This window comes from Paraburkholderia sejongensis, from assembly GCF_020880815.1.
GTDB classification, from domain to species: Bacteria; Pseudomonadota; Gammaproteobacteria; order Burkholderiales; family Burkholderiaceae; genus Paraburkholderia; species Paraburkholderia sejongensis.
Genome location: NZ_JAJITD010000006.1, coordinates 1 through 57671, shown reverse-complemented (window position 1 = coordinate 57671; position 57671 = coordinate 1). Strand labels below are relative to the sequence as shown.

Sequence of the window (57671 nt, the reverse complement as noted above, 5' to 3'; positions counted from 1 at the left end):
CCGAGCCGCAATGATCGGCAAAGAAACCGCATGGTCCAACGCCGCCGGCGGCCACCGCATTGCGTGGCCGTCGGCAATCCACCAGGAAAATCAGGACGCCCCTTCCTCTTCTCCGGCACTACGCGACGCGCACCAGCGCCACGACGCCTTCGGCGCGGCGACCGGCGCCGCCACTTCGCGCCACCAGCGCTCGCCGCGATGCACCGCGGTCAGATCGAGCCGCTCGCCCATGCGCGGGGTCGACAGCGCGACGCCGCGCGTGAGCGCCAGCGCGCTCACGCGTTCGAACGGTTCCTGCCAGCGATGCATCGCGAGGTCGAAGGTGCCGTTGTGAATCGGCACGAGCCAGCGGCCGCGCAAGTCCAGATGCGCCTGCACGGTTTCTTCGGGCTGCATATGAACGTACGGCCACATTGCGTCGTATGCGCCGGTTTCAATCAGCGTGACGTCGAACGGACCGAGCCGTTCGCCGATGGTCCGGAAGCCGTCGAAGTAACCGGTGTCGCCGCTGAAGAACACCCGCAGATCGTCGTCGACGATCACCCACGAGGCCCACAACGTGCGGTTGCCGTCGAACAGGCTGCGCCCGGAGAAGTGCTGCGCGGGCGTCGCGGTGAAGCGGATGCCGTCGACCTCGGTGTCTTGCCACCAGTCGAATTGCCGGACCTTGCTCGCGTCGATGCCCCATTCGATCAGCCGGTCGCCGACGCCGAGCGGCGTCAGGAACACTTCGGTGTGCTGCGCAAGCGCGAGCACCGTGTCGCGATCAAGATGATCGTAATGGTCGTGCGACAGGATCACGCCGCGCAGCGGCGGCAACTCGGCGAGCGCGATCGGCGGCGCGTGAAAGCGCTTCGGACCGAGATGGCGGAACGGCGACGCCCGCTCGGCGAACACCGGATCGGTCAGCCAGAACTGGCCGCGCAGCTTCAGCAGCATTGTCGAATGACCGAGCCGGTACAGGCTGCGATCGGGCGCCGCGTCGAGTTGCGCGCGCGTCAGCGGGGTGACCGGCAACGCGTCGGCCGGCACCGTGCCGCGCGGCTTGTTGAACAGCACGGTCCACGCGAGGCCGAGCGTTTTGCGCAGACCTTCGACCGGACGCGGCTTGACGTTGCGAAAGCGTTCGCCGTCGTGCTGCGGCGAGCGGTTGAACAGCGTGCGGCTGCGTTGCGCGGCGGTCACGCCGAGCATGCGGCGCACGAAAACGGGGAGCGATGTCATCAGTTGAGCATCCGGAAAATGTACACTCGGCAGTGTAGTTTATTTTCGAGATAAGTAAACTGGCCAGTGTAAAATTCATCGATGCAATCCTGTACCCCTCAACGTCTGACCGACCGGAAACGGGCGGCGATCATCGCCGCCGCGATCGAGGAATTTCTCGCGGCCGGCTACGACGCGACCAGCATGGACCGTATCGCCGCCCGCGCGAACGCGTCCAAACGCACGGTCTACAACCATTTCCCGAGCAAGGACGCGCTGTTCGCGGCGATTCTTCATCAGCTATGGGACGCGAGCCACGACGGCGACGCCCCCGGGTATCGGGCCGGCCAGCCGCTGCGCGCGCAACTGCTCGAACTGGTGCAGCGCAAGCTGCGCCTGCTGAACAACGACTCTTTCCTCGCGCTGGCGCGCGTCGCGATCGCGGCCGGGCTGCATGCGCCGGAACGCGCGCGGGACATGGTCGCGCGAATGGGCGAGCGGGAAGAAGATTTGACCGCATGGGTGCGCGCGGCGGCCGCGGACGGGCGTATCAGGACCGACGATCCGGTGTTCGCGGCGCTGCAGTTGCAGGGGCTCGTCAAGGCGTCCGCGTTCTGGCCGCAAGTGGCGATGGGGCAGCCGCTGCTCGACGCGAGCGAGCAGAAGCGGGTCGCGGAAGCAGCCGTCGATATGTTCCTCGCGCGTTACGCGTAAGCGGATTTCGCCCGCTTCGAGCCGGCCGTCGCGGCTGCGCGTCGCGTATCATCTCAACAAATCGCGGCATTTGCCGTTATCTCATGCTTGATCCGCAACCTGCTTCCCGTTGTGCCGGGGACGCGCTTTGGCGTCAGTGATGAAAGTCGATTTAGCCACCCTTTACTTCCTCGTGATCGGAACCCTGCTGGCCAGTTCCGCGATGTTGTATTGGGAACATCTGTCTCATCCGAAGCGTGCGCGAGAACTGCGCATGCTGGCGATCGGCTACGCGACGCTGGGAACGGGCTGCGCGCTCGCCGCCTTTCGCAATGCGCTGCTGGGCGCCGCCGGCCCCGCGGTGAGCAATCTGGTGATTCTGTCCGGCTATCTGCTGGTGCTGCACGGCGTCGCGATGTTCAACGGCCGGCAGTATCGAGTCGGCTCGATTGCGCTATTGCTGTTGATGGCGCTCATCTGGACGATCGGCGGCATGCGTTGGCCGGCCGCGGTGTGGATGTATGTGAGCGCGCTGCCGATCGCGCTGGCTTCCGCGCTGACGGCCGTCGAACTGCTGCGCGGCGATCGTCTGCCGGCGGGGCAATCGCGCCGCTTCGCAGTTGCAGTCGCCGGTCTGCACGCGCTGATTTACGCGTTCAGGGCGTTGGTGCTGCCGTGGCTGGTGGCGCGGTTCGGGCCGCACCTGCTGGCGGTGTCCAGCCAGATCACGATGTACGAAGGGGTGCTGTACTCGTTCATTCTGCCGATGACCTTGCTTCGGCTCACCCGCGAAGAAATTCACGCCGAATTGCTGAAGGAATCGCGCACGGATTATCTGACTCGCCTCGGCAATCGAAAGCTGTTTTTTGAAGAGGGCGAGCGCATTATTCGTGACTACGAAACAGCCGGACGACCGGTGTCGTTGCTCGCGTTCGACCTCGATCACTTCAAGCGCATCAACGACCGCTATGGCCACAAGACCGGCGACGAGGTGTTGCAGTCGTTCGCGGCGACCGTGCGAAGCGCGACCGGTGCGGACGCGATTCTGGCACGCATCGGCGGCGAAGAATTTGCCGCGCTGCTGCCGGGCTACGACAGCGCGCGAGCCAAAGCGCTCGGCGAGACCGTCGCGTCCCGGTTTGCGACGATGTCCCATCGCGTGGACGGCGAGCCGATTCGCGCGACCGTCAGCATCGGTCTGGCCGGGACGAGCGATACGACGGCTTCGCTGACCGAGTTGCTGTCGGCCGCCGACCGCGCGTTGTACCGCGCCAAGTCGCTGGGCGGTAACCGGCTCGAACAGACGCCGGAGACGACGGTGCCCGCTACCGCCTGTTCTTCCTCACACTGAACGCAGCCGGATCGACTGCGCGCGGCCTTCATGCGGACCGGCCGAACCGCTTGCCTTTGTTCAGGCGAATGCGCTTGACCATTGAGCCTCGCGAACGCCATTGCGCGCATCGATGAGATCGTTTCCAGAGCCCGGATGCGCTGGAAATTTCTATACTTCCTCCAGGCTCTTGCGCTCGCCCGGCGCAACCCAGCCCGTACGATCGAACGAATTCAAGTCAACGAAACGAAAGATTCGCGACGAAAGCGCGGCGCGTCCAGCATGGCCCGCGCGCGATTCGTATCAGGAGGGAGACATGGGAGAACCCGCAACCGCGACGCCGGTGGAGCATGGCCACGGCGAAGCGTCACAGGCCCTGCCGGCGCTTGCGCTCGCCGCGCTCGGCATCGTGTATGGCGACATCGGCACGAGTCCGCTGTACACGCTGGCCACCGTATTCGATCCCGGCAACGGGCTCGCTCTGAACGCTTTCAATATCGTCGGCATCGTCTCGCTGATCTTCTGGTCGCTGATGATCGTCGTGTCGTTGAAGTACGTCGTGCTGATCCTGCGTGCGAACAATCATGGCGAAGGCGGCATCATGGCGTTGCTGGCGCTCGCGGCGTCGTCGGTCAAGTCGCGGCCGCGCCTGCGGCGCACGCTGCTCGGGGTCGGCGTGATGGGCGCGGCACTGTTCTTCGGCGATAGCGTGATCACGCCGGCCATTTCCGTGCTGAGCGCGGTGGAGGGACTCGAAGTGGTCGAGCCCGCTCTGAAGACCTACGTGATACCGGTGACGCTCGCCGCGCTGATCGTGCTGTTCGTGATGCAAAAGCGCGGCACCGGCGGGATCGGCGCGGTGTTCGGACCGGTGATGGTGCTGTGGTTCGTCACGATCGCGGTAGCGGGTATCGCCAATATCATGGCCGCGCCGGTCATCCTCTACGCGCTCAATCCGCTCGAAGGTCTCCGCTTCTGCATGCATCACCGCTGGCTCGCGTTCGTCGCGCTCGGTGCGGTCGTGCTGTCACTGACCGGCGCCGAAGCGCTGTACGCCGACATGGGCCATTTCGGCAAGCGGCCGATTCGCTGCACCTGGTTCGGCGCCGTGTTTCCGGCGCTCGCGCTCAATTATCTGGGGCAGGGCGCGTTGCTGCTGGCCAACCCGGGCGCGGTGCAAAATCCGTTCTACCGGCTGTTTCCGCAATGGGCGCTCGTGCCGATGATCGTGCTGGCCACCGTCGCGACCGTGATCGCGTCGCAGGCGGTTATTTCGGGCACCTATTCGATGACGATGCAGGCGATGCAACTGTCCTTCCTGCCGCGCATGAACATCGTGCATACCTCGGAGCGCGAGATCGGGCAGATCTATGTGCCCGGGATCAACTGGATTCTGCTGATCGCGGTGGTGGCGGCGGTGCTGGGTTTTCGTTCGTCCACCGCGCTCGGCTCCGCGTACGGGATCGCGGTGACCGGCACGATGCTGATCACCACCGTACTGACGTTCTTCGTCGTGCGTTACGCGTGGGGCTACAACTGGCTGCTGTGCGTGCTGTCCACCACCTTTTTCTTCGTGATCGACGCGTTGTTCTTCTCGGCGAACCTGCTGAAGATAGTGGATGGCGGCTGGTTCCCGCTGGTAGTCGGCGCAATCGTGTTCACGATCATGGCGACGTGGGGACGCGGTTGGGAAATGATGCTGGCCGAAGCGCGCGAGCGCGCCGGCAAAACGCCGCTCAAACCGTATCTCGCCGCGCTGCTCGAAACTTCGCCGACACGGGTGGGCGGCACCGCGATCTTTCTGACGCCGAATGCCGAAGCGGTGCCGCATGCGCTCGTCAACAACTTGCGGCACAACCGGGTACTGCACGAGCGCACGGTGTTCCTGACAGTAAAGACGAAGAGCGTGCCGTGGGTGGCGGACAGCGAGCGCGTGCAGATCGAGCCGCTGTGCGCGGGCTGTTGGCACGCGACGGTCAACTACGGCTTCAAGGACGACGTCGACTTGCCGCAAACGCTGGCCGCATACAGGTCGGCGGACTTCGTGTTCGATCCCGACGAGGCGTCGTGGTTCTTGAGCCGCGCGGCCGTGGTGCCCAAACGCGGACACGGAATGGCGCTGTGGCGCGAGCGGATCTTCGCGGTGATGCTGCACAACGTCGGCAATATTGCGGCATTCTTTAAACTGCCGGCCAATCGCGTGATCGAAGTAGGCGCGCGGGTGGAGATTTGATGGCGGTTCACTATTCGACAGGAGGGATTCCATGTGCCGCTGGCTCGCTTATTCCGGCAAACCGCTACAACTCGAAACGGTGCTGTTCAACGCGAAGCACTCGCTGATCGATCAGAGCCTGCATTCGCGGCTCGGCCAGACGACCACCAACGGCGACGGTTTCGGGATCGGCTGGTACGGGCATCCGACCGACATTCCGTTTCGCTATCGCTGCATCCAGCCGGCGTGGAGCGACCGCAACCTGCGCGAAGCGGCGCGCGCGATCCATGCGCCGCTGTTCGTCGCGCATATTCGCGCGGCGACCGATACGCCGTCGCAGGAAACCAACTGTCATCCGTTTCGTCATGGCCGCTGGCTGTTCGCGCACAACGGCCTCGTGCGCAACTATCCGGCGCTACGCCGCGATCTGATGGTCGCGATTTCACCGGAACTATTCCCGTCGATCGAAGGGTCGACCGATTCCGAAGTGCTGTTCTTTCTCGCACTGACGTTCGGGCTCGCGTTGGCGCCGGTCACCGCGCTCAAACGGATGGTGGGCTTCGTCGAGGAAACCGGCCGGCGTCACGGCGTCGATGAACCGCTGAACATGACCGTGTGCGCGACCGACGGCGAGCAGATCGTCGCGGTGCGTTATTCGAGCGAACGGCAATCGCGCTCGCTGTTTCACAACACGTCGTTCCGTCATTTGCACGAGTTGTATCCCGACGATCCGCGCATTGCGATGGCCGGGCAGGATGCGTTTCTGGTGCTGTCGGAACCGCTCGCGGATTTGCCGGGGTGGTGGCAGGAAATTCCGGAGAGCACGGTGGTGGTCGCGCGCGATGGTCAGATCGAGCAGTTCGCGTTCGAGCCGGAGATGGAGTGAATGCGAAATGCACGCACCGGAACCTCCGCACAACCGCATGCCCAGCTGCGCGCCGGTAGCGCGGCCGAAGTGCTCGCGGTCTTTCTGAAACTCGGCCTGACTTCGTTCGGCGGTCCGATCGCGCACCTCGGCTACTTCCGCCGCGAATTCGTCGATCGTCGCGGCTGGCTCGACGACGCGACCTTCACCGACCTCGTCGGTTTGTGCCAATTCCTGCCGGGGCCGGCCAGCAGCCAGGTCGGCTTTTCCATCGGTGTACTCAGGGCGGGGTGGCTCGGCGGGCTCGCCGCGTGGTGCGGTTTCACGTTGCCGTCGGTGCTGCTGCTGATCGCGTTCGCGGCGATTGCACCGGATCTCGGCGGCCGCGCCGGCAGCGGCCTGATTCACGGGCTGAAGCTCGTCGCGGTCGCGGTTGTCGCGCAGGCGGTCTGGGACATGGCGCGGCGTCTGTGCCCGGATCGGCGCCACGCGGCGATCGCCGTCGTCGCATTGGTGCTGCTCGGCGTGCTGACGACGGTCTACGCGCAACTGATCGTGATCGTCGTGGGCGCGGCGCTGGGCTGGCTGTTGTGCCGCGCGAACGCGACTGCCACCGCCGTCGCGCCGCCGGCCGGCGAGCTGCAACACGGAAATCAGTTTCGGGTGTCGCGCCGGGCCGGCGCGATCGCGCTGACGCTGTTCTGCGTGCTGCTGTTCGGCTTGCCGCTGCTGACGCGCTTCGGCGCGGCGCATGCGTTCAGTGTGTTCGACGGCTTCTATCGATCCGGCGCGCTCGTGTTCGGCGGCGGTCACGTGGTGCTGCCGCTATTGCAGGAGCACACGGTCGCGACCGGTTGGGTCACGTCGAACGATTTTCTTGCGGGCTACGGCGTGGCGCAGGCGGTGCCCGGGCCATTGTTCACGTTCGCCGCGTTTCTCGGCTGGAGCATGACGGCTGCGCCGAATCACTGGGCCGGTGCGTTGCTGGCGACGCTCGGCATCTTTTTGCCGGGCTTGCTGCTGGTGCTGGCCGCGCTGCCGTACTGGCAGGCGCTGCGCGCGCATCCGTCGATGGCGGCACTGCTCGGCGGCGTAAACGCGGCCGTGGTCGGACTGCTGGCGATGGCGCTTTACTCGCCGGTGTGGACGAGTGCGGTGCATTCGGGAGTCGATTTCGCTGTCGCGACAACGGGCTTTCTCCTACTGACACGCTGGCAAATTCCGCCGCTGGCGATCGTCGTATTGTGCGCATTAGCAGGGGTTGGACAGACGCTTCTCGCGTGACTCGCTGCATTGCATCATCCCGAACGCCAGCATCACACCGGATATTTTCCCCGCCGATTGCCCTAGGACAATTATTTTTCGCCCCCTTTTGGCCTCACTATTGGGGACGACGCGAGACGACGTGAGACGCAAAAGGAGCAGCGGTGATCGAGCAGTGGCGCGAAGCCGTGCGCGCGGTGCACGGCGTGGAATCGAAATACAAGCGGTTGGTCAAGGCGATCGCCGGCGACATCGAGAGCGCCGCGCTGCCGCCGGGCGCGCGTTTGCCGCCGCAGCGCGACGTCACCGCGGAGCTGACGATCAGCGTGCAGACGGTCACCAACGCATACAAGGAACTGGAGCGGCAAGGGTTGATCCGCTGCGAGGTTGGGCGCGGCAGCTTCGTCGCCGCGCGCGTGACCGAAACGATGTCGAGCTACATGCTCGATACGGCCGAGCGCTCGGTGGTCGATTTTTCGATTGCGCGCATCATTCACACGTCCGAGCACGATGCGATGTGGCGCAAGGTCTGCGCGACGCTGTCCACCCTCGACGATCAGCCGTGGATTCGCGCGTTCCGCCCGATTGCCGGCTTCGAGCATCATCGCCAGGCGGGCGTCGCGTGGCTCGCGTCGCTCGGCATGCCGGCCTCCGCGGATACTTTGCTCGTCACCAACGGCGCGGCGCACGGCATCTTTCTCGCGCTCGCATCTCTGGTCGGCCCGGGCGACACGGTGCTGTGCGAGAGCCTGACCGATCACGGCGTGATCGGCTCGGCGAACGTGCTCGGCTTCACGCTGAAGGGCCTCGAAATCGACGAGTACGGAATTCACCCCGAGCACTTCGAGGAAATGTGCGATAGCGAGCGCATTTCCGCGCTCGTCTGCACACCGACGCTGAACAATCCGACCGTCGCGTTGATGCCGGAATCGCGGCGGCGCGCGATTGCAAAAATCGCCGAACGCTACGGCGTGTACATCATCGAGGACGATGTCTACGGACCCTTGCCGGCCAAACATTCGACGCCGATCTCGAGCCTGATTCCCGATCTTTCGTTCTACTGTACGAGCATGACGAAGTCGGTGATGGCCGGACTGCGCATCGGCTATCTGACCACGCCGCGCCGGCTCGCGCTGCGCGCCGAAAGCGTGCTGCGCGTGAGCAGCTGGATGGCGACGCCGCCGATGGCGGAGGTCGCGACGCGCTGGATCGTCGACGGCACCGCGGCGCGGCTGGTCGGAATCCAGCGCGAGCGGTTGAGCCGCCGCCAGGCGCAATTGCGGCAGACGCTCGGCAAGTATGTACTCGGCGCGCATCCGCAGGCGTTGTCGGCATGGCTGCGGGTGCCTGACCATTGGCGCACCGACCGGCTGGTGCGCGAGCTGCGCAATCGCGACATCGCGGTCACGTCGCCCGATCCGTTTCTGGTGCGCGACGCGGACCGTCCGAACGCGGTGCGTGTGTGCGTCGGCGCGGAAGTCGGCGAAGACACCTATAAGGCCGCGCTGGAAACGATGCTCGACGTTTTCGAGCAGTATCCGCAGGTGCACGATTTCACCTGAGGCAGCGCTTGCGCGATCCAGTTCGCATGCCGCGCGGGCCGCTTCACCGCGCGGGCCCACGCGAACCACAAGCTTCGCCAATTGAAGTTGCCAGCAGGCGCGCATCGTGACGATAATCGACATCGCGTGACGCAATAAAACCTGCCCGGCCGCCTGGTTCTGTCCGGCGCCGCAACTTCACCAGGATCACCAGATCACCAGCAAGAGGTCCGCGAGATGGACAGGCCTGCCAGCGACAAGCTCGAAGACGGCGGCAAGCGTGCAACGCGCTCATTGCGCTCGCGGCCCGCGGCGATACTGCTCGTGATTGCCGGCGTATTCTGCGTGCTCGCTCCATTCATTCCACACATCGACGGTCCGCCTTTTATCGGCCGGATTCTGATTTTCTGCGGCTTCGTTCATGCATATCGGCTTTTTTCGGCGCGCGGTGCCGCCGCGCGGTTAAAAGGGGCGGCGCCGGTCGTGATCGCGCTTCTGATCGGTACGCTGATCCTGTTGAACGACGGCCCTCATGCGCGCAGCCTCGCCGTGATGCTGATGATATTTTTCGTACTTGACGGCTACTTCAAAATCGTCGCGTCGGTTGGTGGCGCGCCGGTCATCCGCAATGGCATTCCTATCTTCCGTGCGGGATTATCTTTTTTCTTCGCGATATTTCTCGCCGCCACTTTTCCCGCCACGCCGATCTGGCTGCTCGAAGTTTTTCTGGGTGTGGATTTGATTTCGATGGGCGTCACGCTTTTCCCACGAGTTTCCGCAGCACGCCGCGAGCTCGATGCGAGCGCATAATCGCGCAGTATCGGCTTGCCGGTCACGCTTTAGTTAACAAAATCCACAACCTTATGGAACGGTATTGCGGCTTGAAATGCGCAATGCGTTTTTTATTTCAGTGCTAGTTTGACTTCCTAATGAAACTCTTCTAAAAAACAGTCTGAACATTTCACCCACGCTGAGAGCCATCATGAAAAATGGGGAAGGCGACGCAACTCGCGATTACGTTTCCACCGGACAGCTTCCGGTGCCCTACGTGGTCGAAAGACTGGTCCATGAAGCGCACGAGCGCTTCCGTACCGATACGGACGGCGTGGTCTCCAATGTTTATCCCGCTCTTGAAAGAGCGCGGCCCGATCTATTCGGCATTTGTCTGGTCGGTATCAATGGGAACGTTTACTCGGCGGGTGACGTCGATTATCCGTTCACCATCATGAGCATTTCGAAGCCATTCGTTTTTGCGCTGGTGTGTCAGGCAATCGGTGCAGCCACGTGCCGAGAACAACTCGGTGTCAACAGCACCGGCTTGCCGTTCAATTCGCTGAGCGCAATCGAGCGTTCGCCGGACGGCCGCACTAATCCGATGGTCAATTCCGGCGCGATCGCGACCACCAGCCTGGTACCCGGAAATAGCAGTTTGGAGAAATGGGACTTTATTCGACAGGGATTGTCGCGTTTCGCCGGACGTGAGTTGACCGTGAACGAAGAGGTGTATGCGTCGGCGTCGCAAACCAATTTCCGCAATCGCGGCATCGCCAATGTACTGCATGGCTATGGCCGCCTCGGTTGCGATCCGAAGACCGCGACGGATCTCTATACCCGCCAATGCTGCCTCGATATCAACGCGCGCGATCTCGCGGTGATGGGGGCCACGCTGGCCGACGGCGGCTTTAATCCGCTGACCGGCGAATGGGTCGTCGATAACGAGGTCTGTCACTACACGCTCGCGGTGATGGTCACCGCGGGCCTGTACGAGACCTCCGGCGACTGGCTGTGCGACATCGGCCTGCCGGGCAAGAGCGGCATTGGCGGCGGCATCGTTACCGTGTCGCCGGGCAAAAGCGGACTCGGGACATTCGCGCCGCGGCTGGATGCGGCCGGCAATAGCGTGAAGGGGCAACTGGCGGCGCGCTTTCTGTCGCGACGCCTCGGTATGGACATGTTTGTTTCGGAACCCTATCGGGAACACGACTGAAACAGGAGCGGACAATGCCGACTCAGACAGCGGTGGTGACAGTCGCGGGCACGACGGTGCTCGAAGAAAAGAAGGAATCCTGGGTGCCGATGATCACCATCGCACTGACCCAGGTACTGATGTCGTTCAACGTGGCGTCGCTGCCGGTGGCGCTCGGCGGCATGGTTAAGAGTTTCAACGTGCCGCCTACCACGATCGCGACCGGGATCGTCATGTATTCGCTGTCGGTCGCCGCGTTCGTGATGCTGGGCGCGAAGCTGAACCAGCGCTTCGGCTCGCTGCTGGTATTCCGCATCGCGGTGCTCGTGTTCGGCGCCGCCCAGGTGCTGATGACCTTCAGCCCGAACGCGAGCGCGATGATTACCGCGCAGGCGGTGTCGGGGCTGGCCGGCGCCGCGATCGTGCCGGCTCTGGTCGCGCTGATCGCCGAGAACTATCGCGGCAACCAGCAGGCCACCGCGCTGGGCGCGCTCGGCTCGGCGCGGGCGGGCGCCGGCGTCACCGCCTTTCTGGTCGGCGGGATGCTCGGCACTTACATCGGCTGGCGGCCGGTGTTCGGAATCCTGATCGTTCTTGCGGCCGTGATCCTGCTGCTGAGTTTCCGGCTGAAGGCCGACCGCGGACGCCCCGAAGTCAATATCGACATGGTCGGCGTGATCCTCGCCGCGGCGGCCATCGTGCTGATCACGTTCGGCTTCAATAACCTGAACCGCTGGGGTCTCGGGCCGGTGCGGCCGGCCGCGCCGTTCGACCTGTTCGGGCTGTCGCCGGCGCCGGTCATGATCGTGCTCGGGATCGTGATCGGCCAGGCGTTCGTGGTCTGGACGCGGCGGCGCAGCGAAGCCGGCAAGACGCCGTTGCTCGCGCTGCAAGTGGTGACGTCGTCGAGCGAACGAGCGGCGGTCGTCGCGATGTTCGCGGTGGTCGCGCTGGAGGCGATGCTGAACTTCACCGTGCCGCTCTATATCCAGATCGTGCAGGGACGCACGCCGCTGTCCACCGCGATCGCGATGCTGCCGTTCAATCTGTCGGTGTTTTTCTCGGCGATGCTGATCGTGCGTTTCTACGCGACGCTCACGCCGCGGCAGATCGGCCGTTACGGTTTCATCGTTACGACGGTCGCGTTGCTGTGGCTTGCGTTCGTGGTCCGCAACAACTGGAGCGAGATTCCGGTACTGATCGGTCTGGTGGTGTTCGGGATCGGCCAGGGGGCGTTGGTCACGCTGGTGTTCAACGTGCTGGTCAGCGCGTCGCCGAAAGAATTGGCAAACGACGTCGGCTCGTTGCGTGGCACCACTAACAATCTCGCGAACGCCGTCGGCACGGCGGTCGCCGGTGCGTTGCTCGTGAGTCTGCTGGCGGGGAGCGTGATGCGCAATGTGAGCGAAACGCCGGTGCTTACGCCGGAACTGCAGGCTCAGGTCAATCTCGACAATATCAACTTCGTCAGCAACGACCGGTTGCGGAGCGCGCTGGAGGCCACCAGCGCGAGCCCGGAACAGGTCGCCGCGGCGTTGCAGGTCAATGAGGATGCCCGCCTGCGCGCGTTGAAAATGGGGCTGCTGATCATGGCGATGATTTCCATACTCGCAATTTTTCCCGCCAGCCGGTTGCCGAGCTACCTGCCGGGGGAGTTGCCGGTCGAACCGCCGCTCAAGGCGATTCCAGGCCCCTCGGAGGCCAAGGCATGAGGGGCCGTCACGCCGCCGGAAATGAACTAGGACAATAGAAATCCTTTTTTAGAACACTAGACTGGGCTGCATGAAAGCGATGCAGCCGCGCCGGACGCGCTTTATCCCCGTTAGTGGCCGCTGCATCGAAACCGCGAATCAACTCGAATCATCTCTTTCGATGCAGGGCCCAGTGCATGTCCGTTCCGTCGTCAGTCGATCTTTCTCCCGCCGACATCTACCGCGCGCGCGCCCGTCTCGACGGGCGTGTGTGCCGCACGCCGCTCGTCGAAGCTCCGGTGCTGTCGGCGCTGGCAGGTACCCCCGTTTATCTGAAACTCGAAACCGTGCAGCCGACCGGCAGCTTCAAGCTGCGCGGCGCAACCAATGCGCTCGCGCGGCTCGCCAAAACCGGCTGCGCGCGCGTGGTGACCGCGTCGACCGGCAATCATGGCCGTGCGCTCGCGTATGCGGCGCGCGCACTCGGCATCGACGCAACGGTGTGTCTGTCGCGACTCGTGCCGGCGAACAAGGTCGACGCGGTTCGCGCGCTCGGCGCACAGGTGCGCGTTAGCGGGCAGAGCCAGGACGAAGCGGAGCACGAAGCATTGCGGCTCGCGCGCGAAGAGGGCTTCGCGTACGTGCCGCCATTCGACGATCCGTTCGTGATTGCCGGGCAGGGCACGATCGGCCTCGAGATCGTCGAGGCGTTGCCGGATGTCGCGAACATCGTCGTGCCGTTGTCGGGCGGCGGCCTGTTTGCGGGCATCGCGCTCGCGGCCAAAAGCGCGAATCGCGCGATCGGCCTGACCGGCGTGACGTTGGCGCGCGGCGCGGCGATGCACGCGAGTCTCGCGGCCGGCAAACCGGTGCTGGTCGAGGAGCTGGACACGCTCGCCGATTCGCTCGGCGGTGGCATCGGGCTTGATAACCGCTATACGTATGCGCTGACGCGCGAGTTGATCGACCAGACCGTGCTGCTTGACGAAGCGTCGATTGCGCGCGCAATCGTGCATGCGTACCGGCATGAACGGCTCGTGGTCGAAGGCGCGGCCGCGGTCGGCATGGCCGCGGTGCTCGATCGCGTGTTGCCGGCCGAGCGCATCGAGCGCGGGCCGCTGGTGCTCGTCGTAACCGGCGCGAACATCGGCATGGATCTGCATCGGCGCTTGATCGCCGCCGATGGTTCGCAGACCAAATCGCAATCAAGCTCGCGCACCACACGATGACTGCCATCATGCTCCTTGGCGAAGCCGAGCTTCGCGAACTCATGCCGCTCGATCTGGCCGCGATCGACCAGATCGAGGCGGCCTTTCTCGCGCTCGCCACCGAGGCGGTCGCGATGCCGCCGATTCTGCGGCTCGACCTGCCCGCGCACAACGGCGAAGTCGACGTGAAGACCGCGTGGCTGCCGCGTCTCGACAGCTTCGCGATCAAGGTGAGCCCCGGCTTTTTCGATAACCCCGCGCTCGGTTTGCCGAGCCTGAATGGTTTGATGCTGGTGTTGTCGGCGCGTACGGGCTTGACCGAAGCGGTGCTGCTCGACAACGGCTATCTGACCGCGATCCGCACCGCCGCGGCCGGCGCCGTGGCCGCGCGCTGGCTCGCGAATCCGCACACGCCGCAAGTCGCGGTGCTCGGCGCAGGCGAACAGGCACGGCTGCAATTGCGCGCGTTGATGCTGTTGCGGCGCGTCGAACGGGTGCGGGTGTGGGCGCGCAATTCGCAGAGCGCGCGGCGCTTCGCGGCTGAAGTAAGCGACACGCTCGGCGTGCAATGCGGGGTCGCGCGCGACGTTCACAGCGCGCTCGTCGAAGCGGACATCGCCATTACCACCACGCCGAGCCGCACGCCGCTGATCGAACTCGCCGACCTGCATCCGGGTTTGCACATCACCGCGATGGGCTCGGATACCGAGCACAAGAACGAAATCGCGCCGGCCGCGTTGGCGGCCGCGCGCTACGTTTGCGATCGCGTGCAGCAGATGCGCGTGCTCGGCGAACTGCGTCACGCGTTGAACGCCGGCACGCTGCGTGCCGATGCGTCGTTCGTCGAACTCGGTCAGGTGATCGCGCGTCAGGCAGCGGGTCGCAGCAGCGAAGCCGACGTGACGATCTGCGATCTGACCGGCACCGGTGCGCAGGACACCGCGATTGCCGCACTCGCGCTGCAGCGCGCACGGGCCGCGAATGCGGGAATGATTTTTCGCAACGACGCGCCGGTGCTATGACGCGCGTCGATCGGCCGTTGACCTGCAATGAGCAGGACGCCGCCTACGCGGCTCATGAAGGAGTGGCATACATGCGGGCATCCCCGATTCAACCGACGGTCGATTTCGACGCCGACGGCGAGCAGCACGGCTTTCTGAAACTGCCCCACTCGCACGACGACTCCGCGTGGGGCGCGGTGATGATTCCGCTCACCGTGATTCGCAACGGCGACGGGCCGACCGCGCTGCTGACCGGCGGCAATCACGGCGACGAGTACGAAGGGCCGATTGCCCTGACGAAGCTCGCCGGCACGCTCAAAGCAAGCGACGTATCCGGCCGCGTGATCGTCGTGCCGTTCATGAACTTCCCCGCGTTTCGCGCGGGCACCCGCACGTCGCCGATCGACCGCGGCAATCTGAACCGCAGCTTTCCGGGCAAGCCGGACGGCACCGTGACCGAGAAGATCGCCGATTATTTTCAGCGCTATCTGCTGCCGCTCGCCGACTATGTGCTCGACCTGCACGCGGGTGGCCGCACGCTCGATTTCGTGCCGTTCGCCGCGATTCATCTGTTGCCTGACGCAACGCAGCAGGCGCGCTGCGAAGCGGCGATGCGCGCGTTCGGCGCGCCGTATTCGATGCGGATGCTCGAACTCGATAGCGTCGGACTGTACGACACGGCGGTCGAAGAAGCGGGCAAGGTGTTCGTGTCGACCGAGCTGGGCGGCGGCGGCACCGCGACCGTGCAGAGCGTCGCGGTGGCGGAGCGCGGCGTGCGCGGCTTCCTGCAGCACGCGGGCATTCTCAAGCAGGACGAAGCAACTCGCGCAGCACCGCGCACCACGACACTGCTCGATATGCCCGACGGCAGCTGCTACACGACCAGCGAGCACGACGGTTTGCTCGACTTGTGCAAGGACCTCGGCGAGATGGTCGACAGCGGCGAGGTGATCGCGCGGGTCTACGATGCGGCGCGCACCGGCGTCGCGCCGGTCGAATACCGCGCGCGCCGTGCCGGTATGCTGGCCGCGCGGCATTTCCCGGGGCTCGTGCGGATCGGCGATACGGTCGCGGTGGTGGCTGACGTGCTCGAACGCGGCATCCCGGTCGCGGTCTGAACGCGCGATGAAACTCGATCGCTACGATCTCGCGATTTTGCGCATCCTCGCGCGCGACGGACGCATTACGAAATCGCGCCTCGCCGAAGAGATCAATCTGTCTATCTCGCCGGCATGGGAGCGCGTGAAGCGCCTCGAAGAAGAGGGCGTAATACGCGGCTATCGCGCGGATATCGATTGGGTGCGCGCGTTCAAGGGCAGCCGCGTGGTGGTCGAGGTTACGCTCGGGCGTCATACCGCGCCCGACATGCGGCGCTTCGAGGAGCGCATCGCCGCCGCGCCCGAGGTGGTGCAGTGTCTGGCGACGGGCGGTGGCGTCGATTACGTGATGCAGGTGCTGTCGCGCGATATCGACCACTATCAGCGCTTCATCGACACGCTCCTGACCGACGAACTGGGCATCGAAAAGTACTTTACGTACATCGTCACGAAGGTCGTCAAGGCCGGCGATGAAGGCTTGCCGCAATGGGCGCGGGAGTCCGAGAACGGGTGAAGGGGCACGGGCGTGAGCTGGTGCATAGGCATGACCGATGCGGTAATACGCGCGGCTAAAGGCCCGCCCAAAAAACCTCTCCGATGAAGGCCGATTGCAGAAAAAACGCAATTTTCCCGACGCCACAACAAAAAAATCCGCACTGCCGCCGGACCTACAGTGATAGCAGATATCGCACACAGGAGGTCGTCATGTTGCTGGGTCATCCGGTTCTCTTCAAATCGCTGTGCTACGTGGACGGGCGCTGGATTCATAGCGCGAGCGCCGCCAGCGTAGCGGTGCAGAACCCCGCAAATCAGGAAGTGCTCGGTCATGTGCCGATGCTCGACGCCGCGCAGATCACCGCCGCGCTCGATGCCGCGCAGCGCGCGTTCACGACCTGGCGCTGGCTGCCGGTCGCGAAGCGCTCGGCGCTGCTGCTGCGCTGGCACGAACTGATCCTGCGCCATCAGCAGGATCTCGCGGCGATTCTGTCGCTGGAGCAGGGCAAGCCGCTCGCCGAAGCGCGCGGCGAGATCGCGTACGGCGCGAGTTTCGTCGAATGGTTCGCGCATGAAGTGCGGCGCCTGAACGGCCGCACGATTCCGACGCATATCGACGGCGCGCATTTGGGCACGATCGTCGAACCGGTCGGCGTCGCCGCGCTGATCACCCCGTGGAATTTCCCTTGCGCGATGCTCACGCGCAAGGCTGCCGCCGCGCTCGCCGCCGGCTGCACGGTGGTTGCGAAGCCCGCGCACGAAACGCCGTTCTCGGCGCTCGCGCTCGCGCAGTTGGCCGAAGAAGCGGGCTTTCCCGCCGGCGTATTCAACGTAGTGCTCGGCGAGCCGCAAATGGCGATGCAAACGCTAGTCTCGGATCGCCGGGTGCGCTCGGTCAGCTTCACCGGCTCGACCCGCGTCGGCGCTTTGGTGATGCAGACGGCGGCCAACGCGGGCATCAAGAAGACCGCGCTCGAACTGGGTGGCAACGCGCCGTTCATCGTTACCGAAGACGCGGACCTCGAACAGGCGGTACGCGTCGCGGTCGCCGCAAAGTTCCAGACTTCCGGGCAGGACTGCTGCGCGGCGAACCGGATCTTCGTCGCTCGTCCGTTGTACGAAGCATTCGTCGAGCGATATAGCGACGCGGTGCGGGCATTGAAAGTCGGCGACGCGTTCGAGCCGGGTGTCGATGTCGGTCCGCTGATGCACCAGGCCGCTTTCGACGCGACCGCGCAGCGTGTCGCCGACGCACGGGACAAGGGCGCGCGCATCACGGTCGGCGGCGCGGCGCACGAGCGCGGCGGCTGGTTCTTCCAGCCCACCGTGGCGGCCGACGCGGCGGCCGGCATGCGCATCTACGACGAGGAGAACTTCGCGCCGATCTCGGCGGTGACGCCATTCGATTCGCTCGACGAAGTAGTCGAGCGCGCGAACGACACCGAATTCGGACTCGCCGCCTATGTATGCGCGAAAGAACTGAACACGGTATTCCAACTGATCCGCCGGCTCGACTTCGCGATGCTGTCGGTCAACGGTGCGAAATTCACCGGTGCGCCGATTCCGTTTGGCGGGATCAAGTCATCCGGGCTCGGCCGCGAAGGCGGTGCGGAAGGCTTCGAGCCGTTCGTGGAGACGCGCTATTTCTGCCTCGGCCAACTTGGACTTCCGGTCACCGACAGCATGCCCGCGCGTGACGCGGCGAGCGCGATGGCGGCGAATGCGACCGCCTGAAGCCAACCGATCAGTCATTCACTTTTTGATTTGAACATCACCCGAAGGAGCGACCCATGAATAAACTCGATCAACTGCTGAGCGCGGACCGCGCGCACTTTATGCATCCGTCGACGCACGCGCACGATCACGCGAGCGGCGCGCTGCCTGGCCGGATCGTGACCGGCGCGAAGGGCATCCGTATCGAAGATCATCAAGGCAAGTCGTATATCGATGCATTCGCGGGACTGTACTGCGTGAACATCGGCTATGGCCGCACCGAAGTGGCCGAGGCGATCTACGAGCAGGCGAAGAACCTCGCGTATTACCACACCTATGTCGGCCACTCCACCGACACGATCATTGAACTGTCGTCGCGGATTATCGACTGGGCGCCGCAGGGAATGAAGAAGGTGTACTACGGGATGTCGGGCTCGGATGCGAACGAAACGCAGATCAAGCTCGTCTGGTACTACAACAACGTGAAGGGCCGGCCGAACAAGAAGAAGATCATTTCGCGCGAGCGCGGCTATCACGGCTCGGGTATCGTCACCGGCAGCCTCACCGGTCTGCCGAGCTTTCATCAGTTCTTCGATCTGCCGGTTGAGCGCGTCAAGCACACCGTGTGTCCGCATTGGTATCGGCGCGCGCCGGCGGGTATGAGCGAAGCGCAGTTCGTCGCGTATTGCGTCGATGAACTCGAAAAGCTGATTGCGCGTGAAGGCGCGGATACGATCGCCGCGTTCATCGGCGAGCCGGTGATGGGCACCGGCGGGATTTTGCCGCCGCCGGCCGGGTACTGGCCGGCGATCCAGCAGGTGTTGAAGAAGCACGACATTCTGTTGATCAGCGACGAAGTGGTGTGCGGGTTCGGGCGGGTTGGTTCGAAGATGGGCGCGCAGCACTATGGGATTGCCCCGGATCTGATCACCGTTGCGAAGGGTTTGACGAGTGCGTATGCGCCGCTGTCGGGTGTGATCGTCAGCGAACAGGTGTGGGACGTGATCGATAAGGCATCCCAGGAGTCGGGCGCAATGGGGCACGGCTGGACCTATTCCGGTCATCCGATCTGCGCGGCGGCGGGGCTCGCGAACCTCGAAATCCTGCAACGCGAGAACCTCACGCACAATGCCGCGCAAACCGGTGCGTATCTGCTGGAGCAGTTGCATGCGGCGTTCGATTCGCATCCGCTGGTCGGCGAAGTGCGGGGCGTGGGCATGCTGGCCGCGCTCGAATTCATGGCCGATAAGGATGCGCGGCAACCGTTCGATGCGGCGCTGAAGGTCGGGCCGCGCGTGTCGGCCGCGGCGATGCAGCGCGGGCTGATTGCGCGGGCGATGCCGCACGGCGATATTCTCGGCTTTGCGCCGCCGCTGGTGACGACGCGCAGCGACGTGGACGAGATCGTGAAGCTGACGCGTGAGGCGGTGGACGAGGTTGCTTCGCAGGTGTTGGCGAAGACGGCGGTTTGATTGTGTGAGTTGAGAAGGCGGCCGCTGAGGGTTAGCGGCCGTTTTTTGTTGGCGCGAGCGGCTCCCCAAAAACTGCTACGGTTCGCGGATTCAACAATTGTTGACACATAACAGGTTAACTTTTAGCCTGCACGACGCCCATGGCGGATAAGGTCTGCGACCGCCCAACCGTTGAGGTATCGAGACTTCACGTACCGGCCTTCTGACTCGTCCGACGGTGTAGCCCTGTGCGCACTCCAATTTTCAAGTTTGCTTAATATTCCGAAGATTTTTTGAGATCGGCTTCTTTGGTTTAATCGTTGATTCGTATAACCAGGGAGGACGAAACGGCGCGTTCGGGGCGCAGCTTCGAAAGGTTGTCTCACTTTGGCCCTCATAATAAGAGCGCGGATTTGGAACAGCGCATACAGATTATTTCGTCATCTGCGCGAGACGGGTAAATGTTGGAACGAAAAATCGGACAACATAGAGACTGAAGGATCGCGGAGCGGGCGGCTGTATCGGGTCAATGTTCACGATGTCCAGGCTGAACGACTTCGTTCCGGCCAATCACCCGGTGCGACCGATCCGGCTGTGGTTGAACAATGCGCTCGCCCGCGCGAATTCGGTCTTTTCGCGCATGTACGGGAGCGCCGCGAAGGGCGGACGCGCAAGCATTGCGCCGGAGAAGCTGATTCGCACTACTGTTGCAAGTCCTGTATTCGCAGGGAATGCATGCCGATGGAGCAATTTCCTACAACATGGTGTTTCGCTGGATCGTCGGACTGGCGATGGACGATGTAGTTTGGGAGCACTCCACTTTCAGTAAAGCCGCGACCGACTGATGGTCCAGGATGTCATGGTCAGTCTGTTCAATGCCCTTCTCCCCCGGGACCAAGTCCCGGTCAATGACGAATGCGGTGGATGCCCACTTCATCCCGCACGATCTTATCGGCTGGGTCATTAATAGATTAGAAAGAAGTTGAATTTTGTTTTTAGGATGCGAGGTTCACAATAATGGGATAACTAATTTTGAGAAGATTTAGTTAACCATCTGTAACCAAGATCAATTTTGTCGCGGCCTGTATCGTATTTGTGAGGATTCTGCGTGTCACAAGGAGATGGAGTAAATGTTCGCACTTCATGTTCCAAACATTCTAAAAAATAAGTCATTTAACGTTGCGTTGTGTGATGGTTCAGGATCCAATCGGATAGCCCGGCTTGTTCGTCTCGGGATGCGGTGGACTTCAGTGAAGGCGACCCCGATGCATGATTCGAGATAGGCATCCGACGCAAACTCCTATGAACGCATGAAGAACCGGACAAAAACTATCATGACTACACCGATAATCGAACGGATGAATCGGACTCCTTTACCACGACACCTTACACTCGTTGCAGGCAATTCGTTCCATTTCAAGGTATTGGGCTTGGGCGTTGACAGAAAGCATGTCGTTTTTAAAGCTTCGACTACCTCCGTGAAGATCGCCGTGATAAGTGCGAACCCGCACAATCGAGAGCAAACACTAAGGCTCGATACTCAGTCCGTCGTTCGTGCGAGGGAGCACGCTACATTGTCCGCCTATTTGGCTACTCGACCCACTCACAAAGCGACGGCTGATATAGAACTGACGATTGAGCCGCGCCTTGAACTCTCGCTTGCCGGTACAGAAAGCAATATCTTGGCAAGTATGTTGATTGTGGAAAATATAACGCCTGGTCAGCGCAATTTCTCTTCTGTTGATCAAGCCTTAACGAGTATGCAGTGGATGCGTTGGGTGCTGTTGAATCGCCTGCGACTCGGTCCTGCGCATTTCGGTGCGCCGAAATCATCGACAACGCTCACTGATTTGATCAAAGCCCCTAATCAGGTAAAAGGGTTCGCGCGTTATCCATCTATCGAACCGGGGCAAAAAATCGTCCTAGACGATGTATTGAAGATCGCGAACGACTCAAGTGACAAGAACTTCGAAACGTATCGAAAATATGTTCAAAATGCTATTGACGTCGCGAAAGGTCACAAGCTTGGGAGCGATCCTTGCCCGACAGGCCTGTATGCATGGCGAACAAGCGGTAGAGCGTCGCCGGGACCAAACTTCGTCTTGTATGAGAGTCGAGGCGGGCAGGACTTTTATACGCTCACCAATTCTTTTCTGAAAGACCCGCTACAGCGAGCACGCGACTAGCCGCACGCTGAAGGAAATCCAGCTATGAAATATTTCGGACTTGTCGGCGGCTGCTTGCTCATTCTCGCCAGCCCACTCCACGCGGCCGACAGCTTCCCGCCAGAATTCACCCCAACGCCCCTCAAGCGCGCCGTTCCCGACAAAGACCCGTACTACGGTCCTCCCGAAGTCGCGCTCAGGAAGTTGCTGTCATTCGAGAAAAAGAACCGACGCACCAATCACTTCTGCGTGATCGGTTACGCGTGGCCAAACGACGGCCTGGACATCTGGGTGCATTGGGTAGAGGAGAAACGCTTACTGCAATGGCGCGGCTTTGCCGATCAGGAGCGACGTGAGACGGGCCTGATCACAGCACAAGCCGATTTCCGGTTAGGAAAAAATACTGTGGCGACGCCCGATGATATCAACGGCCGCAACGACGTCGTTACCGGCACATGGTGGCGTGCCGTGGTCGACGATTGCGCTGAACACGGCGAGCATTTCACCATCAGGCCGTTCAAGCAATAGCTCCGATGCACTGTGCGCACTCCGAGGCGCGCAGTGCATCAGTTCCATCAAAGCACCGCTTTAAAAAACCCCTACCGCAATTCTTCCCCACCATACAACCGATCCGGAATCACAACAATATTGCCGACAAAGCTCTTCTCCATAAACCGCGTCTGCGCCTCACGAAACTTCGACAACGGATAAGTCGCAGCGAGAACCGGCCTGATCGCACCGCTCTCGATATAGTCGAGCACCCGCTTAAACGCACCACGCGTCCCTTGCGACGACCCGTTCAACTGCAACTGCTTCAGATACATCGTGCGCAGATCGAGTTGCACGACCGGCCCGGCAATCGCACCGGCCGTCGTATAACGCCCTTCCGGCCGCAGTACATTCAGCAGCTTGCCGAATAGCGCCCCACCGACCAGATCGGCCACCACGTCGACCGGCTTGCCGTTCATCATCCGCTCGACCTCCACAACGAAATCACCGCTGTCGCGCAGCATCACGGCTTGCGCGCCAAGTGCGAGCACCGCTTCTTCCTTACCCTTGCTGACCACCGCATACGGAATCGCACCGCGCGCGCGACACAACTGGATGATCGCCGACCCGACGCCTCCTGACGCACCGGTAATCAAGACGCTCTCGCCCGCTTTAACACCGGCTCGCTCGATCATCTGTTCGCCGGTGTGATACGCACACCAGAACGTCGCAAGTTCCGCATCGGAGTAACTGGAATCGACACGAGGCGCGTTCTCCGAAGGCACCGCCGTATATTCGGCGTAACCACCGTCGCGACCGTGACCGATATAGTCGATATCGGCGAGGCTGTCGTCGTCGCGGTTATAGATCGATGCGTCGACGATCACCCGCTCGCCGATCCGCGCATCGCTGACACCGCGTCCCACCGCGACCACCCGGCCCACGATATCCGCGCCTTGAATACGCGGAAACGTCAGCGTCGAGCGGCCGCGTCGCCATGTCGACACCGCCTGCGGGTCGTCGTCGGTGCCGTACGCGCCCTGGCGGACCCACACGTCGGTATTGTTGAGCCCGCACGCGGAGACTTCGATCAGTACTTCGCCCGCCGCGCAGACCGGTACCCGTACGTCGTCGCGATAGACGAGTTTGTCGAGACCGCCGTGCGCGGTCAGCACGACTGCCTTCATCGTTTTCGGAAGCATGTTTCCTCTTCAATCGAAAGGGCGTCGCGCGAACGAGGCTTCACGCCGTTGCGACGCCGCCGGGATCACGGTTTGACGAACAGTTTGCGAGGCGTTCTACAGAAGGTCTCGACGCCGGAATCGGTAATCAGAATACTTTCGGTGATTTCGAGTCCCCAATCGTCGAGCCACAGTCCCGGCATGAAGTGGAACGTCATGCCGGGTTCGAGGACGGTCTTGTCCCCGGGACGCAGGCTCATCGTGCGCTCGCCCCAGTCCGGCGGATAGCTCGCGCCGATCGGATAGCCGCAGCGGCTGTTCTTTTCTATGCCGTATTTGTGCAACACCGCAAAGAATGCATTGGCGATGTCTTCGCAGGTATTGCCCGGTTTCGCGGCGGTCAGCCCCGCCTCGATCCCTTCGACCACCGCGCGCTCGCCTTCGATGAAATGCTTCGGCGGCTTGCCGAGATACACCGTGCGCGACTGCGGGCAGTGATAGCGCTTGAAGCAGCCGGCGATTTCGAAGAACGTGCCGGCGTCTTTCGCAAACGGCGTGTCGTCCCACGTCAGATGCGGTGCTGCCGCGTCGGCGCCGGTCGGCAGCAGCGGCACGATCGCCGGATAGTCGCCGCCATGACCGTCCACGCCGGTAATGCCTGCCGAGTAGATCTGCGCGACGAGATCGTTCTTGCGCATGCCGGGTTCGATGCGCTCGACGATATGCGCGTGCATCTTCTCGACGATGCGCGCGGCTACTCGCATGTACTCGATCTCGCGCGGCGATTTGACCGCGCGCTGCCAGTTCACGAGGCCGGTCGCGTCCTGCCATTTCGCCCGCGGCAGATTCGCGACCAGCGCGCGATACGCGGCGGCGCTGAAATAGTAGTTGTCCATTTCGACGCCGATCTTCGCGTTGTCCCAGCCGCGCGCCGCGATCACTTCGCGGGCGAGGTAGTCCATCGGATGCCGGGCGGTGGACTGCACGTAATGATCGGGATAACCGACGATCTGATCGTGCTGCATGAAAACGGTGCGCTTCGCACCATTCGCGTCCTGGCCGCGCCCGTACCAGACCGGCTCGCCGTCGAGCGCGAGCAGCACGCACTGGTGCACGTAGAACGACCAGCCGTCGTAGCCGGTGAGCCAGGCCATATTCGTCGGGTCCGACACGATCAATAGTTCGATGCCGGCCGCCTGCATGGCTTTGCGCGTCTTGCGAAGGCGCGCAGCATATTCGTCGCGTTCGAACGGCAGGCGCACGACGGGCGCCTCAATTCGCGATTCGTGTTGCGTCGTATCTGACATCTTCCCCTCTCTCTGAGCGTGACGTCGTTGCGGGAAGTGGCGCCCATTGCACGTAAGCAGGGCGTCCACGGGTATTTCTCGGCGCAGTCTAATGCCGCGAAAAAAGCGCGCCGAATGTGCTAGTTCAATCTTCGTCGCGCGGATAGCCCGCACGTCGTGGTTGTTGCGCTGCCCGCATTGACGCTCGCGCCCACGCCGGAAAAAAGAATTGTTCTAGAGCAATCCGGAACGCAAATATGGCTGCTTATTCTGGTTCGCATCACTGGCAGTGCCCGCAGCGCCGCCGCAATCCATTCACTGAAGTCACGCATGACGAACGGGATCGAATCGATATGAACACTGCGCGAGTCACCGATCTGCTGAGCGCTTCAGGCCTCGCCCCGACAAGTCTTTCGTCTGACCGAGCGGCCGTACCCGCCGCTGTTTCGCAGCGGCGCGAGCACGCGGCGGCCGTGAAGCCGCTGATCCGGATCGACGCAATTACCAAGCGCTATGGCGCACTGACCGTGCTCGACGAACTGTCGCTCGATGTGATGCCCGGCGAGAAGCTCGCACTGATCGGCCCGTCCGGCTCGGGCAAAACGACGATCCTGCGCATCCTGATGACGCTCGAAACGATCGAAGGCGGCCATATCGAGGTGGACGGCGAACAACTGTTTCATATGCCGCGCGGCGACAAGATGGTGCCCGCGAACGAGCGGCATCTGCAGAAGATGCGCGAGAAGATCGGCATGGTGTTCCAGCACTTCAATCTGTTCCCGCACAAAAGCGTGCTCGAGAACGTGACGCTCGCGCCGATGCTGACCAAGGGCGAGAGCCGCGAGTCAGCCGAAAAACGCGCGCTCGAATTGCTCGATATGGTGGGAATGGCCGACAAGGCGAAAAGCCGTCCCGCGCAACTGTCGGGCGGCCAGAAGCAGCGCGTCGCGATTGCGCGGGCGCTTGCACTGGCGCCGAAGATCATGCTGTTCGATGAGGTGACTTCCGCGCTGGACCCGGAACTCGTCGAGGAAGTACTGAACGTGATGCAGCGGCTCGCGCGAGAAACCGATATGACGATGCTGCTGGTCACGCACGAAATGGGTTTCGCGCACGACTTCGCGGACCGTGTGCTGTTCTTCGATCGCGGCCGGATCGTCGAAGAAGGCAAGCCCGAAGACATCTTTACGCATCCGACCCACGAGCGGACCCAGACCTTCCTGCGCAAGATTCTCGCCGCCGGGCACCGGATCTGAGCCCGACGCATTCCAATTCCGACGTTGCACATCACCCACTACTACGTCATACCACCACGCCTTAGGAGCCAGAGATCATGAAGCTGAAGGGGATTCTGATTGCGGGAGGACTGTCGCTGCTGACGTTCGCGAGCGTTGCTCATGCGGCCGACGACAAGCTCGCCCAGCTACGTCAGCAAGGTTTCGCGCGAATCGCGATTGCCAACGAGCCGCCGTTCACCGCGGTCGGCGCCGACGGCAAGGTGACGGGCGCCGCGCCGGACGTCGCGCGCGCGGTGTTCAAGAAGCTTGGCGTCAACGGCGTCGTCGCGTCGGTGTCCGAATACGGCGCGATGATCCCGGGCCTCGCGGCCGGGCGTCATGATGCGATCGCGGCGGGGCTCTTCATGACGCCGCAACGCTGCGCGGCGGTGGCCTATTCGCAGCCGGTGCTGTGCGCGGTCGAAGCGTTCGCGGTCAAGAAGGGCAATACGAAAAGTATCAAGACTTATGAGGAAATCGCCAAGGACCCGAAAGCGGTGATCGGCGTGGAGGGTGGCACCACCGAGCAGAAACTCGCGACCGCCGCGAATATTCCGACCGATCGCGTGGTCATCGTGCCGGACGGACAGAGCGGTCTGAAGATGCTGCAGGACGGCCGCATCGACGTATTCGCATTACCGTTGCTGTCCATTACCGATCTTCTGTCAAAGGCGAAAGACCCGAATCTGGAATCGATCGCGCCGGTGCAGAACACGCCGGTGCAGTGCGACGGCGTCGCGTTCCGCAAGCAGGATACCGCGTTGCGCGATGCGTTCGACGTCGAGCTGAAGAAGATGAAGGAGTCCGGCGAATTCGCGAAGATCGTCGAACCATACGGCTTCTCAGCGAAAGCGGCGATGTCGAATAGCCGCGAAAAGCTCTGCTCGGCGAAGAACTGAGTGTGAGGGCGAAGGCCATGCGTGCGACGCACCGTCATGGCCAGCGATACATTGTTCTTCGCGAGGTGCATCGATGAGCCACTGGTCCGGCTATTTGCTGCTGATTCTGAAGGGCGCGCAGACGACCGTCGAGCTGACGCTGATGGGCGCGGTGCTGGCGCTCGTCATGGCGTTCGCCGCGGGTCTCGGGCGCCTGTCGCGTTTTTTCGCGGTGCGTGCGCTTGCCACGTCGTATATCGAGTTCTTTCGCGGCACGTCGATCTTCGTGCAGCTGTTCTGGGCGTACTTCGTGTTGCCGATGGCCGGCATTTCTTTGACGCCGCTGCAGGCCGGCGTACTCGCGTTGGGCCTGAACGTCGGCGCGTATGGCGCGGAAGTGGTGCGCGGCGCGGTTGCCGCGATCGGTCACGAACAGCGCAACGCGTGCATCGCGCTGAATCTGACGCGATACCAACGGATGCGCCACGTGATCCTGCCGCAGGCGTTGCCGCTGATGATGCCGACCTTCGGCAACAACGCGATCGAATTGCTGAAGGGCACGGCGGTCGTGTCGCTGATCTCGCTCGGCGACATGACTTTTCAGGCGCAAGTAGTCCGCTCGCAAACCGGCAATACGCTGCTGCCATTCGCGACGATTCTCGCGCTGTACTTCACACTGGCGTGCCTGATTTCGTTCGGCATGCGCAAGCTCGAAAACCGGATGAGCTTCGGGCTCGACCGGATCAGGAGATAGAGCCATGGAATGGGACTGGAGCTTCGTGCGCGAGATCGTGCCGATCCTGCTGCAAGGGCTGAAGATCACGGTACTGGCGACCTTGCTCGGCGCGGTCTTCGCGGCGATTGCCGGGCTGGCGATCGCAATTTTGCGGCTCGCGCCGAATCGCGCGGTGTCGCGCGGCACCGCGGCGGTCGCGAGCTTCATTCGCGGCACGCCGTTGCTGGTGCAGTTGTACTTCGTGTTTTACGTGTTGCCCGACATCGGCATCCGGATGCCGGCGCTCGCGGCCGGCGTGCTGGCAATCGGCGTGCATTACGCGACGTATGCGGCCGAGGTCTATCGCGCCGGGATCGAAAGTATTCCGCGCGGGCAATGGGAGGCCGCGAAAGCGTGCAATCTGAGTCCCGCGCAAACGTGGCAGCACGTGATCATCCCTGAAGCCGTCCCGCCGATGCTGCCCGCGCTCGCCAACTACCTGATTTCGATGTTCAAGGAAACGCCGCTGCTGTCGGCGATCACGGTGCTCGAATTGATGAATCAGGCGAAGATCATCGCGAATACGGATTACCGCTATCTGGAGCCGATGACGCTGGTCGGCGTGCTGTTCCTTTTTATCAGCCTGATCGCGGTGGCCTGCGTGCGGCTACTCGAAAAACGCTTTCCTGCGCCGGGGCATTAATGACGCCAACTCCTATCCGGCAATTTCAACGCACGCCGCAATTGATCGAGCGCGCTTTCGAAAAACGTGTCGGCCTCGTGATTCTCGCGACCGACCACACCACCGAGCCGGACTTTGCCGCGCTGGTTGCGAGCGAGCGGATCGCCGTTTACGTGAACCGCGTGCCGTATGCGAATCCGGTGACTGCCGAGAACCTGCGGGCGATGCGGCCGTCGCTGACCGCGGGCGCCGCGTTGATCCTGCCTGACGAAACGCTCGACGTGGTGATGTATTCGTGTACGTCGGCATCGGTGATGATTGGCGACGCGCAAATAGAACAGGCGATTCACGCGGCGAAACCATCGGCCAGAGTCGTCACGCCGACCGCTGCCGCGGTCACCGCGCTCGATACGCTCGGCGCGCGCCGCATCAGTGTGCTGACGCCTTATACGGTCGAAACCAGCCGGCCGATGGCCGAGTACTTTGCCGCGCAGGGTTTCACGATCGATCGCTTCTCGTGCATCGGTCTGAGCGACGACCGCGAAATGGCGCGGCTCTCGCACGACGATATCGTCGCGTTCGCGCGCGAAGCAATTGCCCCGGAGTCCGACGCGCTGTTTATCTCCTGCACCGCGGTACGCGCGGCGCCGATCATCGCGCGAATCGAAGCGGCGATCGGCAAACCGGTGGTGAGCAGCAATCTCGCGACTGCATGGATGTGCTTGCGGCTGTGCGATGAGAACACGCCTCGCGCGGGGCAAGGGCGCCTGATGAGCTTGCCGTTGCTCGTTGGTTGAGGCGCTAGAACACGTTTAGCCCGCGGCGGAACCCCTGCATGGACCATGCGCGGGCACGCGAATCGGGGTGTTTTTCCCGAACCCGTTCGCCGCGCGCTTCACGTGCGAGTACGGATTACCGCATTCGCTTCGCGCTTCATGGAAAACCCCGATCACCGCATCGTCCTGGAACATCGTTGCGGCCGCGCGCCGTGGGTATCGTGGACTCGAGCGACGTTGCTGGGTCGCACAGCAGACATTCCGGAGGAGAGATGGAGATGGACTACGTACATTCATGGAGCGGCGAACAGGCCGCGCAGCCGCCGGCGCGCAGCCTGCTGCGACGCGCGATTGCCGCGTCGGCGCTCGGCAACGCGGTCGAGTGGTTCGACTATGGGATCTACGCGTACGGCCTCACTTATATTTCGGCCGCGCTGTTTCCCGGCAGCACCGCGCAAGCGACTTTATTCGCGTTCGCGACGTTCGCGATTTCGTTTCTGGTGCGCCCGCTCGGCGGTCTGTTCTGGGGGCCGCTCGGTGACCGGCTGGGTCGCAAGCACGTACTCGCGTTGACGATCATCATGATGTCGGTTGCGACGCTGCTGGTCGGACTCGTGCCGACTTACGCGAGCATCGGCTGGTGGGCGCCGGCGTTGCTCGTCATTCTGCGGATGATTCAGGGCTTTTCGACCGGTGGCGAATATGGCGGCGCCGCGACTTTCATGGCCGAATACGCGCCCGATAAAAGACGCGGCTTCTGCGGCAGCTTTCTTGAGTTCGCGACGCTGGCGGGCTTTTCGCTCGGCGCGTTGCTGATGCTCGGTTGCTCGGTCGTACTCGGCAATACCGCGATGCATGCTTGGGGCTGGCGTCTGCCGTTTCTGATCGCGGCGCCACTCGGTCTGATCGGCTTTTATCTGCGCTCGAAACTCGAAGATACCCCCGTGTTTCGCGAACTCGAACAGACGAAGCACAACGAACAGCACAGCTGTGTGACGCTCAAAAAACTGTTGACCGACTACTGGCGACCGCTGGTTCTGCTCGGCGGTCTGGTGGTCGCGCTGAACGTGGTCAACTATGTGCTGCTCGCCTATATGCCGACCTTCATGCAGAAGCAGCTCGGTATGAGCGACAACATGTCGTTGCTGGTGCCGCTGCTCGGCATGCTCGCGATGATGGTGTTCCTGCCGCTCGCGGGTACATTCTCGGATCGCATCGGACGCAAGAACGTGTGGTGGTTTTCGCTGGTCGGGCTATTCGTCGCCGCGATTCCGATGTTCATGTTGATGAAGCTCGGCGTAGCCGGCGCGCTGATCGGCTTCTCGGTACTCGGGCTTCTGTACGTGCCGCAACTCGCGAGCATCTCGGCCATGTTCCCCGCGATGTTCCCGACTCAGGTTCGTTATGCGGGGATGGCGATTGCGTATAACGTATCGACATCGATTTTCGGCGGCACCGCGCCGATGGTGAACGAATGGCTGGTCGCAAGAACCGGCAATGCGCTGGTGCCCGCCTATTACATGATGGCCGCCTGTGTGATCGGCGCGATCGCACTGATCTTCGTCACGGAAACCTCCGGATGTTCGCTGCGCGGGCAGGGAATTCCGGGCAAACAGCAGCCGCCGCCGCTTCGCTGATAGGGAACAGCGTGGCCAAAGCCGTATTCGCCCGATGTGTGACTTTGGCCATGTATCGAATAACGCAACCGTTATTGCGCTGCCTGCAACCTTGACTTCAGCAATTCATACTTCTCCAGCGATCCATCCGCCAATGCCGCGTCGCGCGTCGACGGCGTATCGTCGAACGGGATCGGTTCGGCGAACTGGCTGACCGTCAGATCCCAGCGCCGGCCGTCTATCAGGTTGTAGAAGTGCGTGCCGCCCGGCGTGCGCGTGGTCAGAATTTCGCCGCCGAAGTAGTCCTGAACGATCAGCGACGTGAGACTGCAATGATTCTGCGCAGGATTGGACGGCGACCATGCGTGCGTCGGACTCGCGGTGTCGCCGGCCCATACGCGCGAAAGCACGCGGTACAGATCGACCGGGGTGGCGAATGTATTCGATGCAGCGGCTTTGAGGGTTGCTTCAGTCATGGCGGCATTCCTTCTTTCGATGAGCGGAACCAGCGAATCGGATCGGAAAAACAAAAAGCCCCGTCGTTACCGGCGGGGCATGTAGCGCACGTTGCTATCGATGACGTCTGGCTAGCGGATGCGAACCCCCACAGGCAGTCCCACGCGGGCATGCGCGTGATGATGTATCGCAGTCGGGTGGGACGCGAGGGGTTGCATGGTCGCCGAGTGTGCCTTCAAACGTGTAATGCGTCAACGAATCGTCGATAGCGGCTCGCCGTTCATCGCGCTAATTAGTTCGACGCGGTCAGAATCGACAGGCTCGGGCAGTAGTGCGTCGCGCTCAGATACGCGGCTTGCTGCGCGCGCGCACCCGCGCTGCTCGAGGTCGGCGGATCGATAAAGACCTGCGCGTTCTTCGAGCCGGCCGGCGCGGTCAACGTCATCGTCACCTTCCACCAGTTGCCCGATTTCACTGCGCTCACCGAGGTGGCCTGACCGTTGCCCCAGGTGCCGCGCACGACCGCACCGGTGTTGGTGTTCAGCACCCAGCCGAATTCGGTGTTGCCCGGATCGTCGGTCTGGATCGAGCCGCCCGGGAAAACCGTCGCGTTGGTGGTGGCCAGCACGTAGTCGGTGAACGTATAGGTCTGACCGCCCTGCACGCGAATTACTTCGTGGATGTTCGACACAGCGGAACCATTGGTGCTCGTGACCGTGGCCGCGCCGCGTTCGATGCCGGAAATATCGGTGGCCGGTACCGCGGTGCCCCCGTTCGATTGCAGCCATGCATCCGGCGACGCCAGGCTTAGCGGCGAATCGATCAGGTTGTTCGCATAGCAGGTGGATGCCGCCGCGTTGCTCGGCGGTCCGTAGAAGCTGGCGATGCTCGCCTGGATCGCATTGTCGGTCGTGTCGGAAGTGGCCTTCGTGACGATCGCGCCTTCGAAGAACTGGATCGGCGCGGCACTCGCGTCGCCGCCTTCGCCGAGCGACAGACCGCCCTGCCATTGACCGTTGAATGCATGCCCCGCGTCGTTGAAGAAGTTCAACGCTTCCGGCGGTGCCTGGTTATAGAGCGAGGTCAGCACGCCTTGCGAAGCGGAGCCGCCTTTGACCACGAAAATGTTCTGCTGGCCGACCGGCGAGTACTTCGACAATACCGTGACGAACTTCTCGTTCGCCGGTTGCTGCGGACCGTACAGATACACGCCGGCCTCCGCGTCGACGCCCGGCCAATTTGTATTGGAGGCGGCGCAGACCGGATCCTTGACTTTCGGATCCTGACTCGAATTGCCGTCGCAATAGCCGAACACCGCTGCATTGCCGTTCGAGAACGCGAGTCCGAACATTTCGCCTTCCACTTCGCCGTGCGCATAAGTGCCCGGGTCCGCGCTGCTTTCCATGTTGCCGTACGTGCCGCAGCAGGTCGACGACTGGCTGTAGTGCGCGCCGGCCACCATGTACGCGGCGATTTCGGTGTCGCCGATCGACTGATTGACCGTACCGAAGCGCTTGCGATACGCCTGGCCGGCCAGCGTGCCGAGCGCCGGAATCTGCACGCCGTTGGTCGTCACGTACGACAGTTGGGCCGGCGTACCGCCGACCGCGGGCAGATCATTGCCGATCGTCAGTTGCTGGGTCGGCGCCTGCGCGGTCAACGCGGTCGGCGGCTGCAGCAGTTGCACGGTCAAGGTGCCGGACGTGCCGGGCAGCGTGATCGTCGCGAAGCCGTTGAGCACCGGCACGGTGGTCGTCTTCGACGCGCCCGCGCTGCCGTTCGGGACCGTCAGCGATTGCGTGCCGTCCGCATTGAGCGTCAGCGTCGCCGGCACGTTGCCGAATGCGCCGCCTTTTAGCGGCGCGACCAGATCGATCTGGTCGTAGATGTAGGTGACGGAGCAGGTCGTGTTATTGCAGAACGACGTCGTGCTATCCACATTGGCGGAGCCGATCAGCGAGCGATTGCCGCCTTTCAGTGTGCTCTGCGTGTACGGATAGACGTCCATCGTTTTCTGATCGGACGCGCGTTTGATCTGGAATAGCGGACCGCTGTAGTGGCTGGTCAGCAGGCGGGTCACGCTGTGCGCGGCCGAGCATGGCGTATTGGCCGTCGCGGCGGCGTCACAGGGTAGAGCGACGGTGTTCTTATCGGCCGAGTTGTTCTCCGGCGTGGCGTTCGCATTCGACTGCGATGCGCTACTCGCCGACGGCGAATTCGAACTCGCGGCATTCGCGACCGACGCCGCGGACACGCCGCTGCTATCCCCATTGCAGGCTGCAAGTCCGACGGCCATCGCCAGACAGGCAGCTATCAATCCAATTCTTCCGGACATCGTGACCTCCTCCTATGGAACCTCTGAGCGGGTTGAAATGCTTGGTTATGCCGATCGGGATGCAGAATCGTTTGCGGGTCGAACAGGTGTCTGCCGGCGAGGCCGCTAGCCGGCGGTGTTCCGGCCGGCTGCCGTGCTGCCAAACGTTTGGCAGGTAATAATATTAATCAACAATATCGATTTTGGCGGCTCGGTGTAATCCCTGGTGCCGTAATAATAAGATTGAAAGCTGGAGAATATGTGGCAAAAAAGGCTATTACAGGCTCCACGCTGTGAAAGAAATTATTACTAATGGTGGGATTTATGAATGCGGGATGAGCGTGCGCGTCGGAGTGGCCAATGCGAGGGGGGAAGGGAGGGCGTGAAGCGAGGGAGGAGGGAAGACGGACTCTCGGGTTACCGCTCGCGCTCGCAATGCAAGCCGCCGCGCATTGAAAAGGGGGCTGCCGCGTGCAGTCAGGTGGGCGGAGAAAAAGAGGGAAAAGCGCGGCGCGACATCTGCCAATCCAGTCGCGCCGAAAGTACTTGAATCGCGGTCGCCGTTTCAATTACCGGAAAGAACCTTGTCCTCGACTGCATAGCGTTCATTGCCGATCGAAATCAGATTCACACCGGCGTTTTTCTGCGTCAACGTATTGCCCGGCATCGGCTGCGCGTTTGCGCTCGCAGCGGTGCCAATTACCCGGCCATTGGCGCCGAACAAGATTGCGCGGGTAGTGCCATCGAGCCAGTAGACGAGCAGCGTCGCCGAATGATCGTCGTGACGCACGATGCCGAATTTGCACATCGTCTTCGTTTGTCCGCCGCCGCGTTCGCAGGGCAATGTACCGGTCGACGTGAACGGCGATTGATCGCGCGGCGCGAGTTTATTCCGCTGCGCGGCGGCGCCCCCCTCGGTCGAAATCGAAATGAGCGTGACGCCATCCGCTGCGCCGACGACACGCGCGCGCCGCTGCTTGAGGATTGCCCGGGCGGCAGCGCTATTCGCAGGTCCTGGGCAACCGACCAGCATCGCCATATGGTCGAGATAGTTCGCGGTGGCGGCCGATTCACCGAGCCGCCGGCATGCATCGCCCGCATGCGGATAGCCGTCGCCTAGCACCACGAACGACCCGGGCCACGCAAACTGCGCGGACGTGCCGGCCACGGTTGCAGCGCAGACCGCCGTACTCAAGGTCAACGCGATCGCGGCCGAAGCGGCGCCGAACCGTACCGCGGCAAAGGATCTGGTTGCTGGTCTCATCGCAGCGCTCCCGCTATCGCTGTTCATCTTCCCACGCCGCTTGCCAACGCGGCCTGTGCGCGCTGCAACCACTCGCGATTATGTTCGCGCGCATGACGCGGCCAATGTTTGGCATCCTGAACGATCTCCGCATACAGGCTGCCGGCGTGGCGCCGGTCCTCGGCGTCCGCTTGCGCGGCGAGCCAGTCGGCGAACAGGCAGCGCGGCGCGACGTCGTTCGCGCAGGTCAGTGCCTGCTCGAACGCCGCGCGTGTGCCCGGCGCATTCAACGCGGCGAGCGTGCGCGCATACAGCAGCGCGGGCTCGCCTTGATTACGCTCCTGCGGATTGACGGAGAAGAGCTTCTCCAGCGTCGTATTGGCGGCGGGGTAGTCGCCTATCGCGAACTGCGAGCGCGCGAGACCGAGCAGCAGCGCGGGATCGGTCGCGAACGGGCCATTGGCCGCGGCCTGGAACTGTTCGAGCGCTTCGCGCGGATTGCCGGCCGCGAGCAACGCATCGCCGAGCCGCAGCCGATGCTGCACGGTCGGTGCGCGATCGAAATCGGCGCGCGCTTCGCGCAGCGCGCGATTCGGATCGACGAACTGGCTAATGGCCTGAGTGGCCGCGCGGGCGCCGCGCGAATGGCGCAGGCTCGGCAGATAGACCGCGAACAGATACACGACGCTGCCCAGTAACGGAAACACAAACAGAATGAACAGCCAATACATGCCCTGATTAGTACGCACCGCATGGATTGCGAAATAGATTGCGACAAGGACGTGCAGACCAATTCCAAAATAGGACATATCGATTCAACCTTCGAGCTTGAGGACACACATGCCGGATGGCGGCTGCGCCAGATTCGCAGCCAGTGTATTACAGCGGTTGCTATGCCCGCTCCTGACGACACATGCAAAGCTAATGCAATGCATCGACCCGCAAGTACGCAAATAGCAGCGACAGCGCGACGACGATTACGCCGGTCGCCACTACGAGTCGATTGGCCAGTAGTCGACGCATCGCGGGTCTCCTGATGAGAATAGACGCTAGACGAAGCTGTAGCGTTCGGAATGGTAGCGGATACGCGGCACTTTCAGGTCGGCCAGCGCGGATTCGATCGCATCCATCATCGGGTCCGGTCCGCAAATGAAATATTCGTGATGCGCGTATTCGGGCGGCAAATGACGCCGCAAAATGCCCGCGTCGATGCGCCCGCTCTCGCCGGTCCACCCTGGCGGCGGATCGGATAGCACATAGACGATCTTAAGCGGCAAGCGCGTTTGCAGTGCTTCGAGTTCCTCGCGAAACGTCAACGAATCCCAGCTCTTGCCGCCGTACAGCAGCACCAGCGGGCGCTGGTCGCCGCGATCGGCGAGTGTGCGGATCATGCTCATCATCGGCGTAATGCCGATGCCGCCCGCGATCAGAACGTGCATGTCGGTCGGGTGGCCGATCGTGAACGCGCCGTACGGGCCGTCGAGATAAACACGCTGGCCGGCCTCGATCGTTTTGACCTTACTGGTGAAGTCGCCGAGGTTGCGGATCGTCATTTCGACGCGGCCATCGGCCGCATCCGCGCTCGACGAAAACGAGAACGGATGCCCAGTAATCCTGAACGGACTGCCCCATACGGTGAGCCAGCCGAATTGGCCGGGCGTGAAGCGAAAGCCCGCATGGCCGTCGGGCTGCATCACGAGGGTCGTGGTGTCGCCGCGTTCGGCGCGCACTTCGGCAATCCGGTATGGATGCCTGAGCATGAACAGCGGTTTGAACAGGCGCACGTAAAGCAGCAGCGCGATCCAGAACAGCGTCATGCAGATCCACAGCATGCGCTTGAGCGGGTCGGTCAGATAGAAGCCCCAGCCGATCATATGCAGCACGCCGCCGAAGATCGCGGCCAGCGCGAGCACGATATGCGACAGATGCCAGAGCTCGTACGGAATCCGCAGCTGCTTGCGCCACAGCGCGGTAATCACCAGCAAGATCAGCGATCCAATCGACAGGAATGCGAACCACGCGCCCCACGGCACGTCGAGCAGCGAATCGGGCATCGCGACCTTATCGGAGCGGATCGCGAACAGAATCAGTGGATGCACGACGACGAGGCTCACTGCGAGCAGCGAGATGCGTCGATGGAAGTGGTAGATCACGTCCTCGCCCCACGGCTCGGTGACGTGGCGAAATCGCGCGGTGAGGCCGAATTGCAGCCCCATCATTGCAAGGCCGGAATAGCCGAGCGCGACCGAGAACTCGGTGCCGAAATTGCGTGCGGGCGGCAAGGTGCCGGTGAGCAATGCGAACAGCGGCGCGAGAATGAACAGCAGATAGATCGCGGACCAGATCGCCTTGCGCGCCAGATCGTGAGACTGCATCCGTGCTTCTCCGTATCGGGTTGTGGGGGCCAACAGGCGGGCGCATTAGCGTGCGGCGTCGAACCGCCAGCGGCGGCACGGCTTACCGATTGTGTCTAAACACAGGTGGTGAGCAGCAATGCGGGGCCGAACGTGAGGACCGTCGCGACCAGCGCCGCGATCAGGGTCCAGACGACGACGGTATGCATGAACGAGCTGATGCGCTCGGGTCCGGGGTCGCGCGTGGCCGCGCGATAGCGCCATAGCCAGCCGATCGCCAGCAGATGCAGCAGCAGGATGATCGCCAGACTCGCGCGCAGCGGTCCGCTCGGCCAAGCGAACGCACAGCCGATCGCGTGCAGCGCGTAGAGCACCACGAACGCGACGCACCAGATCGTGAAGCCGACGGCGAGCCACCACAAACGCCGCGGCGAAAGCGGCCGCGCGTTCATGGCTTCGCTCCGAGCATCGCGACGAGACTGGGCAGCGCGAGCACGAGGCCGAGCGCAATGATGCCGGTCGCCAGCGTGTAGTCGGTCCACAGGCGCGTGAGGCGCAGGTCTGTCAGGCGTCGCGCGGAAATGAAGCCCGCGTTCAGACGCAGCACGTTGCTGATCACGAACAGCAGCCCGGCGCCCGCATGAATCGCGATGTAGGCCAGCAACGCGGCAGCGGTCGCGCCGAGTGCGTGTTCGCGCGGATTCGGCGTGACGCCGGCGATCAACATCACGGCCGCTGCGAGCGCGGCGATCAATGCGAGCGCGGTCAGCCCGAGCGTGCCGTACGGTTTGCGTTCGGCCGCCGCGGCACGCAGTGAAGCACGCGTCGCCATCGCGGCCACGGCCAGCGCGATCACCGCGACCAGCGCGAGCAGCTTGCTCGGCTGCGGCGTGGTTGCGGCCGGCCAGTTCGGCGCGGCGATCCACAGATAGAAGGTGCCGAAGATCAGCGACGTGAACAGCGTGCCGTTCGCGACCAGTGCACAGATCAGCGACAGCCACGACGGCGAGCCGGCCACTTCGGTATGCGGCGGCACGCTCACGCCGCGGCCGACCGGCAACGCGCCGTAGTCGCGCGAAAGTCCCGCATTCTGCCCCGCGTAAATGAACAGAGCAAAAGTGACCGCCGCAAACGCGGCCGACGGCAGATAGAACTTGAATAACATCGACAGCACCGCCGCGCAGGTGACGATCGCGGTGACGAGCGGCAGATAGGTGGGCTTTGGCAATACGATCAGTTGATCCGGCTCGCCGGAGGTCATATGCACGCCGAGCGCTTCCTGCCAGCCGTTGCGGGTGAAGCCGAGATAGCCTTCGCCGCGCGCCAGTTGCGCAGCAAGCTGGCCCGGCGCGATTGCTTCGGTCTGCGTATCGATGCGCGGGATCGACGCGAACGCGTACGGCGTCGGCGGAATCGGCATTGCCCACTCAAGCGTGGTGGAGTCCCACGGATTGCGCCGCACGCGCTGACCGAAACGCACCTGCACGATGATGTCGATCACGACCAGCGCGAAGCCGATCGTCATCACGAAACTGCCCACCGACGACAGCAGATTGAGCCAGTTCCAGCCTTCGTCGCCGCTATAGGTGAACACCCGGCGCGGCATGCCGAGCAGGCCGGTCAGGTGCATCATGAAAAACGTCATGTTGAAGCCGATGAACACCAGCCAGAACGCCGGCACCGACAGCTTGTGCACGGCGGTGCGTCCGGTCAGCAGCGGCAGCCAGTAATAGAACGCCGCGAGCATCGGAAACGCGAGCGCGCCGGCCACCACGTAGTGCATGTGCGCGACGACGAAGTAGGTGTCGTGCGCCTGCCAGTCGAACGGCACGATCGCGAGCATCACGCCGGTCAGGCCGCCGCACGTGAAGACGAAGAAGAAGCCGAAGATGTACAGCATCGGCACGTCCCAGCGCGGCCTGCCGTGCGAGAGCGTGGCCAGCCATGCAAAGAACTGGATGGCGGTCGGCACCGAGACGATCGCCGAGCCGGCCGAGAAGAACGCGAGCGCGAGATGCGGAATGCCCACTGTGAACATGTGGTGCACCCAGATGCCGAAGCTCAGAAACGCGAGCGCGATGATCGCGACGACGATCGCGCGATAGCCGATCAGGCGGCGGCGCGCGAACACCGGAATCATCGTGGACAGCACGCCGGCCATCGGCAGGAAGATGATGTACACGTCGGGATGGCCGAACAGCCAGAACAGATGCTGCCACAGCAATGGATCGCCGCCACGCGTCGGGTCGAAGAACGGCAGGTTGAATGCGCGTTCCACTTCGAGCAGGATCGAGCCGAGGATCAGCGGCGGGAACGCGACGATCATCATCATCGCGGTCACGAGGATGTACCACGCGAAGATAGGCATGCGGTCGAGCGACATGCCCGGCGCGCGCATCTTCAGGATCGACACGACGATTTCCATCGCGAGCGACAGCGCCGAAATCTCGACGAAGGTGATGCCGAGCAGCCACACGTCGGCGTTCAGGCCGGGCGAGTAGACGTTCGAACTCAGCGGCGTGTACATGAACCAGCCGCCGTCGGGCGCGCTGCGCAGAATCAGCGACACGGTCAGAATAGTGCCGCCGAACAGATAGCACCAGTAGCCGTACGCGGTGAGGCGCGGAAATGCGAAGTCGCGCGTGCCGAGGATTTTCGGCGTCAGGTACACCGCGAAACTTTCGACCATCGGGATCGCAAATAGAAACAGCATCATCGACCCATGCATCGTAAAGACCTGGTTGTAGGTCTCGACGTCCATGAACGCGGCGTGCGGAGTGGCGAGCTGCACGCGGGTGAGCATGCCGAGAATCCCGGCGATCGCGAAGAACACGAACGACGTGATCATCATGCGCATGCCGATCACCGTGTGATTGACCGACGCGAATTTTTGCACGCCGGGCCCGGTGGCCCAGATCGCGGCGAGCTGACGATGCAGCCGCAGTGCGTTGAGGCCCTGCGATTGCGGCTCGACGGGCACACTCATTTCTTCATCTCCCCGGTGGCGGCGGCGTTTCTGACGGCGGCGGCAAAGTCTTCCGGACGATCGACGATCACCGTGAAGCGCATTTGCGCGTGACCGATACCGCAAAACTCGTTGCATTGCCCAAAGTACTGGCCCGGCTGATCGGCCTGAATGCGCAGCAGATTGTGATGGCCGGGCACCGCATCGATCTTGCCTGCGAAGCGCGGAATCCAGAATGCGTGCACCACGTCGCGACTGGTGACCGCGATGTCGACCGGCGTGCCGGCCGGCAGATGCAATACGTTCCCGGTTTCGACGTTGCCCTGGTCCGGGTAGCGGAAAGTCCAGTGCCATTGCTGCGCGATCGCTTCGATGCGCGCCGGCGCATGCGCGCGCAGCGGCAGCAGCAACTCGCCCGCATACAGCGCGTAACAGATCAGCGGGATCAGGATCACGGCGGGCAGCACGAGGCCGCCGAGCACGATCCAGCGCGCGGGAGAAACGCGCGAGCCCCAGCCGGGACGGAACACCGTGAGCAGAAACAGCGCCAGCACCAGCGCGAACAGGATCGCCGAGCCGGCCAGCATCACCCACCAGAGCCCGGCGATCGACGCCGCCGCGGGGCCGGACGGATCCAGCGTCGACAGCGGCCCCGCGCAACCGGACAACGCCGCGAGCGATCCCGCTTGGAGCGCCACGCGCCAGCCACTATGATGTTTGGCAGGCCTACACACTCGACCTGGAGAGAATCGATCATGGCGAAGCAGGACAACTCCGAGACTGGCTCGACGGAGAAAAGCGAAGTGTTGCTGGAGCTGTTGCGGCTCGACAAGGGCTCGGCGGTCGCGCTGGTCGGCCACCCGATTCACGTGATGATGGTGCATTTCCCGATCGCGTTCGTCGTCGCAACGCTGGGCGTCGACGTGCTGTACTGGTGGACGGGCGATCCGTTCTGGGTGCGCGCCGGTGTGTGGGCTGCCGGTTTCGCGTTCTGGAGCGGAGTCGGCGCAAGCGTGGTCGGCACCGCGGAATTGCTGCTGGTGCGCGGGATTCGGCTGAAGGAAGCGAGCTGGTCGCACGCAGTCGCCGCGATGACGCTCGTCGCGCTCGCGGGCGCGAACTGGGGCGTGCGTATTCTGTACCCCGAACAGATTCTGCCGCACGGACTCGTGCTGTCGCTGCTCGCCTCGGTGATGACGGGCTTCGCCGGCTGGCATGGGGGCAAGCTCGTATTCGATCATGGCGTGGGGATTCTGGTTTCGCCGAAGGAGTGATGCAGCCAGCGGCCAAGTCCGCCGGGTTCGAACAGATGCGGCGCGAACAGGTTCGAATCGATATGCGGCTTGGCCAGCACGATCCAGATGATCGCGACGATCACGACCAGATAGGCAACCGTCAACGCGATCGCCGAGCCGCGGTTGAAGCGGCCGCCGGGTAGATACAGGTCGTGCAGCACGAGGCCGGCGAGCACATGCAGCATCGCCATGATGCCCACGAACACCATCTTTGCGGTGAACCATTCGACGAAAGTCGCTTGCAGGAAGATCAGCACGGTGCCGCTGGCGATCGCGACGAACGCGGCGGGAGAAGTCAGCTCCACGAACACGAGTCGCGTGATCCGATGCAGCCGGTCGAGTTCGCTGCCGGCCGCGAGTCCGCGGCGCTGCCAGAACAGATACGGCAACACGATCAGTCCTCCCGACCAGATCGCGATCGCGGCCAGATGAATGAATTTGAGCAGCGTCGTCACAGCGCGGGCTCCCTGACGCGCAGGCTCGACCAGACCAGCGAGAGTCCGGCGGCGAGATAAGGGATCATCGCGAGCACCCACATCAACAGGCCGGCGAGCTGCTGGTCCGCGAGCGGCGTGAGTCCCCACGCGGCGGTGGTCCCGAAATGCGCGACATAGAGCGGCACCGGCGCGAATACGATCAGCGCGCCGAGCAGACCCATATGGCCGATCGTCGCGACGAGCGCGACCAGCGCCGGTCCGGTCGGCAATGTCGGCGAGAAGATGTTGCGCCACATCAGCCATGCGCTACCCAGCAACGACAGTTGCATCAGCCAGTAGCCAGGCACGCTCGACAATCCCCACGCATACGGTCCTGGCGCGTGCCAGAGCCAGATGACGACCGCGTGCGCGGCGACCACCGGAACGAGTGGCGGATAGCCAAGACGCGATAGAGGAAACGCGAGCGCGAGGAGCGGCGCGACCGCCGCGATCAGAATGATGTGATGGGTGACGCGCGCGGAAAAGAGCGCCGACGACAGCGCGCACAGCGGCGACACGAACACGATCGCCATCAGCGCGAGTGCCGCCCAGCCGGCTCTCGGGTTGGCGGCGCGGCCGCTCGCCAGAACCAAGGCGATGGCCGCCAGCGCCGCGAGCAACCACAGGTCCATGTTCCAGCGTAACCACACGCTGTCAGGGACAGCTGCGGGACCGCAATAGGCGACTGCAAAAGATGGCATGGCGCGATATCTTTAGCTTTACCCAGATTTTCCTTCGACTGCGATAAAGAGTGCGAAGAGGCGCCTGGGGAATTGTCGGGATGGCTGACGATTTAAGCGAGCGCTCGCGTACTGTAGCGCAAATAAACTGTCTGGGACAGCTATCTGGGTTGAATGGCCGTGGATTTAACAAATGAAGAGAGAATTGTCACGGCAGGCCTACATTATTGAAAGCCGCGTTGAGCGGATAAGTGCGATGGTGGGGGCGCAGTACTTACGATTAATCGGCCCGGGGTAAGATGACCGAAATCCCTGACGGAGGACTTCGATGTATCACGATCCAATTCAGATTCCGGCAATGATCGAATTGACGTTGCTCGCGTTCGTGCTGATCGTCGTCAGCATCGTCCGGGTGCGTCAGCAAAGGGAGCGGGCGCGCAACCGGGCCAATCTCAATGGCGGGAACGGCAAAGGGAAATAACCGGCGGACGCAATGCCCTTTTTTTTAGTTGTTCCTTTCATCGCTTTGCCAATGCGTCCGTAAATTCGCTTAAAGAGGCGGGCGCGCGAGTTCGAGCCACTTCTGCACGCCAGGCCGCCGCCATTGGTGAGCGGCATAGTCTTTCAGTTTTTGCGGTACTGCATCGCCATTCAGTACGAGGCGATTGAGCATCAATGCGAGATCGGTATCGGCAATACACCATGCGCCGAAAAGATTCAGCGAATCGGCGGGTAACAATGCGTCGGCGACGGCGAAAAGTTTTTGCGCGGCGGCGTGCGCGGTCGCGGACAGCGGCGCGCGGTGCGAGCCACAGAACACGACTTCAGTGGAACGCTCCTCGCGGATCGGCAGCAGGTCGCTGCGCAGCCACGCCTGGACTTGGCGCGCTCGCGCGCGAAGGCGCCGGTCCTGCGGATAGACGGGAGTATCGGGAAACGTCTCGTCGAGGTACTCGGTGATCGCCGACGACTCGGATAACGCGAAGCCGTCGTGAACCAGCGTCGGCACGCGACGGGTCAACGAGGTAGCCGCGTAGCCGGGGGCGTGGTTCGCGTTGTTTGCGAGGTCGACAGTCGAGAGTTCGAACGGTAGCTGCTTCTCGTGCAGCGTGACGAATACCGACATCGCGTAGGGACTTGCGAATTGGACGTCGGTGTAGAGGTGGAGGGTGGCTGCGGGCAAAGGGGGGCTCCTTGGGTGCGGTGTTGGCGGTGGGCTATGCGTCATGTGTATCCGGTGTGCGTCACGGCTTGCACAGCGGCCGGATTGCTTTCAGTTTAGCCCAGACCGCGCCGCCAGGAGCCTGTCCCAAAACGACGGCGGCAACGAAATATCCGAGCCGTCGCCAGCTTCGCCGCCTCGTGAAAAGTTAACTGAAGGCTTGATATAGCGCGGCGTTGGCTCACCGGAGTAAAAGCCCGCAGACCAGAAGAGGTCGGGAACGGGTGTGACGAAGGTATGTTCCGCCAGGAGTCTGCCGTTGCTTGCATCGAATAACCGGCCAACGTACTTGGCGTTGCCGCTTCGAAAAGACTGGACTTCCAGCAGGCAGCGCTCGGCTGTGTAGATTCCGTCGGGCGATGAGGATTTTTCGCAATCCGTGCCGTGTGGCGTTCGGGAAACGAAGACGAAATAGAGCGCGCCGATGGTGGCGAGTCCGATGAGCGTGATGATGCGGGAACGGAGGAGCGTCATAGGTACAGTGTGATCGGTGGCACGAGAGGAACGAACCTACGGTCAGTGAAGATGACAAAATCGCCGCCGCGCTGGTGCCTGATTTGCCACTGTCTGAAATCGCTGTTGTGTATCGGGTAGTGGACTTTGCCCGCGATGACCGGGTCGCCGATGGTAACGGGCGAGTCTACGTATGGGATGTAGGTGGAAGTAGCGGCAATGCCGTCCAGCGGGATCACAATTACCCCGCTGCTACTCCAGTGACCAAGATACTGGGACCGCTGTCCGTGCTTGTCTGTGAACGTGTAAGCATCTTTCACATAGACCCATATTCCCGTGACTTCAGCGATTCGTGCGTTGCTCCGCCTCACTCCATTGACGATGTCACTAGAGAAACGGACATGGCCCACGGCCGCATAGAACACGAACGATCCAAGCGCGGCAGTAAGATCATCTGGAACTCCATAGTTGTTGTTCGCTGCCGTCAACTGAAGGCCGATTTTTTCGGCGAGCGTGCCGTCGACTTCGGCCCTCTGGAACTGGAAGAGCGTGTGTAATCGTTCTGGATCGCTCCCGCAGATGTTGGTGGTAAAAAGGTCGCCTCCATCCTTGTAGGGGATAAGTACGTCGCGAAGAGCTCTCCGGGCATTGTCCGATCGGATCGCTTGCTTCAGTAAATAATCGTATTTTCTTTTGGCACGTCCAAACTTAAGCACCCAGTCCAGCTTCACTAAATCTGTCTCGTACATGTCTGGCGGATACGGGTGGCCATCCTGATTGACTTTCGCCCGTTCGTCAGCGTCGGTCGGCGAGTAGTTCAAACGGCCGGCAAACCATCGTTCCATCAGCCTGGCCCCGACCGGCATCATCTCTTTGCGCATCGCGCCTGGGATTTCCTGGATGTCGAACGGCGGTACTGACTTGTCTACCGGTGGTGGAGAGGAGGCGTTAGGCGACCTTGGCGGAGTGGGCGTATCTAGCCAGACCTTGAATCGAGAGAAAGCGTTAGCGACTTTCTCTATGTCGTCGAGCATCTTGATCGCAGGGGCAGGCTTGGGTCGCTTCGCTGCGGGCGCAGCTGGAGAGGCCTCCGGTTCAGGTTCCTTTGGCGGTGCCGGTGGGGCCTTGTCCATCGACAAACCGGCTTCACGCACGATGCGAGCGCCATCCTTTTCTTTCCAACGCCATATCAGTTTGTTGATTTTGTAATAGGAGAGTTCGTTAGCCATATTTGTCGGGTGCAGTCATTAGATCGGACACTGTGGATTGCTCCAGGGCGTCCGGGGTTGAGGGATGTGTCTCCAGCGTTCCCTTAATATCCGGTAACCCCACCAGAAGACAATCGGACTGATCCTAAGAGCGGGCACAATCGAATGGCGGACCTTCCGACACGCTCGTGGCCCGCGATAGCGACACCCATCACCCGGTGCATCCTCTGGCGACTCAACCACCCACGCCCCAGAAAAACCGCATAGGGGCTTCAAAAAAATAATTTAGCTGCTACAATGGCGCCCCTCTGCCCAAGTGACGAAGTTAGCGACTCTCTATCTAAGGGTGTATGTACCTGCCTCCGGTGCATATAGAAAGCCAGTCTTGATGTGCAGCGGAGCTTGATTCGCAGGCTTCAAACGAAGCTCGGGTCACAAATTGAAGTGCAGTGCCGACGTGGTGAAATTGGTAGACACGCTATCTTGAGGGGGTAGTGGCGAAAGCTGTGCGAGTTCGAGTCTCGCCGTCGGCACCAAAGATGTTCTGGCAGTACGACCTCTCTCAAGAGGCTCCGAACGGTAAGCGGACACTATCCGCGAGTTCGTTGCCCTCCCTCTCGCGGATCTCCACATTCCGCGTCTGCAAGATTTTCTCCAATCGACGTACCCGTCTCTCATCCTTGGCTTGTCCCGAGCGCATGAGCGTCAACCTGTCGTCTTTGTACGTTCCGTTTGCCCCCCGGCATCGCATGCGCAACCAATGCGCAACCCGCGCGTGGAGACGCGGTTCACGGCACTGTCCGGGCCGCCACCAACGACGCATTCCCCGCTTTCCAGCAACCGCTTGCCCGGTCCGGCGTTTTCGGTATAATGGAGCCTCGTTCGAGATATCGAACACACGAAGTTATGCATCCAGAGTCGGTTATCCGACGCCAACCTGCCCTCCCGGGCAAGGTGGAAGCCTTAAGGCGATGCGGCCGATTGTCGGCAACGAAACGGGAGCGGCCTCGCCGGCACCGGTTCGCTAAACACTGATCCGGAGCCCACTATGCGCGAAGCTACCTCTGCCTTCTCCCCATCCGTCTGTAAAGACTGGTCGAACCTGCTTCCCGGTTTCACGCTGACGCACACGGTTCATCTCGTATCGGGCGTCAATCTCGGCATCGTCTCGTCCGCGGCGGCCGTACTCGAACGCGAAACCGTGGTAGTGGACCGTTGGCTCGTCACCCGCCACGGCGACGTTCTCGAACAAAAAATCGTTCTCGGCGAAATGACCGAACAGCAGGCGCTCCGCCTGCGCGAACAACTCGCCGCGCTCGACGGCGTATTGCGCACGAGGATCGAGCATCATTTCGTTCGCGCCGCCGCGCCGCAACTGACTCGCCCCGCGCCCCGGCGATCTGCCGCGCCGCACTGCGCACGAACTGCGTAATACTGCGCAACGCCGCCGGGATTCAAAACATTCAAAACATTCAAAACATTCAGGACATTCAGAACATTCAGAGCATTCAGAATGCGCTGCGATAGGCAAACAGTCCCGGAAGTCCGCCGCTCATTACAAAGAGAACGTTTTGTCCGGCGGCATACTTTCCGGTCCTGACGTTTTCCACCAGCCCCGCGAATGCTTTGCCGCTGTACACCGGATCGAGCAGCAGACCTTCGGTCGATGCCAGCAGGCGCACCGCCGCCCGCATGCTGTCGGTCGGAATCCCGTAGCCGGGCCCAAGCTGCGTTTCGTCGATCGATATCGCCTCTTCCGGCACGCGAAGCGCGGAATCGATCAGCTGGAGCGTCTGATTCGCTTTGTCGAGCGTGGCGGCGTGTGCGTGAGCGGCATCGCCGTACACGGTGAATGCGGCGACGCGCGCCGACTCAATACCCAGAGCGACAAAACCCGCGACCAGTCCCGCATGCATGCCGCCGCTGCCGTTCGGCACGACGATGCGATCGAAAGACAACTGCTGGGCGCGCGCTTGCGCGGCGATTTCGGCCGCGCAGTCCGCATAGCCGAGGCAGCCGACCGGACTCGAACCGCCGAGCGGACAGACATAGACGTTGCGCCCTTGCGCGCGCAATTCGTCGGCCCGCTGTTCGGCGAATTGCAGTGCGTTGGCGGAGCCGGGCAGATCGTGCACGCGCGCGTCGAACAGCGCATCGAGCAGCACGTTGCCGTTCTCCAGATAATCGTGATCGGAACGCGGGACGGTGCGCGTCAGCACCAGCTCGCATTGGAGTCCTACGCGCGCGGCCGCGGCCGCGGTGAGTCGCGCATGGTTCGATTGCCGCGCGCCGACCGTGATGATCGTGTCCGCGCCGCGCGCCAGTGCTTCGCCGATCAGGAATTCGAGCTTGCGCAGTTTGTTGCCGCCGCCGCCGAGCCCGGTCAGATCTTCCCGTTTGACGTAAATGTCCGCGCCGCCCAAGCGTGCGCTCAGACGCGACAGATGTTGAATCGGCGTCGGGCCTTCGAGAAGAACATGACGGGGAAACTTCGAGAGTTCGAGAGCAGTTGACGGAGCGGAAATCATGAGCGGTTGCAATCGGTCGGGTTGAAAAAGGCGCCGAGCGATATAGGCTCAATGCGCCAACGTGCGGATTCCAGCCAGTAATCTATCAATTTCCGCGTCGGTGGTCAGATAGCTGACCGATGCCCGTGCGATCTGCGTGAGTCCGCGGCTCGTCATATCGAACGGCGTGTAGGCGACGCCATTGCTGCCGATCGTAATGCCTTGCGCCGCCAATGCGCGCCGCACTGAAAGCGCGTCCAGCCCGGCGACATTGAACGACACCAGGCCGGAACGTTCGACGCCCTGATCGAGTACCGACACCCCGGGAATCTCGGCCAGCTGTGCTCGCAGACGATTAGCGATCCGATCGATTTGCCCGCGAATGTTGTTGACGCCGATTTCGAGTGCTTCATGCAGCGCATTCGCAAGGCCGCAGTGGAGCGCAAGCGATGCTTCTGAGGACTCGAGACACTGGGCGTCGTTGCGCAGCACCGGTTCGCCATGGGCATCGAGTGGTGCGGAATGAGTATCGACGAAGGCCGGCGCGAGGCGCGCGAGAAAGTCCTGTCTTACGTACAGCAGGCCGGTGCCGCGCGGGCCGCGCAGGGCTTTGCGTCCCACGCCGGCCAGGACGTCGCAGCCGAGCGCGGCCACGTCGACCGGCACCTGACCGACGGCCTGCGCCGCATCGATGAAATACGGAATGTGGTGGCGGCGCGCGATTTGCCCGATCGCCGCGGCGGGATTGATCAGTCCGCCGTTGGCCGGCAGCCAGGTCAGTGCGATCAGGCGCACGCGTTCATCGAGCATCGCTTCGAGCGCGTGCGGATCGACCCGGCCGGTCGAGTCGGACGGAATCACTTCGATCGTTGCGCCCGCCCGTTGCGCGACGTGCCGCATCGTCGCAAGATTGCCGCCCCATTCATGCCGCGCCACCAGAATGCGTTCGCCCGCGCGCCATGGACCCAGTGCCGCGAAGGCCGCGCCCCAGCCGGCCGAATTGCCGGTCGTCAACGCAATTTCGGATGGCTGCGCGTTCAATAGCCGTGCGGCGAGTGAGCGTGTGCGTTCGGTTTGCGCCGCTGCCGCCGCGCCCGCTTCCATCGGCCCGAGCGACGCTTCGCGCAATAGATGCGCGTGAATCGCCTCGACCGTCGCGCTCGACGGCAATGAAGAGCCGGCATGATTGAAGTGCGTAGTACTGCGTACACCGGCTATGCTTTCGCGCAATGCATCGATCGCGGCGGCGGACAACGGAGAAGGCATTGCGGCTCCGGAATGAATTAGAGAGATGTCGACGCGCGTCCCGCGCTCACTTTTGCCACGCGGCGCCGTTCGGGAACCAGTGGCGGTCCAGCGATTCCTCGAGCATTTCGATACTGTATCCGGGCCTTTGCGGCGGCATGTAATGGCCGTTGCGAATCACGACCGGATCGACGAAATGCTCGTGCAGATGGTCGACGTATTCGAGTACGCGATTTTCCAGCGAGCCCGACACGCAAATATAGTCGAACAGCGAAATATGCTGTACGTACTCACACAAACCGACACCGCCCGCGTGCGGGCAGACCGGCACGCCGAACTTCGCGGCCATCAGCAGCACGACGATCACTTCGTTGAGCCCGCCGAGCCGGCAACTGTCGATCTGGCAGAAATCGATCGCCTCGGCCTGCAGCAACTGTTTGAACATCACCCGGTTATGGCAATGCTCGCCGGTCGCGACGCCGATCGAGCCGAGTCGCTTGCGGATTGCCGCGTGGCCGAGAATGTCGTCGGGGCTGGTCGGCTCCTCGATCCACCACGGGTCGAACTCGGCAAGCCGGCGCATGTTCGCGATCGCTTCATCGACATCCCACACCTGATTGGCGTCCATCATCAGCTTCAGGTTTTCGCCGATCTCCTCGCGTAAAATGCGCGCGCGCCGTACATCCTCGTCGAGATCGGCGCCGACCTTCTGCTTGAAATGAGTCCAGCCCTGCGCGACGCCTTCGCGCGCGAGCCGGCGAATCTTGTCATCGTCGTAACCGAGCCAGCCGGCGGAAGTCGTGTAAGCCGGATAGCCGTGCGCGAGCATTTCCTTTTCCCGCTCGCCCTTGGTTTTCGCATGACGATGCAGCATCGCGAGCGCTTCCTGCGGCGTGATCGCATCGGTCACGTAGCGAAAGTCCAGACAGCGCACCAGTTCTTCCGGACTCATGTCGACGAGCAGTTTCCACACCGGCTTACCGGCCGCTTTCGCCCACAGATCCCACACCGCGTTGACGACCGCCGCGGTGGCCAGATGAATCGCGCCTTTGTCCGGCCCGATCCAGCGTAGTTGGCTATCCGAAGTAAATGCCCGCCAGAATGCGCCCATATTCGCGGCGATATCTTCGAGCTTTTTGCCGACGATCAGCGGCGTCAGTGCATTCACGGCGGTCACGCAGATCTCGTTGCCGCGCCCGATCGTAAAGGTCAGGCCGTGCCCGGTCAGTTCGGGTGTGTCGGTTTCGAGCGTGACATAGGTGGCGGAGTAGTCCGGCGCGGCATTCATTGCGTCGGAACCGTCGAGAGAACGCGAGGTGGGAAACCGGATGTCCCGAACGGACAGCCTTGTGATCGTAGTCATGTGCACCCTCCGGGGCGATGAATGGCTAGCGGCGCTCGCCTGCGGGAGCAGACGGATCGGCTTTACGTGCACTGTCGCGCACGCGGTTCAGTTCTATTTCTCACGCACGGATACCAGGGAATACCAGGCACTTGTACGCGTTGACAACTCGTGATCCGCTTTCTAGCATGCTAGCATGTTGTCTCAAAATCAAGGCCTCCGTGAATTCCTCAGCCGAACTGGAGCATCCCGCCACCGATCCTTATGCGGCACTGCAAAAGGTCAAGGGCGGCGAGCGTGGCAGCTTGACCGACGCGGTCGAGGCGGCGTTGCGGGAAGCGATCGTTACGCTGGCGTTGGAGCCCGGCATGATGATCGACAAGCTGGCCGTATGCGAACGAATGGGCGTGTCGCGTTTCCCGGTGTCGTCCGCGTTGGCGAAGCTCGCGCATGCGGGTCTCGTGGAGGTTTTGCCGCAGCGCGGCACGCGGGTCAAACCGATCGCACTCGACGACATTCGTCAGCACCTGTTTATTCGCAGCGCGCTGGAAGTCGAAACCGTGCGCGGCGTCGCGCGCCTGCATGACCGCGCGACACTCGATGCCCTGGCCAGCAATCTCGACCAGCAGCGCAGTCTGGCGGGCAGCGGCGAACGGCTAGCGTTTCATGCGCTCGATCTGGCATTTCACGAAATCCTGCTCGACGCGGTCAAGCTGCCGCGCGTAAAGGAAATCGTCACGGTGTCGCGCAATGCGCTGGACCGCGCGAGGCAATTGCTGGCAAGTCCCGAACGGCTCGTGCATACGCTGGAAGAGCACGAGAACATCTTCAAGGCGCTGGCCGCCGGCGACGCCGAGTCGGCCGCGAAAGCGATGCACGATCATCTCGACCAGGTGGTCGCGGAATTGCACCGCTCCGCGAAAAACAGGCCGGACCTGTTCGAGCCTTGAAAGAAAGCGCGGTGACAGCCGCGTCGCAAGTCGCATTTGAAGTCGTTTGCAGGTCACAGTTAAAAGCACTGGTGATAAAGGCAGCCGTCGACAGATCCGCACATGAACCCACTCATATCCGTTAATAAGCTTTGCAAGAGCTTTCCGGGCGTTAGAGCGCTTCACAACGTCCAGTTCGAACTGATGGCCGGCGAGATCCACGCTCTGATGGGCGAGAACGGCGCGGGCAAGTCGACGCTGATGAAGATTCTCGCCGGCGTTTATACGCGCGATTCGGGCGAGATCCTCTACGACGGCAAGCCGGTCGATTTCCAGGGGCCGCGCGATGCGCAGGCCGTCGGGATCGGCATCATTCATCAGGAACTGCAACTGATGAATCATCTGAGCGTCGCACAGAACATCTTTATTGGCCGCGAACCGCGCAAGCATTTCGGACTGCTGCTCGACGAAGACAAACTCAATGCACAGGCGCGCGAAATTCTTAGCCGCATGCACGTGAATCTCGATCCGCGCACGACGGTCGGCTCGCTGACGGTGGCGAGCCAGCAGATGGTCGAGATCGCCAAGGCGCTGTCGTTCGATTCGCGCGTTCTGATCATGGACGAGCCGACTTCCGCGCTCAACGATGCCGAGATCGCCGAACTGTTCCGCATCATCCGCCAACTGAAAGAGCGCGGCGTGGGCGTCGTCTATATCTCGCACAAGATGGATGAGCTCAAGCAGATCACGGATCGCGTGACGGTAATGCGCGACGGCGAATACGTGGCGACAGTGCCGACCGAAAGCACCAGTGTCGAAACGATCATCGGCATGATGGTCGGACGCGCGCTGTCCGACTTCACGCCGGAGCAACGCGCGCCGGGGCAGGGCGCGCTCGCGCTCGAAGTAAAGAATCTGGTCGCAGGTCCGCTGGTGCGCAACGTCAGTTTCCAATTGCGGCAGGGCGAAATACTCGGCTTTGCCGGCTTGATGGGCGCGGGTCGCACCGAGGTCGCGCGCGCGGTGTTCGGCGCCGATCCAGTCGAAGCCGGCGAGATCTTCGTGAAAGGCGCGAAAGCGTCGATTAAGAAACCGAGCGATGCGGTCAAACGCGGGATCGGTTACCTGTCCGAAGATCGCAAACGCTTCGGTCTGGCCACCGGGATGGACGTCGAATCGAACATCGTGATGTCCGATCTCGGCAAGTTCCTGTCGTTCAATATGTTTCTGCGCCGCGGCCAGATCCGCAAACGCGCTCAGCACTTCATCAAACTGCTCGCGATCCGCACGCCGTCCGCCACTCAACCGGTGCGGCTGCTGTCCGGCGGCAATCAGCAAAAGATCGTGATCGCGAAATGGCTCGAACGCGATTGCGACGTGTTGTTCTTCGACGAACCGACGCGCGGCATCGACGTCGGCGCGAAAAGCGAAATCTACAAGCTGTTGCGCTCGCTGGCCGAGCAAGGCAAGGCGATCGTGATGATCTCGTCGGAGCTGCCCGAAATTCTGCGTATGAGCGATCGAATCGTGGTGATGTGCGAGGGCCGCATTACCGGCGAGTTATCCGCCGGCGAAGCGACCCAGGAGCGCATCATGCATCTCGCGACGCAGCGCGAATCCCTGAAAACGGCTTAAGCCTGACGAGGTTCAAGACATGACACTGCAAACGGATACGGCGGCGCTCGAGAATGAACGCCGGACTTCCAGCCTGAAGGCCCGCATCTTCGCGCCGACCGCGCTGCAAAAGATGCTTGCGTTCGCGAGTCTGATTCTGCTGCTGGTGTTTTTCAGCTTCGCGTCGCCCGCCTTCATGCAGATGGACAACATCCTCGGCATTCTGCAGGCGACCGCGGTCAACGGCGTGCTGGCGATTGCCGCGACCTTCGTGATCATTACCGGCGGGATCGATCTGTCGGTCGGCACGCTGATGACGTTCACCGCGGTGATCTGCGGCGTGTTTCTCACTTATTGGCATTTGCCGATGTGGGCCGGGATACTCGCGGCGATCGCGACCGGCGCCGTGTGCGGGACGGTCTCGGGCACGCTGACCGCGAAAATGAAGATTCCGCCGTTCATAGCGACGCTCGGCATGATGATGTTGCTCAAAGGTCTTTCGCTGGTCGTCTCGTCGGACAAGCCGATCTATTTCACCGACACCGAGAACTTCTACCGCATTTCGCAGGACTCGTTGATCGGCTATTTCCTGCCGAGCGTGCCGATTCCGAATGCGGTGCTGATCCTGTTCTTTCTCGCGATCCTGAGTTCTATTACGCTCAATCGCACCGCGCTGGGCCGCTATACGTTCGCACTCGGCAGCAATGAAGAAGCGGTGCGGCTCTCGGGCGTCAATGTCGATCGCTGGAAGATCGCGATTTACGGCGTGGGCGGCGCGATTTGCGGGATCGCCGGTCTGCTGATCGCGTCGCGGCTGAACTCCGCGCAGCCGGCGCTCGGCCAGGGCTACGAGCTCGATGCGATCGCGGCGGTGGTGATCGGCGGCACTTCTCTGAGCGGCGGCGCGGGCACGATTCTCGGCACGATCATCGGCGCGTTCATCATGAGCGTGCTGACCAATGGACTTCGCATCATGTCGGTCGCGCAGGAGTGGCAGATCGTCGTCACCGGTCTGATCATCATTCTGGCGGTCTATGCGGACATCTTGCGGCGCAGCCGCAGCCGCGCAGGCTGACGCGGGAAAAACAGAGCAACAGAAAAGGGAGCCCGCGCAGGCTCCCTCAAATGGCTTGATAGCCCATCCATAGGAGGAGGCCCCATGTTGAAGAGAAGACTAATCGGTATCGCGGTCGGTGTCGGCGCGTTGGTTGGCGGAAGCGGTCTCGCATATGCGGACGAGCCGTATATTCCGCTGATTTCGAAGGGCTTCCAGCATCAGTTCTGGCAGGCCGTCAAAGCCGGCGCCGAGCAGTCGGCGAAGGCGAACAACGTGCGGATCACGTTCGAGGGACCGGAAACGGAAGCGATGGTCGACAAGCAGATCGATATGCTGTCGGCTGCGCTCGCGAAAAAGCCGCAGGCGCTCGGCATTGCCGCGCTCGACACCAAGGCCGCGATTCCGCTGCTCAAGCGCGCGCAGAACGACAAGATTCCGGTAATCGCGTTCGACTCGGGCGTCGATAGCGATATTCCGCTGACCACCTGCACGACCGACAACGTCGCGGCCGCCGCGCTTGCCGCCGACAAGATGGCCGAGCTGATCGGCAATGCGGGCGAAGTCGGCGTGATCGTGCACGACCAGACGAGCCGCACCGGCGTCGACCGGCGTGAAGGTTTCGTCAATCAGATGAAGTCGAAGCATCCGAACGTCAAGGTCGTGTCGGTGCAATACGGCGCCGGCGACCATCTGAAGTCGGCGGAAATCGCCAAGGCGATGATTCAGGCCAATCCGAATCTGAAGGGCATCTTCGGTGCGAACGAAGGTTCGGTGGATGGCGCGGCGATCGGCGTGAAGGAGTCGGGCAAGAAACTCGTACTGATCGGCTTCGACTCCGGCAAGGAACAGAAGGAAAACATCCGCTCGGGCCTGCAGGCCGGCGCAATCACGCAAAATCCGGTCGGCATCGGCAAGTGCACGGTCGATTCCGCAGTGAAGGCGCTGCATGGCGAGAAGCTGCCGAAGAAGATCGACACGGGCTTCTTCTGGTACGACAAGACCAATATGACCGACCCGAAGATCGCCGCGGTACTGTACGACTAAGCGGTTCGCATGCCTCGCTCGCGAGGCACGGCAGCGCGTTTCGTCACAAGAGGAAGAGCCTGGCTCTTCCTCTTTTTTTGCACGCTCGCCGCGTCCGCCGCGCTGCGTGCACGGGGCCACGCGCAGGAACCGAATAGAGCACTGTTTTAAACAGACGTATGTAATTATGACCTGCGGCGATTGCGCGAATTGATCTGGTATTTTACATTCTCGTAATCGCTCAAACGCACGGCGACCCACGTCCGGGTTCGACCCACTAACCGCTAAATGCGCAGGTCATGGCCTTTACTGAACCAAGGTCTCCATTTTTCAAGTGGGTGGTGTCTTCCGCTCAGAACCTGAGTCCGGATAACCGGCAGGTTCTGCTTGCCAATCTGTTTACGCGTACCGCGTCGATCGTCTTTGCGTCAATCTGCGAACTCAGCGTTTGCGCGACCGCTTTCTATCTCTACCCGATTCCGCTTTATGCCGCGTGGGGCATTGCCGTCGTCGCGTTGCTGATTGCACGGCTCGCGCTGATCTGGCTATGCCGCACGCGTGCCGCGCAAGGCCGGCCCACGCCGACCTCGGCATTTCTGTTCGCGAGTTTGCTATGGAGCGTGCTATTCGGGTTTGGCACGTTACTGTGCAATATCAGCGGAAATCCCACGCTTTTTCTGCTCGGAAACGTTTGCGCGGTCGGAGTAATCGGTGGATTGGCCGGACGCAATGCGGGCACGCCGCGGCTCGCGTTATTGCAGATCGTCTTTATTCTAAGTCTTCTGAGTGTCGGCGCGGCCATGTCGCCGGGCAACGGCAAGCTCGTGTTGCTGTTTCAGGCGCCGTTTTGCGCAGCCGGCTTTTTTACGGTCGCGTTGCGCAGCAATCGCGATACCGTGGCGTTGCTGCGCGCGCGCGAAAACAGTCATCGGCTGGCGCGCCAGGATAGTCTGACCGGCTTGCCGAACCGCGCGCGCATCAGCGAACTGTTGTTCGAACGCACCGGCAACGATTCGACGCGCGAGGGTCAGCCGTTCGCGGTGCTGCTGATCGATCTGGACGGCTTCAAGGCGATCAACGACAGCCTCGGTCATGCGGCCGGCGACCAGATTCTTCAGGAAGCGGCGAACCGGTTGCGCGAATTGCTGCCGGGCGACGATCAGGTCGGCCGTCTCGCGGGCGACGAGTTCGTCGCGATCGCGGACGGCGCCGCCGAGGAGCGCGACGTGCGGGTATTGGCCGAGCGCATCGTCAGAGTACTGGCGCGGCCCTTCGTGTTGAGCGAGGCGCTCGTGCATATCGGCGCGAGCGTAGGCGTCGCGCTATATCCGCAGCATGCGAAGAGCGGGCCGCAATTGCTGATTTGCGCGGACCGTGCGCTGTATGCGGTCAAGCGCAACGGCAAGAGCGCGTTCGTGGTGTTCGATGCCGAAAAGCACGTGTCCGACGAGAGCCTCAGTCTGCTGCGCAGCGATCTGGAAGGCGCGCTGAAGTCGTTCAGCGGACTGCGCATCGAGTATCAGGCGATCGTCGACCTCGCCAGCGGCGCGGTGTCGGGCCGTGAAGCACTGCTGCGCTGGAATCATCCGACGCGCGGTGAGCTGTCGCCGTCCGCGTTTATTCCGACCGCCGAGCGCACCGGGCTGATCCTCGCATTGGGCGAATGGGTATTGCTGCAGGCGTGCATGGAGGCGGCGACGTGGCGCGACAAGGTGATCGTCGCGGTCAACGTGTCGCCGGTGCAGTTGCGCGAGGAGTCGTTTGCGTCGACGGTGACGGCTATCCTGCGCAAGACGCGGCTTTCGCCGATGCGGCTCAATCTCGAAGTAACCGAAACCGCGCTGCTGAACGACGACGAAGTGACCCGTCGCAACATCATGCGCTTGCGCGCGTTGGGCATTGGCCTTGCGCTCGACGATTTCGGCACTGGCTTTTCGACGATGTCGACGCTGGTGCGTTTCTCGTTCGACAAGCTGAAGATCGACAGTTCGTTCGTCAGGGAAGCATTGCATCGACGCGAATCGGCGGCAGTGGTGCGAGGGATCGTCGCGCTCGCGCGCGAGATTGGCATGCCGACCACGGCCGAAGGGATCGAAACCCAGGAGCAACTGAACTTCGTGCGGGTGTGCGGCTGCACGCATGCGCAGGGCTATCTGCTGGGCAAGCCGATGTGCAGCGATGAAATCGAGCGCAATGACGCCGTGGTCGATGTGCCGGTCGCCTACAGAAGCTGACGCGCGAGTGTCCGCATTCCTCGCGGCGCCACGCAGTGATGCCAGTCATGTTATCGAGGTCGCGATGTCGTCTGCGCTGCAATTTCAACTCCGTATTACCGCCTTGACAGAGCTGGCGAAATCATTGCGCGCGGATCGGGGATGCGGCTAAAATCCTGGACTGGTTATGCCACGATTCCAAGACTTTCCCGGTATTCGAGTGGGCTCAGGGAGCCGAGCGAGACCTTGATCCGAGTTGCGTTGTACCAGCGAATATACGA

At 62.3% G+C, this 57671-nt stretch carries 51 protein-coding genes, 1 tRNA gene, 1 pseudogene and 1 riboswitch; of the genes and pseudogenes, 33 read left to right on the top strand and 20 right to left on the bottom strand.

What is annotated here, in order from left to right; translation table 11 throughout:
* Nucleotides 1-90 precede the first annotated feature (90 nt).
* A complete protein-coding gene (locus LJ656_RS13230; protein WP_230509862.1) occupies nucleotides 91-1224 on the bottom strand; it encodes an MBL fold metallo-hydrolase in 1134 nt (377 codons plus the stop codon).
* A gap of 81 nt (nucleotides 1225-1305) precedes the next feature.
* Between LJ656_RS13230 and LJ656_RS13225 the strand changes: the two genes are divergently transcribed.
* The 18 genes and pseudogenes from LJ656_RS13225 (at nucleotide 1306) to LJ656_RS13140 (ending at nucleotide 22422) form a co-directional block, all read left to right on the top strand.
* Complete coding sequence (locus LJ656_RS13225) at nucleotides 1306-1917, top strand: TetR/AcrR family transcriptional regulator (protein ID WP_230509861.1); 612 nt, start codon at nucleotides 1306-1308, stop codon at nucleotides 1915-1917.
* A 139-nt stretch (nucleotides 1918-2056) separates the two neighbouring features.
* On the top strand, nucleotides 2057-3247 hold the full coding sequence (locus tag LJ656_RS13220) for a GGDEF domain-containing protein (protein ID WP_230509860.1): 1191 nt from the start codon (nucleotides 2057-2059) through the stop codon (nucleotides 3245-3247).
* 295 nt (nucleotides 3248-3542) lie between these two features.
* Entirely contained in the window at nucleotides 3543-5459 is a 1917-nt protein-coding gene (locus LJ656_RS13215; protein WP_230509859.1) for a potassium transporter Kup, read from the top strand.
* A gap of 31 nt (nucleotides 5460-5490) precedes the next feature.
* The gene (locus LJ656_RS13210) at nucleotides 5491-6324 is read left to right on the top strand and encodes a class II glutamine amidotransferase (protein WP_230509858.1); all 834 of its coding nucleotides are present in this window, start codon (nucleotides 5491-5493) and stop codon (nucleotides 6322-6324) included.
* Nucleotides 6325-7587 carry a chromate efflux transporter gene (gene chrA, locus LJ656_RS13205; protein ID WP_230509857.1) on the top strand — a complete coding sequence of 421 codons (1263 nt, stop codon included), beginning with the start codon at nucleotides 6325-6327 and terminating at the stop codon, nucleotides 7585-7587. It abuts the gene before it with no gap.
* Between the two features lie 143 nt (nucleotides 7588-7730).
* On the top strand, nucleotides 7731-9128 hold the full coding sequence (ehuR, locus tag LJ656_RS13200; RefSeq protein WP_230509856.1) for a MocR-like ectoine utilization transcription factor EhuR: 1398 nt from the start codon (nucleotides 7731-7733) through the stop codon (nucleotides 9126-9128).
* 303 nt (nucleotides 9129-9431) lie between these two features.
* Nucleotides 9432-9917 carry a hypothetical protein gene (locus LJ656_RS13195; protein ID WP_230509855.1) on the top strand — a complete coding sequence of 162 codons (486 nt, stop codon included), beginning with the start codon at nucleotides 9432-9434 and terminating at the stop codon, nucleotides 9915-9917.
* Between the two features lie 172 nt (nucleotides 9918-10089).
* Nucleotides 10090-11094, top strand: coding sequence for a glutaminase A (glsA, locus tag LJ656_RS13190; RefSeq protein WP_230509854.1), 1005 nt, complete (start codon nucleotides 10090-10092; stop codon nucleotides 11092-11094).
* Nucleotides 11095-11108: 14 nt separating this feature from the next.
* Complete coding sequence (locus LJ656_RS13185; protein ID WP_230509853.1) at nucleotides 11109-12785, top strand: MFS transporter; 1677 nt, start codon at nucleotides 11109-11111, stop codon at nucleotides 12783-12785.
* A gap of 176 nt (nucleotides 12786-12961) precedes the next feature.
* Nucleotides 12962-13993 (top strand): hydroxyectoine utilization dehydratase EutB, encoded by a 1032-nt coding sequence (gene eutB / locus LJ656_RS13180; protein ID WP_230509852.1) that lies wholly within the window; start codon nucleotides 12962-12964, stop codon nucleotides 13991-13993.
* A complete protein-coding gene (locus tag LJ656_RS13175) occupies nucleotides 13990-14994 on the top strand; it encodes a cyclodeaminase (protein WP_230509851.1) in 1005 nt (334 codons plus the stop codon). The genes eutB and LJ656_RS13175 overlap by 4 nt, the downstream gene beginning before the upstream one ends.
* Nucleotides 14995-15065: 71 nt before the next feature.
* The gene (doeB, locus tag LJ656_RS13170; RefSeq protein WP_230509850.1) at nucleotides 15066-16091 is read left to right on the top strand and encodes a N(2)-acetyl-L-2,4-diaminobutanoate deacetylase DoeB; all 1026 of its coding nucleotides are present in this window, start codon (nucleotides 15066-15068) and stop codon (nucleotides 16089-16091) included.
* A gap of 7 nt (nucleotides 16092-16098) precedes the next feature.
* Entirely contained in the window at nucleotides 16099-16584 is a 486-nt protein-coding gene (locus LJ656_RS13165; RefSeq protein WP_230509849.1) for an Lrp/AsnC family transcriptional regulator, read from the top strand.
* A 191-nt stretch (nucleotides 16585-16775) separates the two neighbouring features.
* Nucleotides 16776-18299 (top strand): NAD-dependent succinate-semialdehyde dehydrogenase, encoded by a 1524-nt coding sequence (locus LJ656_RS13160; protein WP_230509848.1) that lies wholly within the window; start codon nucleotides 16776-16778, stop codon nucleotides 18297-18299.
* Between the two features lie 56 nt (nucleotides 18300-18355).
* Nucleotides 18356-19750 (top strand): aspartate aminotransferase family protein, encoded by a 1395-nt coding sequence (locus LJ656_RS13155; RefSeq protein WP_230509847.1) that lies wholly within the window; start codon nucleotides 18356-18358, stop codon nucleotides 19748-19750.
* 508 nt (nucleotides 19751-20258) lie between these two features.
* Nucleotides 20259-20606 (top strand): annotated as a pseudogene (locus tag LJ656_RS13150) (transposase); the annotation flags it as partial.
* Between the two features lie 457 nt (nucleotides 20607-21063).
* Nucleotides 21064-21915 carry a hypothetical protein gene (locus LJ656_RS13145; protein WP_230509846.1) on the top strand — a complete coding sequence of 284 codons (852 nt, stop codon included), beginning with the start codon at nucleotides 21064-21066 and terminating at the stop codon, nucleotides 21913-21915.
* 24 nt (nucleotides 21916-21939) lie between these two features.
* Nucleotides 21940-22422, top strand: coding sequence for a hypothetical protein (locus tag LJ656_RS13140; RefSeq protein WP_230509845.1), 483 nt, complete (start codon nucleotides 21940-21942; stop codon nucleotides 22420-22422).
* Between the two features lie 71 nt (nucleotides 22423-22493).
* Here LJ656_RS13140 and LJ656_RS13135 read toward each other — a convergent pair whose 3' ends face one another.
* Both LJ656_RS13135 and doeA read right to left on the bottom strand, forming a co-directional pair.
* Complete coding sequence (locus LJ656_RS13135) at nucleotides 22494-23585, bottom strand: alcohol dehydrogenase family protein (protein WP_230509844.1); 1092 nt, start codon at nucleotides 23583-23585, stop codon at nucleotides 22494-22496.
* 65 nt (nucleotides 23586-23650) lie between these two features.
* Nucleotides 23651-24871: an ectoine hydrolase DoeA gene (gene doeA, locus LJ656_RS13130; RefSeq protein ID WP_230509843.1), complete on the bottom strand. Its 1221-nt coding sequence runs from the start codon at nucleotides 24869-24871 to the stop codon at nucleotides 23651-23653.
* A 332-nt stretch (nucleotides 24872-25203) separates the two neighbouring features.
* On the opposite strand from doeA, the gene ehuA reads away from it, so the two are divergent.
* The 6 genes from ehuA (at nucleotide 25204) to LJ656_RS13100 (ending at nucleotide 30815) form a co-directional block, all read left to right on the top strand.
* Nucleotides 25204-26106, top strand: a complete 903-nt coding sequence (gene ehuA, locus LJ656_RS13125) for an ectoine/hydroxyectoine ABC transporter ATP-binding protein EhuA (RefSeq protein ID WP_329958872.1) — start codon at nucleotides 25204-25206, stop codon at nucleotides 26104-26106.
* A 77-nt stretch (nucleotides 26107-26183) separates the two neighbouring features.
* The gene (ehuB, locus tag LJ656_RS13120) at nucleotides 26184-27026 is read left to right on the top strand and encodes an ectoine/hydroxyectoine ABC transporter substrate-binding protein EhuB (protein ID WP_230509842.1); all 843 of its coding nucleotides are present in this window, start codon (nucleotides 26184-26186) and stop codon (nucleotides 27024-27026) included.
* Between the two features lie 73 nt (nucleotides 27027-27099).
* The gene (gene ehuC, locus LJ656_RS13115; protein ID WP_230509841.1) at nucleotides 27100-27759 is read left to right on the top strand and encodes an ectoine/hydroxyectoine ABC transporter permease subunit EhuC; all 660 of its coding nucleotides are present in this window, start codon (nucleotides 27100-27102) and stop codon (nucleotides 27757-27759) included.
* A gap of 4 nt (nucleotides 27760-27763) precedes the next feature.
* A complete protein-coding gene (gene ehuD, locus LJ656_RS13110; RefSeq protein WP_230509840.1) occupies nucleotides 27764-28423 on the top strand; it encodes an ectoine/hydroxyectoine ABC transporter permease subunit EhuD in 660 nt (219 codons plus the stop codon).
* Nucleotides 28423-29199, top strand: coding sequence for an ectoine utilization protein EutA (gene eutA, locus LJ656_RS13105; protein WP_230509839.1), 777 nt, complete (start codon nucleotides 28423-28425; stop codon nucleotides 29197-29199). Before ehuD ends, eutA begins: the two co-directional genes overlap by 1 nt.
* Nucleotides 29200-29456: 257 nt before the next feature.
* Nucleotides 29457-30815: an MFS transporter gene (locus LJ656_RS13100; RefSeq protein ID WP_230509838.1), complete on the top strand. Its 1359-nt coding sequence runs from the start codon at nucleotides 29457-29459 to the stop codon at nucleotides 30813-30815.
* 71 nt (nucleotides 30816-30886) lie between these two features.
* Here the strand turns inward: LJ656_RS13100 and LJ656_RS13095 are convergent, their stop codons facing one another.
* The 8 genes from LJ656_RS13095 to coxB all read right to left on the bottom strand — a co-directional run bounded on the left by LJ656_RS13095 (nucleotide 30887) and on the right by coxB (nucleotide 40824).
* Entirely contained in the window at nucleotides 30887-31270 is a 384-nt protein-coding gene (locus LJ656_RS13095; protein WP_230509837.1) for a YunG family protein, read from the bottom strand.
* 272 nt (nucleotides 31271-31542) lie between these two features.
* The gene (locus LJ656_RS13090; protein ID WP_230509836.1) at nucleotides 31543-33585 is read right to left on the bottom strand and encodes an arabinofuranosidase catalytic domain-containing protein; all 2043 of its coding nucleotides are present in this window, start codon (nucleotides 33583-33585) and stop codon (nucleotides 31543-31545) included.
* A 544-nt stretch (nucleotides 33586-34129) separates the two neighbouring features.
* On the bottom strand, nucleotides 34130-34828 hold the full coding sequence (locus tag LJ656_RS13085; RefSeq protein WP_230509835.1) for a hypothetical protein: 699 nt from the start codon (nucleotides 34826-34828) through the stop codon (nucleotides 34130-34132).
* A 23-nt stretch (nucleotides 34829-34851) separates the two neighbouring features.
* Nucleotides 34852-35616, bottom strand: a complete 765-nt coding sequence (locus LJ656_RS13080; RefSeq protein WP_230509834.1) for a tetratricopeptide repeat protein — start codon at nucleotides 35614-35616, stop codon at nucleotides 34852-34854.
* Nucleotides 35617-35856: 240 nt separating this feature from the next.
* Entirely contained in the window at nucleotides 35857-37182 is a 1326-nt protein-coding gene (locus tag LJ656_RS13075; RefSeq protein WP_230509833.1) for a ferredoxin reductase family protein, read from the bottom strand.
* A 95-nt stretch (nucleotides 37183-37277) separates the two neighbouring features.
* On the bottom strand, nucleotides 37278-37613 hold the full coding sequence (locus LJ656_RS13070; protein WP_075304705.1) for a hypothetical protein: 336 nt from the start codon (nucleotides 37611-37613) through the stop codon (nucleotides 37278-37280).
* Nucleotides 37610-40147, bottom strand: a complete 2538-nt coding sequence (gene ctaD, locus LJ656_RS13065) for a cytochrome c oxidase subunit I (protein ID WP_230509832.1) — start codon at nucleotides 40145-40147, stop codon at nucleotides 37610-37612. Before ctaD ends, LJ656_RS13070 begins: the two co-directional genes overlap by 4 nt.
* Nucleotides 40144-40824 carry a cytochrome c oxidase subunit II gene (gene coxB, locus LJ656_RS13060; RefSeq protein WP_230509831.1) on the bottom strand — a complete coding sequence of 227 codons (681 nt, stop codon included), beginning with the start codon at nucleotides 40822-40824 and terminating at the stop codon, nucleotides 40144-40146. The genes ctaD and coxB overlap by 4 nt, the downstream gene beginning before the upstream one ends.
* Before the next feature lie 57 nt (nucleotides 40825-40881).
* Here coxB and LJ656_RS13055 point away from each other — a divergent pair, with 57 nt between their 5' ends.
* The gene (locus tag LJ656_RS13055; RefSeq protein WP_230509830.1) at nucleotides 40882-41400 is read left to right on the top strand and encodes a DUF2231 domain-containing protein; all 519 of its coding nucleotides are present in this window, start codon (nucleotides 40882-40884) and stop codon (nucleotides 41398-41400) included.
* Here the strand turns inward: LJ656_RS13055 and LJ656_RS13050 are convergent.
* Nucleotides 41364-41876 (bottom strand): HemJ family protein, encoded by a 513-nt coding sequence (locus LJ656_RS13050; protein ID WP_230509829.1) that lies wholly within the window; start codon nucleotides 41874-41876, stop codon nucleotides 41364-41366. The genes LJ656_RS13055 and LJ656_RS13050 overlap by 37 nt on opposite strands.
* Nucleotides 41873-42598: a cytochrome c oxidase assembly protein gene (locus LJ656_RS13045; RefSeq protein ID WP_230509828.1), complete on the bottom strand. Its 726-nt coding sequence runs from the start codon at nucleotides 42596-42598 to the stop codon at nucleotides 41873-41875. Before LJ656_RS13045 ends, LJ656_RS13050 begins: the two co-directional genes overlap by 4 nt.
* 307 nt (nucleotides 42599-42905) lie before the next feature.
* Between LJ656_RS13045 and LJ656_RS13040 the strand changes: the two genes are divergently transcribed.
* The gene (locus tag LJ656_RS13040) at nucleotides 42906-43058 is read left to right on the top strand and encodes a hypothetical protein (protein WP_230509827.1); all 153 of its coding nucleotides are present in this window, start codon (nucleotides 42906-42908) and stop codon (nucleotides 43056-43058) included.
* 69 nt (nucleotides 43059-43127) lie between these two features.
* Here the strand turns inward: LJ656_RS13040 and yfcF are convergent, their stop codons facing one another.
* The 3 genes from yfcF to LJ656_RS13025 form a co-directional block, all read right to left on the bottom strand.
* Nucleotides 43128-43760 (bottom strand): glutathione transferase, encoded by a 633-nt coding sequence (gene yfcF / locus LJ656_RS13035; RefSeq protein ID WP_230509826.1) that lies wholly within the window; start codon nucleotides 43758-43760, stop codon nucleotides 43128-43130.
* A gap of 90 nt (nucleotides 43761-43850) precedes the next feature.
* Nucleotides 43851-44273 carry a hypothetical protein gene (locus LJ656_RS13030; protein WP_230509825.1) on the bottom strand — a complete coding sequence of 141 codons (423 nt, stop codon included), beginning with the start codon at nucleotides 44271-44273 and terminating at the stop codon, nucleotides 43851-43853.
* The gene (locus LJ656_RS13025; RefSeq protein ID WP_230509824.1) at nucleotides 44270-45481 is read right to left on the bottom strand and encodes a DUF6402 family protein; all 1212 of its coding nucleotides are present in this window, start codon (nucleotides 45479-45481) and stop codon (nucleotides 44270-44272) included. Before LJ656_RS13025 ends, LJ656_RS13030 begins: the two co-directional genes overlap by 4 nt.
* A gap of 430 nt (nucleotides 45482-45911) precedes the next feature.
* Between LJ656_RS13025 and LJ656_RS13020 the strand changes: the two genes are divergently transcribed.
* Together LJ656_RS13020 and LJ656_RS13015 are read left to right on the top strand one after the other, a co-directional pair.
* A tRNA-Leu gene (locus tag LJ656_RS13020) sits at nucleotides 45912-45996 on the top strand.
* A gap of 367 nt (nucleotides 45997-46363) precedes the next feature.
* Nucleotides 46364-46465: riboswitch (SAM-I-IV-variant riboswitch) on the top strand.
* Nucleotides 46466-46508: 43 nt separating this feature from the next.
* Complete coding sequence (locus tag LJ656_RS13015; protein WP_230509823.1) at nucleotides 46509-46892, top strand: hypothetical protein; 384 nt, start codon at nucleotides 46509-46511, stop codon at nucleotides 46890-46892.
* Between the two features lie 76 nt (nucleotides 46893-46968).
* Here the strand turns inward: LJ656_RS13015 and LJ656_RS13010 are convergent, their stop codons facing one another.
* The 3 genes from LJ656_RS13010 to LJ656_RS13000 are packed head-to-tail and all read right to left on the bottom strand — an operon-like array spanning nucleotide 46969 to nucleotide 50575.
* A complete protein-coding gene (locus tag LJ656_RS13010) occupies nucleotides 46969-47988 on the bottom strand; it encodes a D-cysteine desulfhydrase family protein (RefSeq protein ID WP_230509822.1) in 1020 nt (339 codons plus the stop codon).
* 48 nt (nucleotides 47989-48036) lie between these two features.
* Complete coding sequence (locus LJ656_RS13005; protein ID WP_230509821.1) at nucleotides 48037-49233, bottom strand: aminotransferase class V-fold PLP-dependent enzyme; 1197 nt, start codon at nucleotides 49231-49233, stop codon at nucleotides 48037-48039.
* A 46-nt stretch (nucleotides 49234-49279) separates the two neighbouring features.
* Nucleotides 49280-50575, bottom strand: coding sequence for an L-fuconate dehydratase (locus tag LJ656_RS13000; protein WP_230509820.1), 1296 nt, complete (start codon nucleotides 50573-50575; stop codon nucleotides 49280-49282).
* Between the two features lie 167 nt (nucleotides 50576-50742).
* On the opposite strand from LJ656_RS13000, the gene LJ656_RS12995 reads away from it, so the two are divergent.
* From LJ656_RS12995 to LJ656_RS12975, 5 genes are all read left to right on the top strand, one after another.
* Nucleotides 50743-51504 (top strand): GntR family transcriptional regulator, encoded by a 762-nt coding sequence (locus tag LJ656_RS12995; RefSeq protein WP_230509819.1) that lies wholly within the window; start codon nucleotides 50743-50745, stop codon nucleotides 51502-51504.
* Between the two features lie 102 nt (nucleotides 51505-51606).
* Nucleotides 51607-53118: a sugar ABC transporter ATP-binding protein gene (locus tag LJ656_RS12990; protein ID WP_230509818.1), complete on the top strand. Its 1512-nt coding sequence runs from the start codon at nucleotides 51607-51609 to the stop codon at nucleotides 53116-53118.
* Nucleotides 53119-53137: 19 nt separating this feature from the next.
* Nucleotides 53138-54172, top strand: a complete 1035-nt coding sequence (locus tag LJ656_RS12985) for an ABC transporter permease (RefSeq protein WP_230509817.1) — start codon at nucleotides 53138-53140, stop codon at nucleotides 54170-54172.
* Between the two features lie 84 nt (nucleotides 54173-54256).
* A complete protein-coding gene (locus LJ656_RS12980; protein ID WP_230509816.1) occupies nucleotides 54257-55198 on the top strand; it encodes an ABC transporter substrate-binding protein in 942 nt (313 codons plus the stop codon).
* Between the two features lie 278 nt (nucleotides 55199-55476).
* Nucleotides 55477-57411, top strand: coding sequence for a putative bifunctional diguanylate cyclase/phosphodiesterase (locus LJ656_RS12975; protein ID WP_230509815.1), 1935 nt, complete (start codon nucleotides 55477-55479; stop codon nucleotides 57409-57411).
* A gap of 164 nt (nucleotides 57412-57575) precedes the next feature.
* Here the strand turns inward: LJ656_RS12975 and LJ656_RS12970 are convergent.
* Nucleotides 57576-57671, bottom strand: a 96-nt coding sequence (locus tag LJ656_RS12970) for an IS3 family transposase (RefSeq protein ID WP_230508854.1), incomplete at its 5' end; no start/stop codon positions are given.

Coding starts and splice junctions, on each gene's coding strand:
- LJ656_RS13230 (WP_230509862.1), bottom strand. CDS start 1,224: ATGACATCGCTCCCCGTTTTCGTGCGCCGCATGCTCGGCGTGACCGCC.
- LJ656_RS13225 (WP_230509861.1), top strand. CDS start 1,306: ATGCAATCCTGTACCCCTCAACGTCTGACCGACCGGAAACGGGCGGCG.
- LJ656_RS13220 (WP_230509860.1), top strand. CDS start 2,057: ATGAAAGTCGATTTAGCCACCCTTTACTTCCTCGTGATCGGAACCCTG.
- LJ656_RS13215 (WP_230509859.1), top strand. CDS start 3,543: ATGGGAGAACCCGCAACCGCGACGCCGGTGGAGCATGGCCACGGCGAA.
- LJ656_RS13210 (WP_230509858.1), top strand. CDS start 5,491: ATGTGCCGCTGGCTCGCTTATTCCGGCAAACCGCTACAACTCGAAACG.
- chrA (WP_230509857.1), top strand. CDS start 6,325: ATGCGAAATGCACGCACCGGAACCTCCGCACAACCGCATGCCCAGCTG.
- glsA (WP_230509854.1), top strand. CDS start 10,090: ATGAAAAATGGGGAAGGCGACGCAACTCGCGATTACGTTTCCACCGGA.
- LJ656_RS13185 (WP_230509853.1), top strand. CDS start 11,109: ATGCCGACTCAGACAGCGGTGGTGACAGTCGCGGGCACGACGGTGCTC.
- eutB (WP_230509852.1), top strand. CDS start 12,962: ATGTCCGTTCCGTCGTCAGTCGATCTTTCTCCCGCCGACATCTACCGC.
- LJ656_RS13175 (WP_230509851.1), top strand. CDS start 13,990: ATGACTGCCATCATGCTCCTTGGCGAAGCCGAGCTTCGCGAACTCATG.
- doeB (WP_230509850.1), top strand. CDS start 15,066: ATGCGGGCATCCCCGATTCAACCGACGGTCGATTTCGACGCCGACGGC.
- LJ656_RS13165 (WP_230509849.1), top strand. CDS start 16,099: ATGAAACTCGATCGCTACGATCTCGCGATTTTGCGCATCCTCGCGCGC.
- LJ656_RS13160 (WP_230509848.1), top strand. CDS start 16,776: ATGTTGCTGGGTCATCCGGTTCTCTTCAAATCGCTGTGCTACGTGGAC.
- LJ656_RS13155 (WP_230509847.1), top strand. CDS start 18,356: ATGAATAAACTCGATCAACTGCTGAGCGCGGACCGCGCGCACTTTATG.
- LJ656_RS13145 (WP_230509846.1), top strand. CDS start 21,064: ATGACTACACCGATAATCGAACGGATGAATCGGACTCCTTTACCACGA.
- LJ656_RS13140 (WP_230509845.1), top strand. CDS start 21,940: ATGAAATATTTCGGACTTGTCGGCGGCTGCTTGCTCATTCTCGCCAGC.
- LJ656_RS13135 (WP_230509844.1), bottom strand. CDS start 23,585: ATGCTTCCGAAAACGATGAAGGCAGTCGTGCTGACCGCGCACGGCGGT.
- doeA (WP_230509843.1), bottom strand. CDS start 24,871: ATGTCAGATACGACGCAACACGAATCGCGAATTGAGGCGCCCGTCGTG.
- ehuA (WP_329958872.1), top strand. CDS start 25,204: ATGAACACTGCGCGAGTCACCGATCTGCTGAGCGCTTCAGGCCTCGCC.
- ehuB (WP_230509842.1), top strand. CDS start 26,184: ATGAAGCTGAAGGGGATTCTGATTGCGGGAGGACTGTCGCTGCTGACG.
- ehuC (WP_230509841.1), top strand. CDS start 27,100: ATGAGCCACTGGTCCGGCTATTTGCTGCTGATTCTGAAGGGCGCGCAG.
- ehuD (WP_230509840.1), top strand. CDS start 27,764: ATGGAATGGGACTGGAGCTTCGTGCGCGAGATCGTGCCGATCCTGCTG.
- eutA (WP_230509839.1), top strand. CDS start 28,423: ATGACGCCAACTCCTATCCGGCAATTTCAACGCACGCCGCAATTGATC.
- LJ656_RS13100 (WP_230509838.1), top strand. CDS start 29,457: ATGGACTACGTACATTCATGGAGCGGCGAACAGGCCGCGCAGCCGCCG.
- LJ656_RS13095 (WP_230509837.1), bottom strand. CDS start 31,270: ATGACTGAAGCAACCCTCAAAGCCGCTGCATCGAATACATTCGCCACC.
- LJ656_RS13090 (WP_230509836.1), bottom strand. CDS start 33,585: ATGTCCGGAAGAATTGGATTGATAGCTGCCTGTCTGGCGATGGCCGTC.
- LJ656_RS13085 (WP_230509835.1), bottom strand. CDS start 34,828: ATGAGACCAGCAACCAGATCCTTTGCCGCGGTACGGTTCGGCGCCGCT.
- LJ656_RS13080 (WP_230509834.1), bottom strand. CDS start 35,616: ATGTCCTATTTTGGAATTGGTCTGCACGTCCTTGTCGCAATCTATTTC.
- LJ656_RS13075 (WP_230509833.1), bottom strand. CDS start 37,182: ATGCAGTCTCACGATCTGGCGCGCAAGGCGATCTGGTCCGCGATCTAT.
- LJ656_RS13070 (WP_075304705.1), bottom strand. CDS start 37,613: ATGAACGCGCGGCCGCTTTCGCCGCGGCGTTTGTGGTGGCTCGCCGTC.
- ctaD (WP_230509832.1), bottom strand. CDS start 40,147: ATGAGTGTGCCCGTCGAGCCGCAATCGCAGGGCCTCAACGCACTGCGG.
- LJ656_RS13055 (WP_230509830.1), top strand. CDS start 40,882: ATGGCGAAGCAGGACAACTCCGAGACTGGCTCGACGGAGAAAAGCGAA.
- LJ656_RS13045 (WP_230509828.1), bottom strand. CDS start 42,598: ATGCCATCTTTTGCAGTCGCCTATTGCGGTCCCGCAGCTGTCCCTGAC.
- LJ656_RS13040 (WP_230509827.1), top strand. CDS start 42,906: ATGTATCACGATCCAATTCAGATTCCGGCAATGATCGAATTGACGTTG.
- LJ656_RS13030 (WP_230509825.1), bottom strand. CDS start 44,273: ATGACGCTCCTCCGTTCCCGCATCATCACGCTCATCGGACTCGCCACC.
- LJ656_RS13025 (WP_230509824.1), bottom strand. CDS start 45,481: ATGGCTAACGAACTCTCCTATTACAAAATCAACAAACTGATATGGCGT.
- LJ656_RS13015 (WP_230509823.1), top strand. CDS start 46,509: ATGCGCGAAGCTACCTCTGCCTTCTCCCCATCCGTCTGTAAAGACTGG.
- LJ656_RS13010 (WP_230509822.1), bottom strand. CDS start 47,988: ATGATTTCCGCTCCGTCAACTGCTCTCGAACTCTCGAAGTTTCCCCGT.
- LJ656_RS13005 (WP_230509821.1), bottom strand. CDS start 49,233: ATGCCTTCTCCGTTGTCCGCCGCCGCGATCGATGCATTGCGCGAAAGC.
- LJ656_RS13000 (WP_230509820.1), bottom strand. CDS start 50,575: ATGACTACGATCACAAGGCTGTCCGTTCGGGACATCCGGTTTCCCACC.
- LJ656_RS12995 (WP_230509819.1), top strand. CDS start 50,743: ATGCTAGCATGTTGTCTCAAAATCAAGGCCTCCGTGAATTCCTCAGCC.
- LJ656_RS12990 (WP_230509818.1), top strand. CDS start 51,607: ATGAACCCACTCATATCCGTTAATAAGCTTTGCAAGAGCTTTCCGGGC.
- LJ656_RS12985 (WP_230509817.1), top strand. CDS start 53,138: ATGACACTGCAAACGGATACGGCGGCGCTCGAGAATGAACGCCGGACT.
- LJ656_RS12980 (WP_230509816.1), top strand. CDS start 54,257: ATGTTGAAGAGAAGACTAATCGGTATCGCGGTCGGTGTCGGCGCGTTG.
- LJ656_RS12975 (WP_230509815.1), top strand. CDS start 55,477: ATGGCCTTTACTGAACCAAGGTCTCCATTTTTCAAGTGGGTGGTGTCT.